A 56,139-nucleotide genomic window follows, 5' to 3' on the forward strand; every position below is an offset into this window, starting at 1 on the left:
AGGGATAAGGGATAAGGGATAAGAGAATTACGAATTTTAGAAGAGACAACAACATATAACTTACAACATACAACACCCGAGGCATTTGATATTAAGAAAAATTAATAATCGGAGCGCAGCGAAATAATACAACAAAAAAAATGTCCGAACTGTCAGTCAACCATTTACTAGGGATTAAATACCTGCAAAAGCAAGACATCGACTTGATTTTTGAAACGGCAGATCATTTCAAAGAAGTGATTAACCGCCCGATTAAGAAAGTGCCTTCGCTGCGCGACATTACCATTGCCAATATCTTTTTTGAGAACAGTACGCGTACGAAACTCTCTTTCGAATTGGCACAAAAAAGACTGTCAGCCGATGTAATTAGTTTCTCGGCGGCGCAATCTTCGGTCAAAAAAGGCGAAACACTGATTGATACCGTAAATAACATTCTGTCGATGAAAGTCGATATGGTCGTGATGCGTCATGCCAATCCGGGTGCGGCTTACTTCTTATCACAAAATGTAAAAGCCAGCATCATCAACGCCGGAGACGGAGCGCATGAGCATCCAACACAAGGTTTACTCGATAGTTATTCTATCAGAGAAAGACTGGGCGAAGTAGGAGGAAAGAAGGTAGTCATTGTAGGCGATATTTTGCACTCAAGAGTCGCTTTGTCTAACATCTACGCTTTGCAAATGCAAGGTGCCGAAGTCAAAGTATGTGGCCCAAAAACACTCATCCCGAAATACATCGAAAGCCTTGGCGTAACCGTTGAACCGAATTTGCGAAAAGCACTAGAATGGTGCGATGTAGCCAATATGCTTCGCGTACAAAACGAACGAATGGATGTGAATTATTTCCCATCGACCAGAGAATACGCACAGCAATACGGATTAGACAAAGCATTATTGGATTCACTCCAGAAAGAAATCATCATCATGCATCCCGGACCAATCAACCGTGGTGTTGAAATCACTTCAGACGTAGCCGATTCTCAGCAATCGGTTATCTTAGACCAAGTGGAGAATGGCGTTGCCATACGAATGGCCGTAATTTATCTGTTAGCTTCTAAAATACAGCAATAAAAAAAGCCTCGATATTTCGAGGCTTTTTTGTTATTCTATTTTCAAATTTCTAAGTTGTTTCAGCTTGTCTTTCAACGTGGCCAACTCTTCTTTTTTGAAGTCGATGTTTTTCATTACTTCTTTTACCATCGGATTATCTGCTTTCGCTTTGGCAAAGAATTGGATGTTGTTCTCCAATTGGAAAATTTCTCCTTGTACTTCGTCAATTTTACGCATCACGAATATCTTTTCGTTGTCTAATTTGCGAGTGTCTGAATTGGCTAAATGGTCTAACTTATTGGCATAACGCGCCATTTCGTTGTCTTTCTTGCTCAAGCTTAACTTCTCGAATAAAGCATCCAGTATTTTATTGAATTTCCCTTCAATATGACGACGCGCAAAAGGCACTTTACCATAGCTTTTCCAAGTTTCAATGTGTGCTTTGATGGCATCTAAATCGGTTTTGTGTTCCCCAACCAATTCAAAAGCTCTCAAGGTTTCTAGGTAGGCTTTTTTCTTTTCAAAAGCTTCTACTTCTTCTTCATTTACCTCAGATTTCTGCTCTTTCAATTTCTCGAAATACTCATTACAAGCGGCTCTGAATTCTGTCCAAAGTTTGTCCGAGAACTTTCTCGGCACATGACCAATGGTTTTCCACTCTTCCTGAATTTGTTTCATCAATGGCGTTGTGGCAGCAAAATCAGTACTTTCTTTTAGCTCATTGGCTTTGGCCACTAACGCTTGTTTTTTAGAAAGGTTATCGTTTTGGTCTTTTTTAATGTCTTTGTAGAAAGAGTTTTTCAATACATTAAAACTTCTTACTGCATTTTTGAAAGCGGTCCAAGTGTCTTCATTGACTTCAGAAGGCACTTTTCCGGCCGCGAAGAATTGATTTCTCAAAGCTTCTACTTTTTCAATTTGGCCTAACCAAGCCGCATGAGAGTTTACTTTTTCTTGCGCCAACACTTCAATTTGTGCGATGATTTCTTTCTTCTTCTCTAAATTGGCCGTTTCACCTTCGCGTAGTTTTTCGTATAAACTTTCGCGTTTGTCGTGCATTTGTTTGGTCAATTCACTAAAGCGATTCCAAATTTCCTCACGTTGCTCGCGAGAAACCGGACCGATATCTTCTTTCCAAATGCGGTGTAAATCTTGTAGTTCACGGAAGGCTTTGTTGATGTCTTCTTCGTGAACCAATTCTTCTACACGCGCTATGATTTTTAGTTTTTGTTCTAAATTGTGTTTGAAATCTAAGTCACGTGCCTCACGGTCTAAGTGCAGAATGTCATAGAAATTCTCCAAGTGAAAGTGGTAATTGTTCCAAACGTGGTTGTACTTGTCTTTCGGAATAGCTCCGGCTACTTTCCAACGATCGCGGATGTCGTTAAATTTCTTCAACGTTACTGGGATACTTTCCTGACTGTGGATTAAGTTTTTAAGTTCCTCTACAATGGCCATTCTGTTTTCTAAATTGGCTTGTAGGTTGTTTTGTAAACTTTTAAAATGCGTATTTTTCTTGTCTCGGTATTGCGAGTACAATTGGTCAAATTTAACTTTTAAAGGAAAATGATAATGGAAATCTTCTGTAGTATCCGGATTTTCAGCGTGGAATTCGTCTTTTTTCTCTTCTATAAAATGGTGGTATTTTGACAAGAAAGATTTTTTCAATTCTTCCACATGGTCTTTAACCGACATCACTTTTTCTACTACGACTAGATTACCCAATTCATCCACCAATTGCTCCATGGATAAAGTTTCATAATCCAGCATTGGAATATCGTGACGTTCTTTTAACGATTCGTCTTCACCTTCTTCAGCATTCACTTCCTGAATAGCATTCATGGCAACATCACTAGCAGTTTGCACCGCCTGTTCGCTTACGCTCGAGTCATCGGCTACTTCTTCAGCAGTCAATTCAACAACAGTATTTGGAGTTTCTTCTGAAACCACTTCTACAGTTTCTTCAACCAATGCTTCTTTTTCAGTGGCAACTTCAATTTCGTCCTCAGTAAGTTCTTCGGTTAAAACCGCTGCTTCGGTCTCAGTTTCTTCTGTTATTTCTTCGACAACATCACTTACGGCTTCAACAGTTTGCTCCGCTTCAGCTTCAACTTCAGTTTCTTCTGCTTGGATTTCTTCAGTTATTTCAGCTTCAACAGTATTACTGCTAACTTCCAACTCCGGACTTTCATCTTGAGCTGTAGTTTCCTGATTTTCAGTAGTGGTCACTTCCGGTGATTCGTTTACTACATTTCCATCTGCCTCTTGCAGGTTATCATTCTTTTCTTCTAACATTTTGAATAAATGTTTAAGGGTTACACATTATGAGGGCGAAAGATAGTAAAGATGCGTTAAAGTTCAAAGAAAATCGGCGTTTTCTATGCTTTATAGTATTGATTATTTTTATTGGGCAAAGGCGAAAACAAAAAAAAACGCTGTTGGATTCAACAGCGTTTGTCTTAATAATTTACTTTTAATTTAGTTTACCAAAACTTTCTTGGTCACTGAATCATTGTTGCTTGACAGTTTTATAAAGTAAAATCCTTTAGGCAAATTACCGATGGTATAGGTATTGTTTTCTAAAGTTGGTCTTTTAATTTGTTGTAAAATTTGACCGTTAATGGTGATGATTTCAATATCATCAAGCGCAATTTCAGTTGAAATAGTTACAATGCCATTGTTTGATGGATTCGGATAAAGGGAAACGGCATTTAAGCTTTCAAATGTGGAAGTTCCCAAAGGCAATCCCCAAACGGTAGTTACATAAGTGTTGTTGTCAATGTATGGATTTCTGTTGCTTTGACGTGCGTAAATAGCATTGTTTCTGTCGATTTCTCTTTGGCTTACAGGATCTTGCTGATTCCATGTCAATAAAATGTTTAGGAATGTTGGCGAGAATGATTGTCCGGTTGAACCATCAAACATAACCTTAGATAATGAATTGGAAGTTGAATAAAAACTAGCCAATTGGTCTTCATATCTTGTAACAAAGTAAAGTAACATTCTGGCAATATCACCTTTGAATTCGTCTATTGGTTCAAATACTGTTGAAGTAAATCCGGCAGAATAGCCTGAGTTTAGATTCAAGCCTCTTTTAGAGCCATTAGAATAGGTGTTGGTCGCATTGTTAACTCTTCCAAACGGAAAATCACCTCTTTGAGCATTCACGTGTTTATCCGAAGGAATAACAAAATGGGCGTCAGAATACATTGGGGTAACACCGTTTCCAAAATAGGATTGCGGTACCAAGTGCTCTCTGTTATAACGTTCACATTCATTATTTCCTAATGTACCATCGTCTTGTAAACCGCCACCGTACACAAACTCACATTCGCTTCCGGTTGGGTTTTCAGTATACATGTCTAACATTGTATCATTGTTCTCATAATACATATCAATGTCAGAAGTTAAATAGGTTGTATATAAACCCGAGTAAGTTCTGTCGTTGTGGCCATTGATGATATTGAACAATTGCGTTTTAAGCGTGTAACCTGTTCCGGTAGCCGTATTGTAATATCCCGGTGGAATGGCATTAACCGATTGGGTTTGTTGCGCAAAACCAACAAGTGTAAGACTAAAAAATAAAAGGGTAAAGATTTTCTTCATTTGTTTTTTTATATTTCTTTTCGTTCTAATAAGGCCATGTAAAAACCATCGAATCCGGTTTCTTGTGCCAAAATCTTAGTATCTTTTACAAAGGTAAATGATTTCCCAATCTCGGTAGTTAAGAAATGTTTAATTTGTTCCTGATTTTCAGACGGTAGGACTGAGCAAGTAGCATAAACCAATTTGCCGCCGGGTTTCACAATTTTAGAATAATTTTCTAAAACTTCAGCTTGTACTTTTCTGATGTTATCGATGAATTCAGGTTGGAGCTTCCATTTGGCATCAGGATTTCTTTTTAAAACACCCAATCCACTACAAGGTGCGTCAATCAAAACTCTGTCTGCTTTCTCGTGAAGTTTTTTAATCACTTTAGTCGAATCGATAATTCGGTATTCTATATTGAAAGCGCCGTTTCTTTTGGCTCTTAATTTTAATTGCTTGAGTTTACTTTCATACAAGTCCATGGCAATTAATTGCCCTTTGTTTTGCATTAAAGAAGCCATGTGCAGTGTTTTTCCGCCAGCGCCGGCACAAGTATCAACAACTCTCATTCCCGGTTGTACGTCAAGGAAAGCAGCGACCAATTGCGAAGAAGCGTCTTGTACTTCGAAGAAACCTTCTTTGAAAGCATCCGTTAAAAATACGTTGGCTCTTTCTTTTAGGACTAAAGCATCTGGTTGGTCTTTTAGGAATTCCGTTTCGATGTTTAAATCCATTAAAATGGCCCGAAGTTTTTCTTTGGTTGTTTTTAGAGTATTTACCCTAAGTATAACTTGGGCTTGCTTGTTTTGAGCTGCAATTTCTTTGGTCCAAATGTCTTCGCCTAATTCTTTTACACCGAGTTCATCCATCCAATCCGGAATAGATTCGCGCATTTTTCTGATTTTGGATAATTCATCAAAGCGGCCTTTGATTTTGCGTTCGGGCGTACCTTCTAATTGTCTCCAATCGGGAATAGGGTAACCGCGTAAAACTGCCCAAACGGCAAATAATCGCCATAATTGGTCACGGTCAAAAGGTTCTTTTACGTCGGCAATTTCCATGTAGAGTCTTTTCCAACGTACGATTTCGTAGATGGTTTCGGCCACAAATTTACGGTCGGAACTTCCCCAACGTTTGTCTTTTTTTAAGGCACGAGCCACCACTTTATCGGCATATTCCCCTTCGTTGAAAATGGCATTTAAAGAGTCAATCGTGGTATAAACTAAATTTCGATGTAATCGCATGTTGTAAAAAAATAAGCGTGCAAAGATATTCCTTTTTTGTTATGTAATGTTAAAATTAACAGGTTTAAAAAGGAATACGTTTGTTAAAATACAACAAGTAGGTGATGCGTCTAATAATATTGGCTACAATTCAGGGCAATCTCTTTCAATTCTGCGCATTTCAATTTTTTCCGGCGCGTGAATGACCAGTGGGAATTGTTCAATTTTCACCGAACTACTGTCTAAACCAAATCCTTTTTCTTCAGACAAACTGAGTTTTTTCATAAGGAAATAGGTATTCATAACTATTTTTTCGAAGAAAGTTAAATCGCTGTCGTTGGATAAGAATTTTTCAGAAAGCACAAACTTGAAATCACCTATGATGTTGTTTTTGTTCAAAGATTCATATCTACTGGTGATATCTACTTCGCCACGTACCACCATTTCTTTGATAACCTGTTTGAACATTAAATTAATCTTAGTTGGTTCACGGAAACCAAGGTAGAAATCAATTCTGTAGATGTCATCTTTGATAATTTCGGTAACTTTGTATTCTTTTTTGTAGGGTTCGCTTAAGATATTAACGTGAATAAACCAATACAAATCGGCTCTTTTAGGACGTTTTTGAAGGATGGAGTACATTACTTTTTCTTCAATTTCGTCACTTCGGTTCGAATTGGTCATGTAAACCAAATGCGTAGCATATTTTGGAATCGAAAGATCAACACTCAATTCGGCTAAAACCTTTTTGTAGTTTTCAATTTTAACGATTTTAGTGTAGTTTTTACTAATTTGTTTTGCCAAATACCAAGTCGCCATAACACCAATTAAAGCAGAAGCAATTATTAAGGTTACAAATCCACCATGGATGAATTTTGGAAGAATGGCGGCCAAGAAACTGAATTCAATTATGAGATAAGCTGTAATAATGGCACCAATGATGTACCATTTTACCCTTTTCATAATTAAATAAAAATTCAATAAAATGGTGGTCATGATCATGCAAAGTACGATAGCTAGACCATAGGCATGTTCCATTGCGCTTGATTTTTCAAAGTACCAAACGATGCCAATACAACCTAAAAGCAATAACCAATTGATGGAAGGAATGTACAATTGTCCTTTTAATTCCGTAGGATATTTGATTTTTACTTTTGGCCAGAAATTCAATCTCATGGCTTCATTAATTAAGGTAAATGAACCACTGATTAAAGCTTGAGAAGCAATAACTGCAGCTAGTGTCGCAATTACTACTCCGATAGGTTGGAACCAGTCTGCCATAATGAGATAAAATGGATTTCCGTCTTTTCCGCCTAATTGTTCTAATGTTTGGCCTTCATGGCTAATTAAATAGGCACCTTGGCCAAAATAATTCAGCAATAACATGGTTTTTACAAAAATCCAACTGATGCGAATGTTTTTTCGTCCGCAATGTCCCATATCCGAATACAATGCCTCAGCTCCTGTAGTACAAAGGAATACAGCTCCCAAAACAAAAAAGCCTTCAGGATGAATTTGAAGTAATTCATAAGCATAATAAGGATTTATTGCATTGAAAACAGAAAAGTCATTCATGATTTGTAATGCTCCTAAAATGCCCAACATCGAAAACCAAATCAGCATCATTGGGGCAAAAAACTTCCCTACTAATTTGGAACCAAATTGTTGTATGGTAAACAACACAAACAAAATACAAATTACAATAATTTGAATGGTTTGGGTTTCCATTTCATAAAAAGTATTGATACCTTCTACTGCAGCCGAAACAGAAATTGGCGGCGTAATGATACCGTCAGCCAATAGCGCACTACCACCAATAATCGCCGGAACAATAAGCCATTTAATTTTGGTTCTCTTAACCAACGCAAACAAAGCAAAAATCCCACCTTCACCATGGTTATCGGCACTTAGGGTTATGATTACGTATTTTATGGTGGTTTGTAGTGTTAGCGTCCAAAATACACAAGATATTCCACCGAGAACAATGTCTCTTGAAATTTCATGAACGCCAAGGATAGCTTTCATTACATAGAGCGGCGAAGTACCGATGTCTCCATAAATTATTCCTAATGCTACTAATAATCCGCCAACGGATAATTTGCTATGAAGACTACTATTATGCGAACTCATAATGAAAAGTTAAAGACTGCAAATTTATATTTTTTTGAATTACCTGATTGAGGAATACCCAATTATTTTTAAAAACAAAAGACATCGCCTAAACGATGTCTTTTTTCAACAACAAAACTATATATAAAACTTAACTTCTTCTGTTTCCTTTTGAACCGCTGTCACTTCTTTGTGAATTGCTTCTTTGACCAGACATTTCTCTTTGTCCGCCTGAGTTTCCTCTCGGGCTCGACATTTGTCTTTGGCTACCAGAATTAGCTCTTTGGCTTGACATTTCTCTTGGAGCACTGCTTCTAGGCGATTCATAACTCCTGTTATTTCCGTTTGAAGTCACTGCTCTTGGTGATTCGGAACTTCTGCTGCTACCATTTGAACTTACCGCTCTTGGAGACTCACTTCTTTGATTTGAATTTACTCTCGGTGAAGCTTCTTGTGTTCTCACTGTTCTTGGCGACTCATTGCTTCTAGTGTTGCCATTAGAAGTTACAACTCTTGGAGATTCATTTCTTTGATTTGAATTTACTCTAGGCGATGCTTCTTGCGTTCTCACCGTTCTTGGTGACTCAATACTCCTCGTGTTACCATTGGAAGTTATCGCTCTAGATGATTCACTTCTTGTATTAGTATTTCCTCTTGGGGAAACTACTGTATTACTATTGTTTCTGGTATTATTAGCCAATTCTCTATTGCCAACTGTTCTCGTGTTTCTGTTTTGGTCTAATTCACGACGGTTGGTATAACCGGTATTTCTAACTTGGAAAGAACGATTTGGATAACGTACTTCATAACCATTTCCTCTTCTTCCGCCTCTGTAATAGCTATTATAAGCCACTTGACATCTTCTGTTATTTACGTAATTATAGTGGTGGTGTAAGTTGATATGGATACCAATATGACTTCTGTATCTGAATATTGGAAACGGAGTCCAAGCATAATAGTAACTTGGATAATAGCCCCAATACCATGAAGAATAATAAGGTCTGTAATTACCAACCCAAAAAGAAGTATAGATTACAGGTGTATAAGAATAAACCGGTTCGTAAATATAATTTGGGCCATACATGTATACGTCCCCAACTACTTGTACTTGAACACGATTGTCTCGGTCACGTTGAACTTCAACTGTAGCTACATCTTGAAAAGTATCGCGGCCTAAAACCGATTGAATTACAATTAAGTGGGCGTTGCCTTCAACCGTTTCAATTACACGCAAATAATCAACTTGATTGTCTTCGTTTAAATCCAAATTGGAAATTTGAATTTTTGGGTCATTTAATCTTCTTTCAAAATCGGCTAAATCTCTGGAATCTCCAAAAATAGAAGCTACCGCTTTTAAATCAAGATTATCACTGATTTCAGAATTATAGGCTGAAACCGTAGTTCTGTCTTGCGCAAAAACCGCAGTGATGCTCAACAAAGACAAAACGGACAAGGTTATAATTTTAGTTTTCATAATATAATGTTTTAATATGGAATAGTTTTGAAAGCCAATATCCAATTACTGTGCCATAGAAATTCTTGAAGTTTTTTTAACTAATTATTAACTGGCTTAAAATTTGTATATTCGTTTAAAATCCTAGTGTTTACTATGAAAAAGTCATTTTGTATATCGTTATTTTTTTTTCTTTTTATACTTTCCAAAGTAAATTCACAAACGTTTCAATCGGTTACTATCGATACTATTTTGAATGATAAAATTAGTATCAGGGCGATAACAATTATTGAGGATAAAGTATATTTCTCCGGTGATAAAAGTAGAATTGGTTATGTTCAAACGCCTAAAAGAGAAGGAGAAATTGATAAAACAATTGTTACCGACACTTTGCAATATGAATACAGAAGTTTGGCGACTAATGGTAAATATTTCTTTGCTTTGTCTATCGGAAATCCGGCCAAATTGTACAAGTTTTCAAAGAATTTAATGGATAAAACGCTTGTTTATCAGGAAAAAAACGAAAGAGTTTTCTACGACAGTATGCAATTTTGGAATGAAAATGAAGGTATTGCTATAGGTGATCCAACGGCTGATTGTTTGTCGGTTATTATCACTCGTGATGGTGGCAATACTTGGAGGAAAACAGATTGTGAAAACTTGCCTTTAATAGTAGATGGTGAAGCAGCATTCGCAGCCAGTAACACCAATATTGTTCTAAAAGGGAATAACGTTTGGATAGTTTCCGGCGGAAAGAAATCCAGGGTTTTTCATTCTCCTAATAAAGGCAAAACGTGGCAAGTGTATGAAACACCAATCGTACAAGGCGAAGCTATGACCGGAATTTTCACCGCTGATTTCTATGATGAAAAGATTGGATTTATCGCCGGGGGCAATTATGAAAAACCAACCCAAAACTTTCAAAACAAAGCAATCACCACAGATGGTGGAAAAACTTGGAGTTTGATAGGTGAAAACATGGGTTTTGGGTATGCTTCATGTGTGCAATTTGTACCAAAATCAAATGGAAAAGGAATCGTTTCAGTAGGCGCAAGCGGTTTGTATTATTCTGCCGATAGCGGAAATAGTTGGAAACAATTCTCAACTGATACAACTTTATACACCATAAGATTTCTTGATGAAGACACCGCTTTTGCAGCCGGAAAGAACAAAATTATCAAAATTGAGTTCAAAAAATAAGAGCGCCATTTGACTCTCTTTGCTTTTATCTTCTAGGTCTTTTGTCGCGGTATTGTTGTAATAATTTCCGATTGAAACCTTCTTCTGCTTTTTTGAGTTTCAAAATTTTCACGGAGGAAATTACGCCTTTCAAACTCGCTACAAATTTTTTCTTTGCTTGATGCAATTCCTCTTCAGTGCTTTCCATTTGTCCCAAGAGTGTTGAAGCTTCTTTTTCAGATAAATTGTCAAATGATTCATCATCAATTCGATCCATATAGCCTTTTAGTTTTTGCTTTCTGATTTCGTGTTGCTTTTCTTCAAAAGCATTATATAATGGCCAGAACTTAGCTGCTTCATCCGGTGTTAAAGACAATTCATTGGTGATGTAAGCCACTTTCATGGATTTAATTTGTTCTTTCTTTTCTTTCAATAAACGACCGCCTTGAGCAAAGGAGTTTATCGAAAAAAGCATAAGTATTGCGATAAGTATATTGTTGATTTTCATATCTTTAGTCTATAAGGTATTGTTCTAAATCGGCGTTGTTTAATAGTATTTCTTCCATAGCTTCATCTTGAAGATTTAACTCTAGCTTCATTTTATCTAAATCTTCTTTGTCCAAAAAATTCGCAATTTCATCATTAGATATCGTTGTATGATTGTTAAGGTAATCTTCTAAAGCAATGGCATCAATTTCTTCAGGTGAAGTTTTGAAAGTATTAAAAACAGGTATGGACAACATCATTACTACAACTGCCGCAGCAGTATAATACCAAGTTTTTTTTCTGCTAAAAATTGAAATCACTTTCGGTTTTTCAGATGGAAGTTGTCTTAGTATTTTAGCGTTAAACGAATCGAAGTAACCTTCAGGCGTAGTAAATCCTGAGGTGATTTTAGGTTCGTTATCGAGTTTAAATGGTTTCATAATCGTTTGACAAAGTTAAGAGGATAAGGTTTAATTGGTATTCATAAAATCTTCAATTTTTTTCACAGCATGATGGTAAGATGCTTTCAAAGCACCAACCGACGTACCTAAAATCTCCGACATTTCTTCGTATTTTATTTCTTCGTAATACCTCATTTTAAAAACCAATTGCTGCTTTTCGGGCAACAAAATGATGGCTTTTTGAAGCTTGATCTGGATTTCATTTCCATCAAAATAATCATCAGCTTTTAAATTTTCGACTATTTTGGTTTGCATGGCTTCGCTGGTTGTTCCGTTGCGTTTGGCCTTTAGATTGATGAAAGTAATTGCTTCGTTGGTTGCAATTCGGTACATCCAAGAGAACAATTTACTATCGCCTTTGAAATTTTTCAAATGCTGAAAGACTTTGACAAAAGTATTTTGCAACACATCATCGGCATCATCATGGTTTAAAACAATATTGCGAATATGACTGTACAATGGCCTTTGGTAATCCCGCAAGAGTTTTTGAAACGCAACATTCTGCGTTTTAGGATCTAATAATTCCCGAATAAAATCCTTTTCTTCTTGCAAAGCAATAATTTAACTGTTGGAATAAAGATAATCGAAAAGGTTTAATCCAACCCGAAAATTATGGTGTTTCTGTCGGACTAGTTGTTGTTTCTGCTGGTTCTGCAGCCGGAGTTGTGGGCAAAACAAAAGTCGGTTCCGCCACCGGAGTTTTTGGGAACACCGGAATATGAATTTCTGTTACCCATTTCGACGGTTGTTTGATGTCGTCAATAGTTTTGGTGTAAACCTCCGTATATTTTCCGGCGAAGTTTTCTTGGAAGTCATTGTCTGCAATGTGCTTTCTGGCTTTTGTCCAAGCTTCTTGTGTATGCGAATAATCTCCGGTCAAAGTCGTTTTCAAACAAGTAAACGGTACAATTTCGCCCGATGTAACATCACTTCCCGAAGTCACAAATACTTGTTTTGTGGTTGGTACACAAACAGAAAAAGTTACGATATCATTTGCCACATCATAGCGTTCATATTGCACAAAAGGTTTTCCGGCCATCGCCAATTGGTTCTTCTTAAAGAAATGAACCATTTTCGGCATAATGATTTTGATGTTTTTTGATAGGCTTTTAATTTTACAGGAAACGGTTTGCTTTAGGCAAAAACCTGAACTACGTTGTACAATGCCATTGACTTTGATGGAATAGGTTTTCATTTCGTAATCCAAAGTCTTATCGAGATTTCTCAAACTCTTTTCAAAAGCATCGGTCAAAATATTTGACATTCCGCCATCGAAAAACGTATTGATTTTGGTCAACAAATCCATTTTACCTTTACTGTGAATGGTTACTTTGGTACCACCGACAGTGTCTTTAAATTTCATGTGAATGGTTGCAGTCGTACCGTTGAAATTCCCTTTTTGGACCAAACTGTCATTTTCCTTAACAAAATAAGTTTTGATAAAACCTTCATCGCCATCTTTTTGCCAAGAAAAATTAGCACCTGCGCCCATGGTTTTGGCAGGATAGTTAAAAGTAATGTCATGATTTTTGGTCATCCAAGAACCAAAGGTTTCCCAGTTTTTATAATCATTGACATAATCAAAAACAATACTTTTCGGACTGTGAATGACCATACTTTTGGATACTTCAAAATCGCCTTTTTGCGTTGCTACATAAACAGTAACGCCTACAAAAGCTAATAATACTAGTAGGAATATATATTTTAGAATTCTCATCAGTCGATTTTTAGGTGACACAAAGTTAAGATAAAACATTTAACTTTTGATATTTACAGATTGAGTATATTTGTTAGTAATCAAAGCATCATTTATGAAAACCAAAAGCGAACTTCGAGGCATTTTATTCAGGCATTTAGACGGTATTACAACAGTTCCGGTTGCCTATTCACTTTATAAAAAAGGAGTACTGGATTATATTTTGCAGGAGCAAAAAGTTTTATTGGAAGAGTTGGTACAAAAATTCAACGCCAATGATGGTTATTTGAATGTTGCACTTCGCGTATTGGTTTCACAAGGTTGGTTAAGTCAAAGTTTTGACAATCAAAATAGTGAAATCATTTTTAGTGTAAACGATAATAGCGAACTGGCTTTTTTATTGGTTTCCAATTATGAAGGTGTTTTCGAGTTACTGCAATTTACAGAACATTTTCATCCGCGAAAATTTGAAGTAGAACCGTTTGAAATGCTCAATGATTTGTTCCAAAAATACAAGACGAACTTTGGCATAAAATTGTCAGAAGATGAAAAAGTGCGTTCCATTCAAGAGCAAGTTTTATATCATATTGAAGGGAATTTGGTTGGGCCGACCATCGTAATGCTTGGCATGACCGGAATGTTTCATAAGTATTTCATGGAAACCTCTTTCCGTCCGGAAGAGTTTCACAAAAAGCCGGAATGTTTTGCGGTAATTTTAGATTTTCTAGCGCATTTGGATTGGTTTATCAAAAAAGGCGATCACTACCAATTCACTGAAACCGGTTTGTTTTATGCCAAAAGAGCCGCAGCTTATGGTGTAACGGTTTCTTATATTCCGACGTTGCGCAAAATGGAGGAATTGCTTTTTGGCAACGCTTCGATTTTGCGAAATGTAGGCGAACACGAAGCTGAGTTGCATGTCGATCGGGAAATGAATGTTTGGGGAAGTGGCGGCGCACATGCGGAATATTTCAAAATTGTAGACGAAATCATCATCGAATTATTCAATCGACCGATAGCTGAGCAACCTCAAGGCATTCTTGATATGGGTTGTGGCAACGGCGCTTTTTTGGAACATATTTTTGATGTGATTGAACGCCAAACGAAAAGAGGCAAAATGCTCGATGACCATCCGCTGTTTTTGGTTGGTGTCGATTATAATGAAGCCGCTTTGAAAGTCACTCGTGCCAATTTAATCAAAGCCGATATTTGGGCCAAAGTGATTTGGGGCGATATTGGTCGCCCACAATTATTAGCCGATACTTTAACAGAAGATTACAACATCGATTTAAAAGAATTGCTCAACGTGAGAACTTTTCTCGATCATAACCGCATTTGGGAAGAGCCAAAAAGCAAAACACCTAACCGAGTTAGCACATCAACCGGAGCGTTTGCCCATCGAGGAAAAAGAATCAGTAATAATGATGTCGAAGATAATTTATTGGAACACTTATTAAAATGGTCGCCGTTTGTGCATAAGTTTGGTTTACTAATAATCGAATTACATACGATTCCGCCTGAATTGACTGCAGAAAATATCGGAAGAACTGCCGCAACGGCTTACGATGCGACACATGGTTTTTCAGATCAATATATTGTAGAGATTGACGTTTTGCACAAAATTGCAGCTGAAGCCGGATTGTTTTCGGATGATAAAGTATTTACCCGATTCCCGAATTCTGATTTGGCAACGGTTAGTGTGAATCTTTTTAAAGGAAAAATTGCTTAATGTTTCATAAACATTTTTATCACAAACAACATAGCGATAAAAAGTAAAAATGCGATGAGGATTTTATAACTTCCTTTATAGACCTTGCTGTGTAAGGCTTTGTCTTTACCATAAGCATAAAAAGCAGCGATTACAAAAGCAACAAAAAACAGAGCGGCGAAAATCCATTGACCAGTTGTGAACATTTATTTAAAATTTTCAACAAAAATACTCAAATGTATTGTAATGTTATAACTTGCAGTATCAATTAATTTAGTTAAAAATGCAAAAACAAATCAACGCAGTAAAAGAATTTCATACCGCCTTCGGATTGGGTGTAAGCCACGAAATGAAAGGCCATTTGGGCGAACAAAAGAACATGTTGCGCTTCAATTTGATGAAAGAAGAAAACGAAGAATACCTCGAAGCGGTTCAAAATAATGATTTAACTGAAATTGCGGATGCTTTAGGCGATATGCTTTACATTTTGTGCGGAACCATTTTAGAACACGGCCTGCAACACAAAATAGAAGAGGTCTTTGACGAAATCCAACGCAGTAATATGAGCAAATTAGGAGAAGACGGTAAACCAATTTATCGTGAAGACGGCAAAGTGATGAAAGGTCCGAATTATTTCAAACCGAGTTTTGAAGAGATTTTAAAGTAGTCTCAGTTGGCAGTATTCATTTTTTAATATTATTTTCTATTAGTTAGTGTAAACTTTTTTTGTCAGTAGCTATCTTTAATAATTTGCTACAAGAATAATTAATACAGTTATAAAAGTTCCAATACTAATAAGAAATGAACAAATTGAAATTATTCTATACAGTTTTAGATAAAAACTATTGTTGTTGTTTAAAAACATTTTATCAATAGTTTTTTGTTTCAAGCCAAAAGCTTTCTTGTAAACACCTTTAATGTAATCTATCGAATATTCATATTCAATTTTTGCCCGTTTGGCGAGGTTTATATATTCTGCTTTTAAATAATTTAAATAGTATTCTTTTTGTTCTTCGTTAACTGCATCTTTATGAAGTTCAATTATATCTGAATAACTATGACCAAAATCGTTTTCAATTTTTTGATTAATTTGATGTATATTCATTGTTGAATCTAATTCATTAATCTCCAATCTCATCATTTCGTCTTTTGTAAAAGCTCCTTCTAAATAAAATAACGTCTGTTGATACTTAGTTAAAAAAAGCAATGCAAAAATTCGATAGATAATCCCAAAGATAATTGAAGAACAAAGCAATATTAAAACAGATTTGATAATATAGCAATTGAATAATTGATTGACGTTTAAAATATTAGATATTAGTAACGTTGTGCCCACAATTGAAAATCCAATTATCCAAACTAATATTTGATCTTGTTGAGTAAAATTAAATTTAAAGTTTTCTGATGATTTTTTTAATGATTGTAACGCAATTTCTGTTACAACATCAAATGGTCTCTTTTTCATATACGAGTATTTTTTAAATTAAAAACAAATATACAATAAAAGATATAGATTTGTTGGTTTTAATAGAAAAAAACTATAGTAGGAAAAATAATAAAAAGCGCCAAGTTTCCTCGGAGCTATTTTTCTGCGAACTGCGACTGTAAACTATTACAAACACAAATCAAACATTTACCTTAATTATGAATTGCATCACAACAATGGTGTTCCATAAAACTTTCAGTTTCTTCGTGCCAAGGGAAAGCGGCGTTGTATTTGTTGTTTTCCCAATAGAACGCTTTGCGGGTTTTGGGTTCGTTGCCTTCTTCGTTCATCGTTTCTGAATTGTACATTCTGCCGTTAGCAATGGTATAACGTAGTGTAGCCGAGTTTTGAATATCGTCTAAAGGATTTTTGTCTAAGACTAGAATATCCGCCAATTTACCTTTTTCAATGGAACCAATGTCTTTTCCGGCACCGATATAATTGGCCGCATTGATGGTAGCGGTTTTCAAAGTTTCCAGATTGCTCATGCCACCTTGGTTAATGCTCCACAATTCCCAATGTGCGCCTAAACCTTGTAATTGTCCGTGAGCGCCCATATTTACTTTTACACCGCTATCCGCTAGTTTTTTAGCTGTTTTTGAAGTTAGGATATGGTCGTTTTCATATTCTTCATCCGGCGCCATCGTGCGGAAACGAGAGCGTGAATCAATGATACTTCTTGGCGTAAATTGCAATAGTTTTTTGTTTTCATACACATTGGTTTTTTGGTACCAATAATATTCAGCATTCAATCCGCCATAATTGACAATCAGCGTAGGCGTATAACCAACACTACTTTTGCCCCAAAGTTCCAAAACATCTTTATAGACCGGTGTTACCGGAATATTGTGCTCCACGCCGGTATGTCCGTCAATCACCATCGTCATGTTGTGGAAGAAATTAGAACCGCCTTCAGGAACTACGTTTATCCCTTCTTCACGAGCCGCTTGCAACACTTGTTGGCGTTGGTCACGACGCGGTTGGTTATAACTTTTCACCGATAACGCGCCAAAAGCTTTCGTGCGTTTGATAGACGAACGAGCATCATCAAGATTATTGACTAAGGCTTTAAAATCGCCATCAGCACCATAAAGGATAAAACCGGTGGAGTAAATTCGAGGACCAACCATCGCACCACTTTTTACCATTTCTGAAAGTGTAAATATCGACTCTGTATTCGATGATGGATCATGCGAAGTCGTTACACCAAAAGCCAAATTAGCATAAAACTGCCAGTTTTGTTGGGTTGTCAATCCGTATCTGAAAGCGCCAACGTGTGCGTGTGCATCGACCATTCCGGGCATTAAGGTTTTTCCGCTTAAGTCATATACACGAGCATCGGCAGGAACGGAAACGTCATTAGCATTTCCTACGGATTCTATACGGTTTTGGTTAATGATTATCGTACCTTTTTCAATTACTTTATCGCCCTCCATCGTAATGATTCGAGCATTGGTTAAGGCAATTTTACCTTTTGGTTTGTCTACTTTAGAAGTTAAACCAATTTTGATTGCGTTATCCGTTGGTTTCTCCACTTTTTCAGGCGAACCAGGCAAGAAAGTAAATCGGTCTTTTAATTCGTTTACAAAATAACTGTCGCCTAAGGTCCACATTATTTTTTGACTGTTGGTGGCCCAATGCAAATTGATTCCCGCATCTTTCGTCAATTCTGAAACAGGAACAACAGTGGATTTATTGTCCAAATCAATTTCCTGACCGTTCATGTTTAAAGGTGCCACATAGGCTTTGTGCAAATGCATAAAAGCAATCCATTGGTTATCCGGACTCGGAACCAAACGATTAGCATATTTTGATTTGATGTGTGTTCTTTCGTCATTTCCGGTCAAATCCACGCTTTTCAATTCTTTGGTCAAACTACCAAAAAATACACCGCCGGTTTGGTAAAAAATACGATTTCCATCTTTCGTAAATAAAGGATACTGACCGTTTTCGGTAATAAATTTAGTTGTTCCACCTGTGACGCTAATGGTATAAATTCCCGCTTTTTTAGAAAAAGCCATTCCTTGGTCGAGGTTGCCCGCTTCTTTTCTGTAAACAATAGTTTTTCCGTCAGGCGATAGGGAAGGTGTTCTGAAAATGCCTTTCTCCGAGCTTAACTTCACCGAATTTTTCCCATCTAAACCTACTTTTCGAATGCTACCCAATTCGGTATCATTCCAAGTCACATAAATAACATTTTTGCTGTCTGCAGTGAAAGTTGGTTCGGCTTCAAAGTCGGCGCCGTTGGTTAATCGTTTTGGCGTTCCGTTGGGTAATGCTTTTGTCCAAATGTACCCCAAAGCTCTAAAGGCTAGGGTCTTTCCATCAGGCGAAGTTACCGCATCGCGTATCATTTTTACGGTAAAATCATTGTCTGAAATCAGCGTATTGAAATGCACGCGGTCTGCCACGTCAATAGCTACATCTGCTGTAAACGGAATATTAGTAGCGGTTGATGTTTTGGTGTTGATTTTATTGATTTTTCCGCCAAACCAAATCACGATATCTTCATTATTTGGTAACCAGTTAAAGTTAGGATAAACCCCAAACAATGCCCAAGCGGTTTGTTGGTCTTTGTCGAGTTTGTCAAAAACCGGCCATTCTTCACCTGTTTCTAAATCGTGTAAATATAAAACCGTACTCGTTCCGACTCTTTTGATATAAGCCAATTTTTTTCCGTCAGGAGACACTTGCGGACGAGCTGCGCCACCCGGTCCGCCGGTGATGGTTTCGAGTTTTCCGGTTTCAAATTCGTAACGTTTGATGACATAGATTTCATTGTGCGGATCTTTGTTGTATTGGAAAAAACCGCCGGGATACATGTCTTCACTAAAGTACATGTATTTTCCATCTCTTGAAATATTGGGTTCGTTTACGTCTTGTTGGTCATTTTTGCGTTTGGTCAATTGTACGCCGCTTCCGCCACTGATATGGTATTGCCACATTTCTCCGGCACCGGCAGAGCGTTGTGAAGTAAAATTCTTTCTGCCCACAATATAATTCCCGTCAGGCATCCAAGCCGGATTGCTCATTAATCGGAAATCTTCTTTAGAAACCTGTTGGGCATTGGTACCATCGGCATTCATCACCCAAAGGTTATCGCCGCCACCGGCATCGCTGGTAAAAGCAATTTTTTTTCCGTCCGGACTAAAACGCGGTTGGATTTCGAAAGGAATTCCGGAGCGCAACACTTTGGCTTTGCCACCTGAAATTGGTAGGCTATAAATATCACCTAGCATATCGAAAACAATAGTCGTTCCGTCAGGGCTGACATCTAAGTTCATCCAAGTGCCTTCGGAAGTAGTGAAGTTTTGGGTTTTATAGTTAAAACTGTCACCGGGTTTGGCAACATCCCATTTGGGTGTTTCTTTATCTGTTTTTGCTGTTTCTTGAGCGTTGGTAATATTGAAAGTTAGGGCAACGAGTAAAAAAGAGAGTTTTTTATACATTGTAAAAAGTTTGAATGTTATAGTGTTGATAAAAGTAACAAAAAAAGAGGGATAAGTTAAAAGGGAAAAGGGATAAGTTTTGTGGTTTGGAATTGCTTGCGGGACATTGAGCTTTTACAATTTTAAGAATTGGAGTTTCTAACAATGCTACATATGAATACAAATAATAATTTACTCTTGCGAACTTATATTCTCAATTTTAACCAAATTAACCAAATCTCTCAGCATAAAACAATCCCCACTAATAGCTAATTTTACGCTGTCTTCATGGTTTTTTTACTCACAGGAAGATGTTAAGGGTTGTGGCAAATTTTTTATTTAAAGTAAAATAGTCACAAATCTGTGACAGAAAATCAAAATTAAATCAAATGGTCACAAAAACTGTGGCAAAATTTTTGTGTAGGTAAAAATGGTCACACAAAATTGCAATGATGAAAAAAAAATCAGGCATCAGTAAGATACTAGGCGTTACCCACAATGACATGGCTATGTTATTAAATATCAGTCGCAGTCAATGGTCTATGTATGAATCAGGAAAAAGAGATTTGCCGCTATCAAGCAAGTTGCTACTGACGGAAATACTGACTTATGTCAAAACGCCTTCAGCCAAGTCCCAAAATCAAATGCTTCATATAACCAAACAAGACTCATTAATGAAAGCGTCAATACAACGCCAGTTGCAGGAAAACGAATTCCAACAATTGCTTGCTGCCAGACAAACAGTTATTTTGGAACAAAAACAGGAAAAAAGTGTAAGGAAGTTGCTTTTGGTTTCCTATTTATCCAATAATGACCATAAGAACAATGACTTACTCAAAGTCATGGAAGCTAAAGCGATTAAGCAATTAGAAAATAGCAGTCAGCTTCTTATTCTGCAACACAAAATCAAACAGGCTACACTTCAACTCGAACATGAAATGTTGTTGAAGGCTTTAAAAGAAGAACACTGACGACAAGAGGTTAAATAATTCAGTTTCCTTATCTCTTTTTACTTACGCTTTCTTATTCAACTTACTATTCTTATACCCATAAATAAAATAAAAGACCAGTCCGATAAGCAACCAAATCCCAAACCATTGCCAGTTAGAAACTGCCATTCCTGTTAGTAAATAACAACAAGAGATAAGTCCGAGTAACGGAATTAGAGACAAATTTTTAAGGAATGCCAATACCGCCATAACGACACACAATATTACAAAGACAACCATTGGGGCATTTTTAGCAAAAAAGTTGTCAGAATAACTAAAAGTACTTGGGAAGAAAGTAGGCAAGAAGTATTGAACCGCTCCAAAAGCACCCAAACAGATTAATGGAAATAGGTACTTAGAATTGATATACGGAATTCGGAATTTGCCTTTAGTCGCACGTTCTGCTAATTCGGCTTCGCTTTGCGGAGACAACATCAGTACACCACCACAAACTAAGACGAAAGCGAATAAAGTTCCGATACTGGTAAAATCTAATACAAAGTTTTCATCCGTGAAGAATATCGGAATTCCAACGACTAATCCGGTTACTATAGTAGCAAATCCGGGTGTTTTATGTTTGGGATGAATTTCTGCAAATTTCTTTGGCATTAATCCGTCACGACTCATCGTCATCCAAATACGCGGTTGTCCCATTTGGAATACCAGTAATACACTGGTCATCGCTACGACAGCTGCAATAGACACTATGAACAACATCCATTTTACCCCTTTTAAAGCAAAGATTTCAGCCAATGGATCGCTTACGCCAAGTAAGTCGTATTTCACCATTCCGGTTAAAACTAAAGCTAAAATAATATAGACAATAGTACAAATCACTAACGAATAAATCATACCTCGAGGCAAATCGCGTTGTGGGTTTTTGCTTTCTTCCGCTAAAGTAGACACCGCATCAAATCCTATATAGGCAAAGAAAACAGCAGAAACGCCGGCCATTACACCGCCAAAACCATTCGGCATAAATGGTGTCCAATTGTCTATATCAACATAGGTAGCTCCAACAATAATCACTAAAACAATAATCGCTAATTTGATGTAAACCATTATGTTACTAAAGTTTCTGGATTCTTTAGTGCCTTTGTAAACCAAATAAGTAATTAAGACATTAATCAGAACAGCCGGTAAATCAAAGATGATTCTCAATCCGCCAATAATTGGTGCATTGTTCCAAGCATTCAATCCTTCTCCGGTTTTGCTAGCCTCAAAAGCAGCGTGTGCCGATTTGTAGTTGATGGTTAACCATTCTGGTAAATGAAGGTGAAAACTTTCGAGTAAATTGGTAAAATAACCACTCCAAGAAAACGCGATATAGATGTTACCGATGGAATATTCCATAATCAAAGCCCAACCGATTATCCAAGCAAATAATTCCCCAAAGGAAACATAAGCATAAGTATAAGCACTACCCGAAACCGGAACGCGAGAAGCAAATTCGGCATAACACATGGCAGTAAAACCACAAGCGATGGCACAAATAATGTAAAGAAAAACCACGCCGGGACCGCCTGAAAAACAAGCATTACCGATAGCGCTAAATGTTCCGCCACCAATAATGGCTGCTATTCCGAAGAACGTTAAATCTTTTACAGTGAGTACTCTATTTAAGCCGGAATGCTCTCCGTCACCACCTTCTTTAAGAATTACAGAAGTTGATTTTTTTCGGAACAGATTGGATAATAACATGGTTTTCTGGTTGGTTATGTTAACAAAAAAACAAATATAAGATAAGATAACAAAAATCATGTTTTTAATCTTATTTTTTAAATAAGTTTGATTAGGATTTGGGCAAAGTCAAAAACTATAATCCAATAGGAAAATACAATTAGAAGGTGCTTTTTTTAAACCAATTAACGAAGTACTTTTGCACCACGAAAAAATAACATTTAAACCATACACATTATGTCATTAGTAGGAAAAAAATTCCCAAGTATTACAGTAGATGCCATCTCTCACATGGGAGACAATTTAAGAATCAATGTGCTTGAAGAAGCTACAAAAAACAACAAGAAAGTACTTTTATTTTGGTACCCAAAAGATTTTACTTTCGTTTGTCCAACAGAATTACACGCTTTTCAAAATGCTTTGAGTGATTTTGAGAGCAGAAACACTATCGTAATCGGTGCTTCTTGTGATACCAATGAAGTGCACTTCGCTTGGTTGAATACGCCAAAAAACAACGGTGGAATTGAAGGTGTAACTTATCCTTTAATTGCTGATACAACCAGAAATTTATCGGCTGCGTTGGATATTTTAGATGCAGAATGGGTTTATGATGCAGAATTGAATGACGAAATTTTAGAAGGGTCCAACGTGACTTTCAGAGCGACTTATTTGATTGATGAAACCGGTAAAATTTTCCACGAAAGTGTAAACGATATGCCATTAGGAAGAAACGTAAATGAGTATTTGAGATTGATCGATGCTTACACGCACGTACAAACTAAAGGTGAAGTTTGTCCGGCCAACTGGGAAGAAGGTAAAGAAGCAATGAACGCTGATAGATTAAGCACTGCTGCTTATTTAGCACAAAACTAATAAGCCATGTTAATCGAATTAAACGAAGATACTTTGCAAAATTTGGTCGACACCAATGAGAAAGTAGTGGTTCAATATTCGGCTTCTTGGTGTGGGAACTGTCGTATCATGAAACCAAAATTCAAACTATTGGCTTCACAAAATGAAGGAATGACTTTTGTTTTGGTCGATGCAGAGAATTCTCCTGAATCTAGAAAATTAGCTAATGTGTCTAACTTGCCAACCTTTGCCACTTTCGTAAATGGTAAATTGGTGAACCAAACACAAACCAATAAAGCGGAAGTTTTAGCCGAATTAGTAACCGAAATTGTATAATAGATTTTAGACTGACTTAGACAATTTAGAGGTTGACCATCTAAGATGTCTAATAATCTAAGATGTCTAATAATCTAACAATCTAAAAAAAATGAAACTACCTGTTATCAAACATTTGACTCAATTTATTGAGGACAATGACCAAGATTATTTGATAGAAACTATTGAAGTATTAGAAGCCTTAACCGAAGTTCCTTCGTTGAAAGATGAAGAATTGGATGTGATTGGCGAATTAATCTCCAATATGTATGGTGCGCTTGAAGTGCATAAAATGGTCAAAGACGGCAAAGACAAAAAAGAAGCCCTCAATGATTTTATGAAACGCGTCTTAGGCTCCATTGATAAATAACAAAAACGTCCCGATAATCGGGACGTTTTTTTATGGTGTGAAAACTGATTTGTAATTGTTCCAATAGCGATAAATTAAAAATAGATTGCCTAAGAAAAGTAAGGCCGCAATCCATAAAGTTTCCGGTGACATAAAATAATTGATTAGTAAAATATTCAAGGTTACCGGTAAAATAACAATATTGGCTAAAGTAACATACCGACCTATAACATACGAAATGCCACATAACAATTCAACCGCTTTGGCCAAAGGGATTAAATAGGTAGAAGCCACTAAACCGGTATTAAATGCTTTGAAATTTCCGGTGGCTTCTGTTTCGGGAGCTAATTTCAGGAAGAAACTAATTGAGGCAAACAGTAAAAATAATCCAATAAGGATTCGAATAATAATGGTAGCGATTTTCATGATGATTGAATTTAATTGATTGTTCTATCAAAGTTAAACAAAAAAAGTAAAGATTTTTACGAAAGCTACTTATTTCATTATCAGTTATATTGCGTTAGTTTTGCCACGGTTTTTTGAAGTTACTCAGATTGCCGGTTTTTATAAACGAAACATTATTTTTTGTTGTAATTTTGATTTCTTTAAAAAGCACTCCTTGAGAACCATTATTTCTAAAAAAATTGTCCAAACCGATACTTTCAAAAACCAATTATTGGCTTGGTCGCAACAATTCAGTCAAGTAGTTTTTTTGGATTCCAATGCCTATCAACAAAAGTATTCTAGTTATGACTGTGTTGTAGCTCTTGATGCTTTTACATCCATAAAAACAGACTATCACAATGCTTTTGAAGATTTAAAACAGTACCAACAACAAACCAAAGATTGGCTTTTCGGCTATTTGTCTTATGACCTGAAAAATGATACTGAAGTCTTAGAATCTAACAATTTTGACGGTTTAGATTTTCCCGATTTGTTTTTCTTCCAACCTAAGAAATTATTTTTGCTCAAAGGAGATCAATTGGAGATTCATTATTTGCGAATGTGTGATGATGAAATAGATTCTGATTTAGAAGAAATAAACAAGTGTTCAGTGTTCAGTGCTGAGTGTTCAGAAATTAGTTTGAAACACAGAATTTCCAAAGAAAACTACCTTGCCAAAGTCACCGAAATGCTCAACCACATTCACCGCGGGGATATTTATGAAGCGAATTTTTGCATAGAGTTTTATGCAGAAAAAGCCAAAATTAACCCTTTAGAAATTTACCAAAAACTCAACAGCATTTCAAAACCGCCATTTGCTGCTTATTTTAAAAACAACCATCAGTATTTGCTTTGCGCTTCGCCTGAACGCTATTTGAGAAAAGAAAGAAACAAAGTTATTTCCCAGCCGATAAAAGGTACGGCCAAGCGTTATACCGACGAAGTTTCAGACCAAAAAGCAAAAACCGATTTAGCCGAAAATCCAAAGGAACGATCGGAAAATATCATGATTGTCGATTTAGTCCGAAACGATTTGTCGCATACGGCTACTAAAGGTTCTGTTGAAGTAGAAGAACTTTGCGGGATTTATTCTTTTGAGCAAGTCCATCAAATGATTTCAACAGTAGTTTCGACCGTGGAGGATTCGATTTCGCCTGTAGAAATTCTGCGAACAACTTTCCCTATGGGAAGCATGACCGGCGCACCCAAAATTTCCGCTATGAAAATCATTGAAGATTTGGAAGATACCAAACGAGGTTTGTACAGCGGCGCCGTTGGTTATTTTACACCAAACAATGATTTCGATTTCAATGTTGTCATTCGAAGTATTTTATACAATACCCAAAACGAGTATTTGTCTTTTTCTGTTGGAAGCGCTATTACGTCACAAGCTATTCCTGAGTTAGAATATGAAGAGTGTTTGTTGAAAGCGAAAGCCATGTTCGAAGTGTTGAAATATTAGGGATTAGCGAAAAGGGATAAGTTAAAAGTTTTAAATGTAGAGATATGACAAGTTATAGAGATTTGATCGTTTGGCAAAAATCAATGAGTTTGGTAACGCTGATTTATAAATTAGTTCTTCAGTTACCTGAAAATGAAAAATACGGATTGACCTCTCAAATAAAAAGAAGTGCTATTTCGATTCCTTCTAATATTGCGGAAGGTTATGGAAGGAATTATAGAAAAGATTATTCGAGATTTTTACAAATTGCCCGAGGTTCATTATTTGAAAATCAAACTCAGTTGGAAATTGCAGTTAATTTAGATTTTATAAAAGCTGATGATTTAGAAGAAATTAAAGAGCTATCAATTGAAGTCGAAAAAATGTTAAATTCGTTAATTAAAAAGCTAGAGGAATAACTTATCCCTTTTCCCTAATCCCTTTTGACTTAAAATATGTTTGAGCAATTCCAAAATCACATCAATGAAAATCTTTCTTTTTTAAAAGGGAAAAAGTTGCTATTGGCTACGAGCGGCGGTGTTGACAGCATGGTTTTGTTGAATTTGTGTTACCAATTAAAATTAGATTTTGCCGTTGCGCATTGTAATTTTCAATTGCGCGAAAGCGAAAGCGATGAAGACGAGGACTTCGTCAAAAATCAAATCTCAATATTGTCACATCGAGCGCAGTCGAGATGCCAAATTCCAATATTCATTCAAAGATTCGACACCAAGGCTTTTGCCGAACAAAATAAACTTTCCATTCAAGTTGTCGCACGAAACCTTCGTTATGAGTGGTTTTATACGCTTTTGGCAAAACATAATTTTGATTACGTCTTAACGGCACATCATCTCGATGACAGTTTGGAAACCTTTTTAATCAACTTTACGCGTGGTTCAGGTTTAGACGGTTTGACCGGCATTCCTGAGCAAAATGATAAGATTGTTCGACCGTTATTAGCCTTTTCCAGAAAGGAAATTGAAGCTTTCGCCAAAGAAAATCAAATCACTTGGCGTGAAGACAGCAGTAACGCTTCGGATAAATATTTGCGAAACAAATTGCGTCACGACGTGATTCCGATACTGAAAGAACTGAACCCGAGTTTGCTGTCGTCTTTTGAAAATACGATTAGTCATTTGAAACAAAGTCAATCTTTGGCTCAAGATGCGGCTAAAAATTTGTATCAAAAAGTAGTCACTGAAGAAGAACACCATACGGTTATCGACTTACCCAAGTTGCTCAAATACCGAAATTATAAAGCCTATTTGTTCGATTGGCTTCAACCTTTTGGCTTTGCCGATTGGATTTCGGTTTATGATCTAATCAATGCGCAATCGGGAAAGCAAGTCTTGTCTGAAACCCATATACTATTGAAAAACAGAGATTCCTTATTGTTATTTCCAAAACAAAATATTGTAAGTGATGAAGTGTTTTGGGTGCAGAAAGAACAATCCGAAGTTAAAATTCCCTTAAAACTTGACTTTTGTAACGTAAGTGACATTTCACTTCAATCAACTAATACTATCTTTGTCGATGAAGATTTGTTGCAGTTTCCTTTGACCATTCGCCGTTGGCAAGAAGGTGATTTTTTTCAACCTTTTGGGATGACCGGGAAAAAGAAATTGAGCAAGTATTTCAAAGATGAAAAGTTCTCTTTATTGGAAAAAAGCAATGTTTGGCTACTCTGTTCCGATGATAAAATTGTTTGGATAGTAGGGAAAAGACAAGATGAACGGTTCAAGGTAACAGCAACAACAACTAAAATTTTAAAAATCAATTACACCAACTAATGAAGAAAGCACTATTTTTTCTTTTCAGTTTTTTGGCTTTCGCCAATATAAATGCCCAAATCGTTAATCCGGTAAAGTGGACGACTAAAGTCGAAAAAATCAGCGATACCGAATTCAATTTGGTGATGGAAGGGAAAATCGAAGACAACTGGCATGTTTATTCTCAATTTACGCCTGAAAACGGACCATTAGCGGCCGAATTCAAATTCAAAGAAGTTAAAGGAAACTATGAGTTGGTGGGCAAAGTCAAAGAAAGTCCCTATAAAAAGCAATACAACGATGTTTTTGAAGTTGACGAATATTATTTTGAAAAGAACGTAACTTTTACCCAAAAAGTAAAGATAACCAATCCGAATCTGAAGACTATAAGAGCCACGATTGATTACCAAGTGTGTAAAGAGGTTTGTATCAATCAGGATAATACTTTTACATTTCCATTACCAAAGATTTCCATAACCAATCCGAAAGTGGTTGTTACAGTTGACACTATAAAAGATGATACAGTTCAAGCAGTAAAAGAAGCCGATAAACCAACTGCTGTGGCAAAAGTGGCTGAACCAAAAAAAGAAGAAGATAGAGGTTTGTTGACGATTTTTTTCTTGGCCTTTTTAGGCGGATTTGCGGCTTTATTAACACCATGTGTTTTTCCAATGATTCCAATGACGGTGAGCTTTTTTACCAAGCAAAGTAAAAATCCCGGGCAAGGCAAACGCAACGCCATTTTATATGGACTTTCCATTATCGCCATTTATGTGGTTTTAGGATTAGCGATAACGGCTATTTTTGGTGCCGATGCTTTGAATGCATTATCTACGAATCCTTGGTTTAACTTGTTTTTCTTTTTATTGTTAGTGGTTTTTGCAGTGTCATTTTTAGGTGCTTTTGAAATCATGTTGCCGAATTCTTGGGCCAATAAGGTGGATAAACAAGCTGATAGAGGTGGTATTATCGGGATATTATTCATGGCTTTGGCCTTAGCTATCGTTTCCTTTTCTTGTACCGGACCAATTGTTGGAACGCTATTGGTAGAATCAGCGACCAAAGGTGGCATTGCGCCAATTGTCGGAATGCTTGGTTTTTCGTCGGCATTAGCCTTGCCGTTTATGTTGTTTGCGATGTTCCCGAGTTGGTTAAATTCATTGCCAAAATCAGGTGGTTGGTTGAATACCGTTAAAGTTTCACTAGGTTTTTTAGAATTGGCTTTAGCCTTTAAATTTTTATCCAATGCGGATTTAGTATTACAATTGCATTTATTAGAAAGAGAAGTTTTCTTGGCCATTTGGATTGCCGTATTTGGCGTTTGGGCTTTGTATTTGTTAGGTAAAATTACCACGCCACATGACAGTCCGTTATCACACATTTCGGTAGGAAGATTGTCTTTAGGGTTATTGGTTTTAGCATTTACCGTTTATATGATTCCGGGATTGTTTGGCGCACCGTTAAAATTAATTAGTGCTTTTCCGCCACCACAAACGTATAGCGAAAGTCCGCGAGGATTTTTTGGTAACACATCAACCTCAAAAGAAACTTTACCCGATGGCGCCAAATTAGGAGAACACGACATAATTACCTTTACCGATTATGAAAAAGGGTTGGCCTACGCCAAAGAAGTCAATAAACCTGTCATGATTGATTTTACAGGTCATGCTTGCGTCAATTGTCGTAAGATGGAAATCAATGTCTGGTCAGACGAAAAGGTGTTGAATATTTTGAAAAATGACGTAGTGTTAATTTCTTTGTATGTAGATGAAAATATCGATTTGCCTAAAAATGAGCAGTTCATCTCTAAATCAACCGGTTCAGAAATTGTAACTGTTGGTGACAAATGGACTGATTTTATGATAACTAAATATAAAACCAACACGCAGCCGCTCTATGTTTTAATCGATTTAGAAGAACAAAACTTAAACAATCCGATTAGTTATACTCCAAATATCAACGAATATCTGGCTTGGCTTAAAGATGGTGTTTCTAAATTTAAATAGTATAATGAATCCTGATGAAAATCAGGATTTTTTTATTTCCTTATTTTTCTGACGCAACCAAACTAGATTTTTTATATCTTCATTGTAAACAAAACCTATCCTTTATGAAAAAAATCCATTCCCTACTGTGTTTACTACTTTTGTTAGTGGTGTTTTCAAGTTGTGAGTCTAACGACGATAACAACAATTCAAGTCCGAATGATGAGACTTTCACTCAAAACTTTGGCAATTCAGTCAATCGTGATTTTATAGGTCAAGTAGTCGATAGTGATAATAATCCAATACAAGGCGTAACCATCAAAATTGGTTCTTCAACGACACAGACCGATGTTAACGGTGTTTTCATAATCAATGGTGCTGAGGTCTATCAGCGTTTTGCTTACATCACCGCTAAAAAAACCGGCTACCTTGACGGTTCACGTTCTATGGTTCCTACAAGCGGTAAAAACAATGTGAAAATTATGTTGTTGCCCTTTGCGCCTCTCGAAACTATCCAATCAGGACAGACTAGCGAAGTGTCTATATATTCGGGAACCAAAGTGGTATTTGATGGTGCTTTTCAAGACGAAAACGGTGCAGATTACAATGGTCCGGTTAGCGTATCGATGTTTCATTTAACACCCTCTGATGAAAACATCAGTAAGTTGATGCCGGGTATGTTATACGCACAAACCGAAACCAATGAGCAAGCCATTTTAGAAACTTTTGGAATGATTAATGTAGAATTGCGTGGCAGTGCCGGACAAAAATTAAACATTAAAGAAGGTCACACGGCTGAAATTACTTTACGAATCGATGACAGTCAAATTGCAACTGCGCCGAATACCATTCCGTTATGGCATTTTGATGAAACAAAAGGTTATTGGAAACAAGACGGTGAAGCCACAAAAGTCGGCAACAAATACGTCGGCGAAGTATCTCATTTCTCTTGGTGGAATTGTGATGCCCAATTTCCAACAGTTACTTTAACACTCACTGTAGTTGATGGCAATGGCAACGGAATTTCAAATGTTGGCGTTGGATTAATTGCCAATGGCAATACATGGCCGGTAATGGGTTATACAGATATTGATGGTCAAGTTTCAGGATTAATTCCTGCGAATCAAACTTTAGTTTTAAATGTTTATCCGGATTATTTCAGTTGTAATTCTAGTAATATTATTTACACCACTTCCATCGGTCCATTTACTGCCAATACTACTTTACCGAATATTGTTATTAACAATTCGCCTACTAATTTGAGTTCAACGGTAGTAGGTAATTTATTGAAATGTAATAATACCAATGTAACTAATGGTTATGTAATATTAAGCAGAGCAGGAGGATATTCAGTATCGCCGGTGACCAATGGCGCTTTTAGTTTCAATGAAATTTATTGTCCAAGTAATACACAATTTACCTTGAAAGGATTTGATATGGATAACTTGCAAGTAACAGATTCTATTGCTTATAATTTTACGGCGCCAATCACTAACATTGGTAATCTTCAGGCTTGTACCGCAGTGGATGAATTTATTTCTTATCAAATTGATGGTGGTACTTCGGTTTTTTTAATCCAGCAAGTAAACGGTGGATCTGAAGGCAATATCACAAATCCTAATGGTTTATATCTTAACGCTTCCAATGGTAACGGAAGTTTATACATTTGGGGGAATACCGATATTCCAGGTGTGTATACAACAGCTCAGTTTTCAATAGAAGGAAATGGCGTTGGGTACATTGGTTCTGGTACTACAAACACCGTTCAATTCAATCTCAATCAGGCAGGCCCTATTGGTCAATATATTGATTTGACTTTTAGCGGAACCTATCAAGATAGTCAAGTCGCAGGTGTAACACACACTATAACCGGGGTTGCCCACGTAATAAGAGATAACTAATGAAAAATATTAGTCTATAAAAAAAGCCTTCTCAATTGAGAAGGCTTTTTTTGTTATCCTAAAACTTGACTGACTTCACTTTTCAGAAACGCCAAGGCTACATTGGTAGCGACTTCATCTTGAAGCAAGTTACTCAGTATTTTTTCTCTTAATTTGTCTGCATCTGTAACCGAAGTATCAGCGGTTGTTTTTCTGATGTTTTGAATGATGGTATTTTTGGCGGTCATGACCATGGTCCAACATTCATCGGTAATGTAAATTTGTTGGGTTAAATTGTGCTCAAATTCTTGTTCGATATGGTGTATCAACAAATTTTGATAAGCGGCTTTATCATCATTCATCGGCGCAACTCTAATCAACAACTTCGCCGGATTGATGCGTTCTAAAAACAAAGCCATTCGCTCATAAGCTTGCAAACGCAAAGGCAAAGCTTGTTTCTGATTCTCTTTTTGGGCTAACCAACGACGCGTATGCTGTTGGTCTTTGAAATAACTGTTAAATAAATAATAAGCCACACCGCCCGTAATTAGGGATGGAATGGCGTACATCATCAATTCTAAAATTTTATCTGCATTCATAAGTTATATCGACTAAAAATTGTTGACAAATATAATAGAAATACCCTTAAATCTCTATTGCAATTCAGGTTTAGTAACGCTAAATTTGTCCATTACAATTTTTTACCTTAGTGCCTCAGAACCTTAGCAACTTAGTTTCTTAAAATGCAACAATACATTTCCCAACTCAACGAAGCCCAACAAGCTCCGGTTTTCCAAAAGGATGGCCCAATGATTATCATTGCCGGCGCCGGTTCTGGAAAAACGCGTGTGTTGACCGTTCGTATTTCGTATCTGATGAGTTTGGGTGTCGATGCGTTTAATATTTTGGCATTAACGTTTACCAACAAAGCCGCACGCGAAATGAAAAAGCGTATTTCGGATATTGTGGGAACCAATGAAGCTAAGAATCTTTGGATGGGAACATTCCACTCCGTATTTGCTAAGATTTTGCGAATAGAAGCGGAGAAGTTAGGTTATCCGTCGAACTTTACGATTTATGATACACAAGATAGTGTTCGATTGATTTCGGCGATTATCAAGGAAAACCAACTGGACAAAGACATCTACAAACCCAAACAAGTTTACAGTAGAATTTCTTCCTATAAAAATTCGCTGATAACTGTAAAAGCGTATTTCAACAATCCCGAATTGATGGAAGCCGATGCCATGAGCAAAAAGCCACGCATGGGTGAGATTTATCAACAATATGTAGAGCGTTGTTTCAAAAGCGGCGCGATGGATTTTGATGATTTATTGTTAAAAACGAATGAATTGTTAAATCGTTTTCCGGATGTTTTGGCCAAATACCAAGATAGATTCCGTTACATTTTAGTAGATGAGTACCAAGACACCAACCATTCACAGTACTTAATTGTTCGTGCTTTATCAGATAGATTCCAAAATATTTGCGTCGTTGGCGATGATGCGCAAAGTATTTATGCCTTTCGTGGTGCCAATATCAATAACATTCTGAACTTCCAAAAGGATTATGAGAACGTGCAAACCTATCGTTTGGAGCAAAATTATCGTTCGACCAAGAACATAGTAGAAGCCGCCAATTCGATTATCGATAAGAATAAAACCAAGTTGGATAAAATCGTTTGGACAGCGAACGATTTTGGTCCCAAAATAAAAGTCCATAGAAGCATTACCGACGGAGAAGAAGGCCGTTTTGTTGCCGGAGAAATCTTTGAGCAAAAAATGCGCAACCAAATGATGAACGGACAGTTTGCTATTTTGTATCGTACCAATGCTCAATCTCGCGCGATGGAAGATGCGTTGCGCAAGCGCGATATTCCGTACCGAATTTATGGCGGTTTGTCTTTCTACCAAAGAAAAGAAATCAAAGACGTCTTGTGTTATTTGCGATTGGTTATCAATCCGAAAGACGAAGAAGCTTTGGTACGCGTCATCAATTATCCGGCAAGAGGTATTGGTGATACGACTGTAGAAAAACTGACTGTAGCTGCCAATCATTACAAACGTTCCATATTTGAAGTGATGGAACACATTGATAAAATTGATTTAAAACTCAATTCAGGAACCAAACAAAAAATTGAGGACTTTGTCACGATGATTAAAAGTTTTCAAGTGATTAACGAACAGCAAGACGCTTTTGTGTTGACCGAACATGTGGCCAAAAAAACCGGTTTGGTGCAAGAACTCAAAAAAGACGCCACGCCCGAAGGTATTGCTCGTATCGAAAACATCGAAACTTTAATGGGCGGTATCAAAGATTTTATCGAAGGTCAAAGAGAAATTGACGGCGCTCGTGGTGCTTTATCTGAATTTTTAGAAGATGTAGCTTTGGCTACTGATTTAGACAATGACACCGGCGATGACGACCGAGTAGCTTTGATGACGATTCACTTGGCAAAAGGTTTGGAGTTTCCGTATGTATTTGTCGTAGGCATGGAAGAGGATTTATTTCCGAGTGCGATGAGTATGAATACGCGTAGCGAACTCGAAGAAGAACGCCGTTTGTTTTATGTAGCGTTAACGCGTGCCGAACATCAAGCGTATCTGACTTATGCCCAATCGCGTTACCGTTGGGGAAAACTGACCGATGCCGAACCTTCGCGTTTTATTGAAGAAATCAAAGATGAGTATATAGAATACATCAATCCGATGGATACCGGCGGTTATCGTTATAAACCAACGATTGATTTGGATATTTTTGGCGATATAGATAAATCGAAATTGCGTTTGGCAAAACCGGTAACCGGAACGCCACCAAAAACTTATGGAGAAGAAACTTCTTCTTCGGTAAATATTCGTAAATTGAAACCTGTATCAAGCAATGCACCAAGCAATCCCAATTTATTCGACAGCAAATTGACCATTGGCAACAAAGTAATGCACGAACGTTTTGGTAAAGGTGAAATTGTAAACTTAGAAGGTATTGGTGCCGACAGAAAAGCGGAAATCAAGTTTGAAGTGGGCGGCATTAAGAAGTTGTTGCTGCGGTTTGCGAAACTAGATGTGATTGGATAGCATTAAGCTTTAGGCAATAAGCCATAAGCAATTAGTGTAAATAATTTAATGCCTATAGCATAAAGCTTAAGGCTTAAAGCATAAAAAAAATGGCCGAATTCATTAAAATTTACGAAGACAAACCCAACGAAGCCGCTATCAAAAAAGTGGTTGAGGTTTTGCGCAATGGAGGTTTAGTGATTTATCCAACTGATACCGTTTATGGTTTGGGTTGTGATATTACCAATACAAAAGCTTTGGAACGCATTGCCAAAATAAAAGGGATTAAATTGGAGAAAGCCAATTTCTCTTTCGTTTGCAGTGATTTAAGCAATTTGTCAGATTATGTAAAGCAGATTGATACTTCGACTTTTAAAATCCTTAAAAGAGCACTTCCCGGACCTTATACCTTTATTTTACCGGGAAATAATGATTTACCCAGAGAATTTCGAAAAAAGAAAACTGTTGGTATTCGTGTTCCCGACAATAATATCGCTTTAGAGATTGTAAAAATGCTGGGCAATCCAATTGTTTCGACCTCGATTCATGATGATGATGAAGTATTAGAATATTCTACTGATCCGGAACTGATTTTTGAGAAATGGCAAAACAGAGTAGATATGGTTATTGATGGTGGTTATGGAGATAACGTTGGTTCTACCATAATTGATTTGTCAGGATATGAACCGGTTGTACTTCGTGAAGGCAAAGGTAATCCTGATATCTTTTAGTATTCAGTCTCAGTTTTCAGTAACCCTATAAATAAAAAACGTCTCGATTTCTCGGGACGTTTTTTTATCTGAACACTGTTCACTGAATACGGAACACTATTTTTTCTGATTCTTCATTTCTTTCTCAATCATATCATAGAACTCATCAATTTTAGGAAGTACTACAATACGCGTTCTTCTGTTTTTAGAACGATTGTCAGCCGAAGTATTGTCTACCAACGGAATGTATTCTCCACGACCGGCAGCAATTAACTGAGAAGGTTTTACACCCAATTCTTTAGTTAAAACTCTGATGATAGCGGTTGAACGTTTCACACTCAAATCCCAGTTGTCAAGCAAAACGGCATTTCCTGTAAACGGAACGTTATCGGTGTGACCTTCAACCATACATTCGAACGTAGGCTTGTCATTGATTACTTTAGCTACTTTGGCTAAGACCTCTTTAGCTCTGTCGCTTACTACATAGCTTCCGCTTTTGAATAATAATTTGTCTGCGATAGAAATGAAAACCACTCCTTTTTCTACGTTTACTTCAATATCCGGATCAGAAATACCTACCGAACTTTTCAAGCTGGTAACCAATGCCAAGGTAACGCTGTCTTTTCTGGTCAATGCGTCTTGTAAACGGGTAATTTTAAGGTCTTTTTCTCTTAAACTTTCAAGCGATTTCTCTAGGTTTTGTGCACCTTTTGAAGTCAACATGGTCAACTCTTTTGAATTATTGATTAAATCTGAGTTGTTTTGTTTCAGATAATCATTTTGTTTTGACAAAGCGTCTTTTTCAGAAAGACACATGTTCAATTTAACGGTTGTTGAATTTAATAAGTCTTGACATTCCTTATTTTGTGCTTCTAGTGCAGCAATTTTTTTCTTAGTTCCACACGAAGTCAACGTTAAGGCAGCTAATGAAAGGGCAAAAATTACTTTTTTCATAGGTGTTTTGATTAAAATTTTAACAAAAATACGATTATTTTAAATGTGAAGAGTTTTAGGGAATGATAAACTCTTGTTAAAATCATTTCTCAAAAACGGTGCCGCTCTTGATAAAATACTTGTAAACAATACTCTTGGTTTGATAGTAGTTTTCGGAATTTGTTTTACTGCGCTTTTTTAAGTTTCTGTTTATCAAATGATAAAATTCAAAATGTGCTTTGATGATGGCCCAACAATGAATAAATTTTCCTTTTAAAATAAATTGGATTCCGGCCAAACCATCCAAACAAAGCCGGGTGAAAATGATGGAAAACAGTTTGTTTTGAGGTAAATTTTTGGTCAACATCATTAAGGAGTTTCTGAAGTTCAAGAATGTTTTTCTCGGATTGCTTTCGTTTAAAGTCGCGCCACCAACATGATAAACCACAGACTTCGAAGTGTATTTGGCTTTAAAACCCAAATTGAAAGCGCGCCAACACAAATCAATTTCTTCCTGATGCGCAAAGAAATCACCGTCAAAACCGTTTAAGGTTCGGTAAATGTCTTTTCGAATAAACAAACATGCACCGCTAGCCCAAAAAATGTTTCTTTCGTCATCGTATTGACCGTTGTCTTTTTCGATGGTTTCAAAAATACGACCACGGCAATAAGGATAACCAAATTGGTCTACAAAACCTCCGGCAGCTCCCGCATATTCAAAATATGCTTTGTTTTTGTAATCTAAAATTTTAGGCTGAATGATGCCGGTATTAGGTTCATTATCAAAGATAGTTAAAATAGGAGCGAGCCAATTTTCAGTGACTTCGATATCTGAATTGACTAAGGCATAATAGTCTTCTTCTACTTGTTCTAAAGCCACATTATAGCCATTGGCAAAGCCAAAATTATCTTCGTTTTGAATGATAGAAACTTGAGGAAATTGTGTTTTAATCACTTCAATTGAATTATCAGTTGAAGCATTGTCGGCGACATATATTTTGGCTTCATTAGAAAAAGCTACTATTGAAGGCAAGAATTGCTCCAGCAATTGGGCTCCATTCCAGTTCAATATGACTACAGCTATTCTTTTGTCTTTCATCTCTGGTCTATTCATCTCTTATTTAAAATCAGGCAACTCTTTCAAAAAAACATATTGCTCTTTCTCAAAGTCCATTTGACAAAAGTAATGATTTAGTCCGTTGGTTACCATCAAGTATTTTGCATTGAGTTTGAGGTTGTAACGCGCAATTTGATCAAAGGTATTTTGAGTGATGTTAACCTCTGGTGCTTTGCATTCAATTAGTAAAAAAATTTCACCATTAGGCTGAAAAACAACTATATCATAGCGTTTGTTTATATCATTGATTTTGATTAATTTTTCAACGTTGAGGTATGATTTCGGATAATTTTTCTCTTGTAATAAAAACTGAACGGTGTGCTGGCGAACCCATTCTTCGGGTGTGAGGATGATAAACTTTTTCCTGATATCATCAAAAATGGACACTTTATTTTCACTATTTTTGAAGCGAAACGAATAAGCAGGAAAGTTGAGGTTTTGCATATAGCAAATATATAAATTTAGACAATAGACAAAGAGACCGAAGACGATAGACTAGCCAAACAGTCTTTATCTATCCGTCAATTATCTGTTCGTCATCTTTTATCAAAATAACACAATGGACGAAGTACTTAAAATTATCAACGATATAAAAGCCGGAAAAGTAAAACCTATCTATTTTTTGATGGGAGAAGAGCCTTATTATATCGATAGAATTACCGAATATTTGGAGCACAATCTTTTAACCGAAGAGGAGAAAGGCTTTAACCAAATGGTATTATACGGTCGTGATACAACCATTGATGATATTGTTTCCAATGCCAAGCGCTATCCGATGATGGCGGAACGCCAAGTCGTGATTGTAAAAGAAGCACAAGATTTGGCCAAAACCATTGACAAACTAGAATCTTATGCCGAAAATCCACAACCTACGACGGTTTTGGTGATGGCTTATAAATACAAAACTCTCGACAAACGAAAAAAAATCACCAAGACTTTAGACAAACACGGCTTAGTTTATGAGAGCAAAAAAATGTATGAAAACCAAGTAGGTCAATGGATTACACGTGTTTTACAAGGAAAGGGTTATACCATTGAACCCAAAGCGAATGCGATGTTGGTCGCGTTTTTAGGCAATGATTTAAGCAGAATTGCTAATGAATTAACCAAGCTTGAAATTATTTTGCCAAAAGGCAGTGCGATTACACCACATCATATTGAAGAAAATATAGGCTTTAGCAAAGATTTCAATGTATTCGAATTTCGAAAAGCTATTGGGGAAGGTAATCAATTAAAAGCGTATCAGATAGCCCATTATTTTGCCCAAAACCAAAAGGATAATCCTATGGTTGTTGTAAATGCTCAGGTGTTTTCTTTTTTCTCTTCTTTATTACAATACCACGGTTTAAAAGATAAATCACCTTCTAATGTAGCAAAAATATTGAAAGTCAATCCCTATTTTGTTAATGATTACATTGGTGCTGCCAAGAATTATCCTATGCGAAAAGTAAGCGGCATTGTGGCTACTTTACGCGATATTGATGTCAAGGGAAAAGGCGTTGGCGCTGCCAATCTTGAGGATGCTGATTTGTATAAAGAAATGCTCACCAGTATATTCAGGTAGATTGCATCTTTTAAAAATTACTATCTTTATCAGTCTAATATTATTCTGATGAAAAAATTATTACTCTTTGCGTCATTTTTAATTACTCCCATTTTATTTTCCCAAGAAACTTATATCCATTGTGGCAAACTTATCGATACTCGAAACGGTAAGGTGTTAACGAATAAAACGATTGTCGTTACAGGAAAAAGTATTAAAAGTATTGATGATGGTTTTTTGAATACAACAGATTCAACTATAAAAGTTATCGATTTGAAAAGTAAAACGGTAATGCCGGGATGGATTGATATGCACGTGCATTTAGAAAGCGAAACCAGTCCAACGGCTTATTTGGAAGAATTCACTCTTAATGACGCCGATGTAGCTTATAATGCTGAAGTGCTTGCTAAAACTACACTAATGGCTGGATTCACAACGGTTAGGGATTTAGGCGGAAGCGGTGTCAATGTGTCTTTGAGAAATGCAATCAGAAGCGGTAAAATAGTTGGGCCAAGAGTATTTACTGCCGAAAAATCTTTGGCTTCAACCGGTGGACATGCTGATCCAACGAGTGGTTACCGAAAAGATTTAATGGGCAATCCCGGTCCAAAAGAAGGTGTGGTGAATAGTGTTGAAGATGCTAAACAAGCGGTGCGTCAACGTTATAAAAATGGTGCCGATTGGATTAAAATTACAGCTACAGGAGGTGTTTTAAGTATGGCCAAGAGCGGTTCGAATCCGCAATTTACTGAAGAAGAAATTGCTGCAATAGTCAGTACAGCCAAAGACTATAATATGAAAGTAGCGGCTCATGCCCATGGTGATGAAGGAATGCAACGTGCAGTAAGAGCCGGTGTAAAAACTATAGAGCATGGTACGGAAATGAGCGATGCTACCATGGATTTAATGATAAAAAACAACGCCTATTTAGTACCAACTATAACAGCAGGAAAAACAGTAGCTGAAAATGCTTTGAAAGCTGATTATTATCCGGCTATTATAGTTCCTAAAGCTTTAGCCATTGGACCAAAAATCCAAGCAACCTTTGGTAAGGCATATAAAAGAGGCGTGCCCATCGCTTTTGGTACCGATGCAGGTGTTTTTGAACACGGGCTAAATGCCAAAGAATTTATTTACATGGTTGAAGCCGGAATGCCAATAATGAAAGCCATTCAATCGGCAACGATTACCAATGCATTTTTATTGGATATGGACAAGCAAATCGGTAGTATAGAACCGGGTTTTCTAGCCGATATTATTGCAACTGAACTTGACCCAACACAAGATGTCAATACGGTGTTGAAGGTGATTTTTGTAATGAAAGAAGGTGTAATTTACAAAGGTAATTAGTCAAAAGGAAAAAGGGATAAGGGAAAAGCATGATTTGCTATTATAAAGTAATTTTGCGGTTTACTTTTCTTATCCCTTTTCCCTAATCCCTTTTAACTGATAATTCATAACTTTTCACTAAATTTGCTCTCCTAAAAATAAACACCACAGATATGGCAATGAATAAAAATACAGTCTTAGGCTGGGCCACTTTTATAATGATAATTATGGGATTGTTACTAATTGCTTTAGGCGCATTTCGTTATGATGATACAGCCGGTTGGGGATTTGGGGCTGTAGGTGTTGGTTTTTTAGCCAATGCTTGGGTTTTCAGTTCACTAAAAGGAAGGGTATAAATCTAAATAATCTAAAAATCTAATATTCTAACAATCAAATTATAAAATATGTCAGATGATAAGAAAGTGATTTTCTCAATGCAACGTTTGAGTAAATCATATCAAGGAAGTGATAAACAAGTATTAAAAAACATCTATTTGAGTTTTTTCTATGGTGCCAAAATCGGTATTCTAGGTCTTAATGGTTCCGGAAAATCTTCGTTATTAAAAATCATAGCCGGAGTAGATAAAAACTACCAAGGGGATGTCGTTTTTCAACCGGGTTATACCGTAGGTTATTTAGAACAAGAACCACAATTAGACGATAGCAAAACCGTTATCGAAGTCGTTCGCGAAGGCGTAGCTGAAACGATGGCAATCTTAGACGAATTCAACAAAATCAACGATATGTTTGGTTTGCCGGAAGTGTATGAAGATGCCGATAAGATGCAAAAACTGATGGACAGACAAGCGGATCTTCAGGACAAAATTGACGCTGCCGGTGCTTGGGAAATCGACAACAAATTAGAAGTTGCTATGGATGCGTTACGCACTCCTGAAAGTGATACACCAATCAAACATTTATCAGGCGGGGAGAAACGCCGTGTGGCTTTATGTCGTTTATTATTGCAACAACCTGACGTGTTATTATTAGATGAGCCAACCAACCACTTGGATGCAGAAAGCGTTCTTTGGTTAGAACAACATTTAGCACAATATGCCGGAACTGTAATCGCAGTAACGCACGACAGGTATTTCTTAGATAATGTAGCCGGCTGGATTTTGGAACTGGACAGAGGTGAAGGTATTCCTTGGAAAGGAAACTATTCTTCTTGGTTAGATCAAAAATCTAAACGTATGGAACAAGAAGAAAAAGTAGCTTCCAAACGCAGAAAAACATTAGAACGTGAGCTGGACTGGGTTCGTCAAGGTGCTAAAGGTCGTCAGACCAAACAAAAAGCACGTTTGCAGAACTATGACAAACTTTTAAACGAAGACCAAAAAGAACTCGACGAGAAATTAGAAATCTACATTCCAAATGGTCCGAGGTTAGGAACCAACGTGATTGAAGCGAAAGGTGTAGCCAAAGCTTTTGGAGACAAATTATTATACGATAATTTGAACTTTACTTTGCCACAAGCCGGAATTGTTGGAATTATTGGGCCAAATGGTGCCGGTAAATCAACTATCTTCCGTATGATTATGGGCGAAGAAAAAGTGGATTCAGGAGAGTTTTTAGTCGGCGATACCGTTAAGATAGCTTACGTTGATCAAGCGCATTCGAATATTGATGTGAATAAATCAATTTGGGAAAACTTCTGTGACGGACAAGAATTAATCATGATGGGCGGAAGACAAGTAAATTCGAGAGCTTATTTATCTCGTTTCAACTTTGGCGGAAGCGATCAAAATAAGAAAGTAGCCGCCTTATCAGGTGGTGAACGTAACCGTTTGCATTTGGCCATGACCTTAAAAGAAGAAGGAAACGTGTTGCTATTGGATGAGCCAACGAATGATTTGGACATCAATACGCTTCGGGCGCTGGAAGAAGGTTTGGAGAATTTTGCCGGTTGCGCTGTAGTAATCAGTCACGACAGATGGTTCTTGGACAGAATTTGTACACACATCTTAGCTTTTGAAGGAGATTCAGAAGTATATTATTTTGAAGGTGGTTTCTCAGAATATGAAGAGAACAAAAAGAAGCGTTTAGGTACTGATGTTACACCAAAACGAATCAAATATAGAAAGTTGATTAGAAATTAACGATAAACCTAGAAAATCCTGAGCAATCAGGATTTTTTTTTGAAAAAAACTTTATATTTGACTCTTCTAACTAACCCAATGAATAAGATTAAACTCAATAGTTTACTTTTATTTTTACTTCTTACTTTAACCAACGTTTATTCGCATGATAATAATGCGGAGAAAGAAGTAATAAAAAAACACCTCAATCAAGCGGTTGTTGATTTTAGTGATGCGAATTATGACAAAGCACTCGAATTTTCAAAACTAGCTTTGGTTAAGGCCTTTGCAATTAATGATGATTTGTTAATTGCACAATCCTACAATACCATTGGTGCTATCTTTAATGAATGTTCAGAAACTGCGAAAGCTATTGAGTTCTACAATAAAGCTTTAGTGTATGCCAAGAAACTGAACAACGATAAGCTCTTCAATTGGATTTACGGTAATTTAGGAAGTGTGTATTACTTCAGTAATATTGATGTTAACAAAGGTATTAATTACTACAAAAAATCACTTTATTATGCTGTTAAAATTAAAGATACAGATCAAATTGAGTACACCAAACTAAATTTAGCCAGCGCTTATTTTGCTATTAAAAAATATGATTTAGGAAATGAGCAAATTAATAGCATTAAGGCACAAATTCTTAGTAAAGACAATGAAGAAGCCAAAATGTCATTGCATTTGCTACTAGGGATTTATGCCAGTAATAACAATGAAAAGGAAAGAGGAGAACAACATTTTTTTACAGCGAAATCCATAGCAGAAAAAAATAAATTCGACGCTTTTTTGATTAATATTTACGAAAATCTGGTTCGCCATTATAAACTTTATAAAGACGATGCCAATGTTCAGTTGTATCAAACGAAACTAAATTCACTCAATAATATAGTCTATTCCAAAGATAAATTGGACAACCTGAAAAAGGCTGCTGCTCAAATTGAATTACAGGAATACAAGATTCATCTTGGGAAAATTGAAAAAGAAAATGAGCAACAACAGAAAACGCTGAAAGACTCTAAGCTTATCGTTATTCTTTTTATTGTAATTCTTATCATTTTATTATTGCTGTTATTGACTTTGTATAAAAATATTAAGCTTAGAGAGCAAGCCAATTTAGAATTAACTCAAGCCAATGAAGCTTTAAAATCTGCCAAAGAAAAAGCCGAAGAAGCTTCCCAACTCAAATCACAATTTGTATCAACAATTACTCATGAATTGAGAACACCGTTGTATGGCGTCATTGGTATTACCAATATTATTACCGACGAACATAAGGAATTGGCCAATAGTCCACATCTTAAATCGCTAAAATTTTCTGCCAAATATTTATTATCGTTGGTGAATGACATTCTTCAAATTAATAAAATTGAAGAGAAAAGAGTGGTTTTAGAAAGTTTGATTTTCAATCTCACAGATGAAATTACAACCATTAAAAATTCAGTGGAATACATAGCGGATAAAAATAATAATAAGTTAAGCGTTGAAATTGACACCGCTATTCCTGAGTTTTTAATTGGTGATAAACTTCGACTTTCTCAAATCATCATGAATTTGCTAAGCAACGCTTTGAAATTTACTAAAAACGGAGAAGTTACACTTATTGCTGATTTAAAGGAAGTGGTTGATAAAAAGTATTTTATCGAATTCAAAGTTAAAGATACCGGAATCGGAATTGCCAAAGAACACCAAGACAAAATCTTTGATAAGTTTGTCCAAATAGAACGCAAAGAAGAAGATTACCAAGGCACCGGACTAGGATTGTCAATTGTTTCTAGATTGGTGCAACTTTTTGATAGTGAAATTCATTTGGAAAGCGAGGAAAATGTTGGAACTACTTTTTTCTTTACCATTGGCTTAGTCTATGACGAAGAAAAATCAAGAGAGATTATCAACAACATAGAAGTTGATTTGTCTGATACGCATTTGTATAATATTTTGGTAGTAGAAGACAATAAAATCAACCAGATGGTAACCAAAAAAATTATCCAAAACAGCAATATGAGTTGTACTATCGTGGATGATGGTTACGCGGCAATAGTGGCATTGGAACGAGAAAGATTCGATTTAATTTTGATGGATATCAATATGCCTTTGATTAATGGCTTTGAAACGACTCGAAAAATCAGAGAAAAAGGGATTACTATACCGGTAATAGCTTTGACAGCTTTCGATAAACAAGAAGTTACCGAAGAAGCTATTTCAGCCGGAATGAATGATATTATGGTCAAACCATTTGAACCTTCAAAGTTGTTCCAGGTGATTTCCAATAACATTAAGAGTAGAGAAAAAGAAAGCGTTGATTAATACCAACGCTTTTTATTTTTCTTAGAAGCTTCCGATTTTCTGGAATTATTATTGGTTCCTTCGGGTTTCTTTTTATTTCGTAAATCAGGTTTCGCATCCGGATTTGGTTCTTCATCTTTCCATGGAAACGGATGGTCTTTGATGGTTTTAACATTGACTTTAATCAATTTCAAAATATCTTTCCAATACGGTTCTTCGTCTTTTCCGCAGAATGAGATTGAGATTCCGCCATTTCCGGCACGACCGGTTCTACCTATACGGTGAACGTAAGTTTCCGGAATGTTTGGCAAATCAAAGTTGATTACATAAGGTAAACTTTCAATATCAATACCACGAGCCGCAATATCAGTAGCGACCAAAACGGTAATTTCTTTGTTTTTAAAGTTGTCCAAAACCCTTTGACGAGCGGTTTGCGATTTGTCTCCGTGTATTGCCTCAGCATTTACGCCGTGCTTCTTTAAAGCTTTAACCACATTGTCAGCGCCATGTTTGGTACGAACAAAAACCAGCACATTGCTCAAATTTTCATTGCGTATCAAATGGTAAAGTAAACCACGTTTGTCTGATTTGTCAACATAATAAATCTGCTGCTCAATAATTTCCGCCGTAGAAGAAACAGGAGTCACCGAAACATATTCGGGTTTGTTTAAAAAAGTATCCGCCAATTCACGAATCGCCATGGGCATCGTTGCCGAAAACAATAAAGTTTGTCTGTTGGTTGGAACTAATTTCACAATCTTTCTAACATCATTGATAAAGCCCATGTCCAACATTAAATCGGATTCATCTAAAACCAAATAATGCAAATGGTCAAAATCGATAAAACCTTGCTTGTGTAAGTCCAATAATCTTCCCGGAGTAGCAATTAAAATATCAATGCCTTTTTTCAATTGGTCCACTTGTGGTACTTGAGAAACACCACCAAAAATGGTTAGTTGTCTCAAATTGGTGTATTTTCCATAAGTATCAAAACTTTCGCCGATTTGTACGGCTAACTCACGTGTTGGCGTCACAACCAGGCAACGAATTTGTTTTGTTTTTTTGGACGAACCTACCATTCTGTGTAGGTTGTGTATAATTGGAATCGCAAAAGCAGCTGTTTTCCCTGTGCCGGTTTGGGCACAACCTACCAAATCTTTTCCCGCTAAAATAAAAGGAATTGCTTTTTCTTGAATAGGCGTAGGGCTTGTATATCCTTCTTCAAAGACTGCTCTTTGGATACTATTGGATAATGATAAATCTTCGAATAACATAAATTAGGATTACGATTAAGTGTAAACCGCCGCAAAGATAGCATTTTATAAGTTATGAGTTATAAATTATGAGTTAGGAGTTGTTTTCTGAATTCATAACTCATAATTTATAATTCATAATTCATTAACTCAAATAAGTTCTTTTCTCGACTTAATAAAATCAGTTACCAAATAACCAATCAATTTCCCTATAAGATGGTTATTTTTTTCTTCGCCCAAATCTGGTGCACCTTCGCAAATATGGATATAACTCGCATTTTTGTTTTTTCCAAAGAAAGAAACAAATTGGCGTAATTCTTCAATCGAAAAACCGCTCATGGTCATAGCGCTACTGGCAATATTGGGTAAAGAGTCTAAATCAATTTCAATGCCGTAAGCATCGTTTTTGATGAAATCATACGCCGTGTTTAACTCTTGTTGGAAGTTTTTTAGTTGGCGTACTTTGATCTCGTCATAAGTATTGTAGTTCACGCGGTCTTCCATTTTTTTTAAAATATCAATCACGTTTTTTGAAGTGTAATTTTCGTGCAAACCAAAGATGAAGTATTTCTTCAAAAAGCCTTCTTCATACGCATAAGAAAAGCCGTTGCCGCTATGTCTTCCTTCTAAAATTCTGAAATCGGAATGGGCATCAAAATTGATAGCATTGATGGGTTTGCCCAATCCTAATGCAGTTCCTTTAATATTTCCGTAAGCATTGTTGTGTCCGCCACCAATGATAATTGGCGTTTTACCACATTTGATAATGGTAGTTACAAGATGCACCACTTCTTTATCAATTCTTTCAACGAGTGTACTTAGTAATTTTCTATCGGCGGTTATATGAAAGTCAAGATCTTTAGCTTCTTCCATTTCTGCTGATGCATCTAGTTTACCCAATACTACAATTTGGCTTCCTTTGCAAAAACGATTGTGCTGAATGTTAGCAATACTGCTAATCGCGCTTTGCCAAGCCGAAGCCGCTCCGGGACGACCAAAATTGGCACGAACGCCAACATCTTCGGGAATTCCCAACAAAACGTATTTGGCTTCGCATCTTTTTAAAAAGTCGACATAATTCTCACCTTTTGGAATAGTCAGCATTTTTTCGCCAAATTTTACTTCGCCACTTCTGTGGTTGGTAACCTTAGCCAAATCGGTAATTGTGAAAGGAATCAATCTTTCCATTTGAAGAATATTTGCTCAAAAATATAATTTAATTGCTTATTTAACGTTACTATAATAATTATTATTACTTTATATTATTACTTTTGTTAAAATTAAAACTACAATTTATGGAAAATCAAAACGGTAATTCAAAACTTAAGGCAATCGTAGCAATCTTAGCTATATTATTAGTGGGCAGTTTGGTTTATATTTTCAAATTGACTTCAGATGCGAAGGCATTGGAAACAACAGTCGTTGAAACAAAATCTGAAAAAGAAGATGTTTTAAAAGATTTGGCTGAACTAAAAGCTACTTATGATACTGCTATAGCTGAAAACACTTCTATGTCTGATGAATTAATTGCTGAAAGAGATAAAGTGGTTAAACTAATGACCGAATTAAAATCTGCCAAAGGTGATAATGCTTCTTTGAGAAAGTACAGAGACCAATTCAAACAAATGGAGCAAAAGATGAAGAATCTGATGCAAGAAGTAGAAGTTTTGAAAGCTCAAAACCAAGAATTGACAACTGATTTAGACAGTACGAAAGTTATTTTGGAAGATTCTAAAAAATACAATCAAGTATTGGTAGGACAAAATGAAGAATTAGCAAAAACGGTTGAAAAAGGTTCAAAATTGACTGTTACTAATTTGAAAACAGCGGCTTACAAACAAAGAAGTTCAGGAAAACAAATTGAAACAGATAAAGCCAGCAGAGCTGACTTGTTGCAAGTTGCCTTTACCATCGCTGAGAACAAAATTGCTAAATCAGGAGATAAAGTTTACTATGTTCAGGTGATTGATGCTAAAAACAATGTTTTAGGAGATAAAGCAACGATTTCGTTTGGTGAAGTTTCTTTGACATATAGTTTCACAACCACTGTGAAATACGAAAACAAAACGGTAGATGTAAAAGAGCAATTACCGGGTAAAGATTTTGCTAAAGGGACTTACTTTGTAAATGTATTTGACAAAGGTGAATTGGTTTCAAAAAGCAGTTTCTCTTTAAGATAAACGATAATTAATTAATAGAAATGAAAGTCCTGAGTAATCGGGACTTTTTTTATACCATTACTTTTCCGTTGAGGATGACTTGTTCAATTAGATTGCTGCCAAAGGCATACGGTAATTCATAATAGGAATTAAGTGGTTTGGTGATAATCAAATTGGCTGATTTGCCAACGGTAATACTTCCATGAGTTGATGACAATCCCATAGCGTAAGCACCATTGATAGTTGCTGCATTAATAGCTTCTTCCGGAGTCATTTTCATTTTGATACATGCCGTTGCTACTACAAAATTCATATTCCCCGAAGGTGTTGTTCCCGGATTAAAATCGGAAGCTAAAGCCAAAGGCAAACCTGCCGAAATCATTTTTCTTGCAGGAGTATAAGGAATACTGATGAAATAGGAACAGCTCGGTAAAGCAACGGCTATCGTTTCTGTGCCTTTTAAAGCTTCAATGTCTTCATCAGTTACAATTTCGAGATGATCTACCGAAAGTGCGTTATGCTTTACGCAAGCGGCAATGCCATTGATGGCGGTGAATTGGTTCACATGTATTTTTGAACGCAACCCGAATTTTTTTCCGGCTTCCATAATTCTTTCCGTTTCTTCGACGGAGAAATAACCCGTTTCCAAAAAGGCATCGATGTAATCGGCTAGTTTTTCTTCAGCAATTTTGGGTAACATTTCGTTAAGGAGCAAATCGATATAAGCCGAATGATTTTCTTTGTATTCTAATGGAAAAGCGTGCGCACCAAGAAAAGTAGCTTTGATAGCAATCGGATAGTTTTGTGCCAATTTCTTAATTACACGAAGCATTTTCAATTCACCTTCAACTGTCAAACCGTAACCCGATTTGATTTCGACCGCGCCTGTTCCTTGCTGGATGACTTCTTCTAAACGTTTTTTGGATTGGTTATAAATGTCGCCTTCTGATGTTTCGTTCAGTTTTTTGGCCGAATTCAAAATGCCGCCACCGCGATTGGCAATTTCTTCATAAGTCAGGCCGTTGATTCTGTCTACGAATTCTTGTTCGCGATTTCCGGCGTACACAATATGGGTATGACTGTCACACCAACTTGGTAACACAATTTTGCCTGTCGCATCAATTGTTTTATCAGCATTGATTTTGGGACAATCGTTCATTGACCCAAAAGCCGCAATCGTATCATTTTCTATCAAAAGAAACGCCTCTTTAATCGAAGGCAAAATGGACATTTCGCTACCGGAAACTTTATCGATGTTAGTTTCTCTAATTTGCAATAATTCTTTGATGTTGATGATTAGCGTTTGCATACAATGATTTTTGGTAAAAATACTTTGAAAAAAATAAATATGCTTAATTTTAAGCAAATTTAGAATTCGTGAGAAAAATAAAATATAAAAAGGGGAAAAAAGTTCAGCCAACATTTTTGGATTACACCGGAGTTCATAAGGAAACCAAGACCGAAATGCAGTTGTTTGTTTATGATACGGATGACTTGACGGAATATAAAGAATTTACCCAAAGCCAATTGGGGAAATGTATCGAATTGTCAAAAGTGAACTGGCTTAATATTCACGGATTGAATAATACAGACGTTATCAAATCGGTTGGTGACTTTCTGAATGTGGATAATTTCATGTTAGGTGATATTTTGAATACAACCAAGCGAACCAAACTTGATGAATATCATGACATTTTGTTTTTCAATATCAAATCGATGTTGCCTGTTGAAAATAGTGACAACATTAGTGTAGAGCAAGTTAGTTTTTTGTTGAAGAATGGTGTTTTGGTTTCGTTTCAGGAAAAGCGAAGCGATTTTTTTACTCACATTCGCGAACGTATCAGAACCCATTCGGGTATTGTTAGAGATAAAAAAGCAGATTATCTTCTGTATTTGTTATTAGATGCTATTATGGAAAACTTCTACATTACAATTGAAAATGAGGAAGACAGAGTAGAAGCGTTGATAGACATTTCAAAAACCAGTACTAATCCCGAGATTTTGGAACAAATTGAAAAGCATCGCGATAATTTTAATTTTCTGAAACGGTCTATTATTCCGCTGCGTGATTCGTTGTATTCAATCAAAAGCATGAAAGATGATAATGTTTTCAATGCGATTGAGACTGAAAATTACAGTTTCTTTTCAAGGTTGCATCAAAAGTGTTTAGAGCTTTTGGAACAAATTGAATACGACTTGACTTCATTGGAAAGTGCTTCTAGTTTTTACTTTTCGACCCAAAATCAAAAGCTGAACCAAGTGATGAAAACTTTAACTGTGGTTTCGGTATTCTTTATGCCTTTGACTTTTATTGTCGGGATTTACGGAATGAACTTTGATAACATGCCCGAACTGCATTGGAAATACGGTTATTTCTACATAGTTGGATTCATGTTCTTTTTGTTACTCGGAATGATTTATTATTTCAAAAAGAAGAAATGGTATTAACGTTTTAATTTTTGTTTCTTGAGATTGATTTTCAGATAAACCAATCCAATTATTCCGGCAATTAATGATGAAACCAGAATCATGATTTTGGAATTGTCAATGTGTTCACCGTCGGAAAAGGCGAGTAGTGTAATAAAGATGGACATGGTAAAACCAATTCCGCCCAGAAAGCTAACTCCAAAAATAGATTTCCAATTCAAGTCTTCAGGAAGTTGGCTAAACTTTAATTTTACCGCCAAAAAGCTGAACAACCATATACCAACCGGTTTTCCAACAATTAATCCCAGCGCAATGCCCAAGGTATAATTATGGCTTAAAGCATAATGCCAATCGGAATTTAAGATAATTGCAGTATTGGCTAAAGCGAACAAGGGCAAGATTAAAAAGGCTACGGGTTTATGCAGAAAATGTTGTAAAATATAGGAAGTTGATTTTTTGTTTCCGTTTCCAAAAGGAATAGCAAAAGCCAATAAAACTCCGGTAATGGTAGCATGCACACCTGAATTCAGCATAAAATACCACATCACCACACCTAAGAGTAAATAGGGAATAAGGTTGCGTACTTTCAGTCTGTTCATTACTAGTAAGATTGCAAAAATACCTAAAGAGATTAGTAAATTGCTCCAAACTAAATCTTTGGTGTAGAAAATGGCGATGATTAAAATGGCACCTAAATCATCGATAACGGCCAATGCAGTTAAAAATATTTTTAGTGAAATCGGTACTTTTTTTCCTAATAACGACAAAATCCCCAACGCAAAAGCAATATCTGTCGCCATTGGAATTCCGGCTCCCGATTGGGTATCGGTTCCATAGTTTAAGAATAAATACAATCCGGCTGGAACGATCATTCCGCCTATTGCTGCGAATATTGGAAGTAAGGCGTTTTTGAGATTAGAGAGTTCACCGGCATAAATTTCTCTTTCCAATTCTAACCCAATCAGCAAAAAGAAAATGGTCATTAGACCGTCATTAATCCAATGCTCAAAGGAATGACTTCCAATTTGCATATGCCAAATACTCAGGTATTCTTCACTCCAAATGGAATTGGTTAATAATAAAGAAAGTAGGGTACAGCCTATAAGCATAAATCCACCTGCTTTTTCACTGTCAAAGAAGTCGTTGAATAGTTTGGTAATTTTCATGTTTCAAATATAAAAAAAAGCACCCGAAAAAGGGTGCTTTAAAATATTTATAAAGTTAAAGGAATTATAAACTTGTGATGATAAATTCACTTCTTCTGTTTAGCTGATGCTCTTCTTCTGTACATTTCACATCATCAGCGCATTTGTTAACCAATTCTGTTTCACCCAGACCTTCAGAAGTTAAACGATCAGCAGCAATGCCATTTTTGATTAACCAATCTTTGGTAGATTTTGCTCTTCTGTCAGATAATTTTTTGTTATAAGGATGAGAAGCACGGCTATCGGTATGTGAACGAATATTGATTTTCATAGATGGATTTTGGTTCAATACATCTAATAATTTAGCTAAATCAACTGCAGCATCCGGACGGATATTCCATTTGTCTAAGTCGAAATAGATAATGTTAATTTTGAAACAATCCGCTAAGTCGTCACCAATTTTAACGCGACAAGTTTTGGTTTTAAGCTCGATGTTTAACTCTGTTTTTCCTGAGTCAGAACCGATGATAACCGGCACTTCTTTGGTTTCATAATCTTCAAGCGAAGCGTTTACATAGTATTTAGTACCACATTCAACGTCTAAGAATTCATATTTACCTTCAGCATCAGAAACGGTTTCTTTTAGCTTATTGAATTTTTCATCCATAAGAATCAATTTGGTATTTGGTAATACCGCTTTAGTATCTTCATCAGTAATGACTCCAAATAGAATTTGGTCACAGAAAATAGGACGAGTTTCTACAAATTTGTAAATATCATCACTTCCTTGTCCGCCATCTCTATTGGAACTCACGAAACCTTGTTTTGTTTTAGAGTTGATAATAAATCCGAAATCATCTTTAGAACTGTTTCCTTCTTCACCAATGTTTAAAGCGTCTTTAAAGTCTAAGCTACCGTCTTTAGGAACTCTGGTTACAAATACATCTAAACCACCTAATCCCGGTTGGCCATCAGAAGCAAAGTACAATTCATTGTCATCGGAAATAAAAGGATAAGTTTCTCTTCCTTCGGTATTGATTGATTTACCTAGATTTTCAGGAGTTCCTAAACTTCCATCTTCGTTGATTTTTACTCTAAAAAGATCTGATTGTCCGAAAGTTCCCGGCATATCTGAAGCAAAGTACAAAGTTTTTTCATCCGGAGATAGGGCAGGATGTGCCGCTTGATAACTATCGCTGTTGAAATTTAACGGCGTAATGTTTATCCATTTTCCTTCATCGTCAAGGTTGGCTTTATAAATTTTTAATAAAGTTACTTTATTAGCATCAAAACCTCTTCCGTCTAAGTAGTTATTTCTGGTGAAATAAACTGTTTTTCCGTCTTTGGTAAAAGCTGGAGTATCTTCATGGTATTTGGTGTTGATTTTTTTACCAAATTTATCTACTCCGGTTAATCCACCGTCTTCCCCTAAAGCGGAACTGTATAGATTAGTAAAGTACTGCCCGGTCCAAGTGTGGATTCTTTTAGAGAAATTTCCGGTATCACGAGCAGAGGTAAAAATTACCTTTGTGCCCATGTAAGCAGGTCCATAATCAGAATACTTAGAGTTGATTCCGGCATCTTCAATTTTATAGCGACCTGAATTCTTTTTGATTTCTGCTAAATAATCTCTGCCTTTAGCAAACTTCTGACCTCTAAGTGTATTACCACTTTTATCATTGAATTTAGCCATCATAGCATCTGCTTTCGGATAGTCTTTAACTGCTCTTAAAGCTTGTGCATAGCGATAATAAAATTCCGCTTCTTGATCAGGATTGGTTGCGTATAGCTCGCTATACCATTTGTTTGCTTTTTCTAAATCAGCATTGAAATAGTAGGCGTTACCAATTTTAAGTAACATATCAGGAGATTTATATCCTTTTTCATAAATGCGTTCGTAAGTCTTAATGGCATCAATGTAGGCGTATTTATCATACTCCTTATTACCTTTTACTTCTGTTTTACCAACTTGTGAATAACTGTTCACAGTAGCGAAAGTTAATAGTACTAAATATATAATTTTATTTTTCATAATCGTTGTGTTATTAGAAGAATCTAGGTGATACCAATTTACTAACTCTATTGAACAACTCAAAACGAAGGAATACCTCATGAGAACCAGAGTTATAGTTTTTCAATTGAGTAGTTTCTCTATCGTAACTGTAACCGATGAATAAACCATCAGTTACTTGAAATCCGGCTAAAGCACTTATTGCTGCATCCCAACGGTAAGCTGCGCCAAGCATTAACTTATCAAAGAATAAGAAGTTAGCAGAAGCATCAACCTGAAGCGGTGAACCGGTGACTAATTTCGTCAAGAATGCAGGTTTAAATTTAACCGAAGGAGAAATATCGAATACATAACCTCCAATAGCATAAAAATTCATTCTCTCTTGAAATACAGCTACTTCGTTGTCATTGTATTTTGAGTCTTGTAAAAAGTTAGGTACCGAAAGACCAAAGTACAATTTATCAGAGTGTAAATATACACCGGCACCGAAATTCGGAGAAAATTCATTGCTGAAATTTTGAAGATTTGGATCGCCTGCATCAGCTGGATTTAAATCATTTACGTCTAGGTTAAATAAATTACCACTGGCTTTGATACCAAAGGACAATTTGTAAGTTTCAGACGTTTGTATAGAATAAGATAAATCAGCTGAAATTGTATTGTCTCTGGTAGGACCGATTTTATCACTTACCACCGATAAACCAACACCTAAATTACTATTGTTAATTGGAGTATTAATAGAAAAAGCGTTAGTTGTTGGCGCTCCGTCTAATCCTACCCATTGGGTACGATGTAATCCGAAAATACTCATAACTCCTCTCGATCCAGCATAAGCGGGATTGATATTGATCGTGTTATACATGTATTGGGTATACTGTGCGTCTTGCTGAGCAAAACCAGTATAACACGTTAACATCAAAGCGAAAATTAAAATTTTTGTTTTCATATTTTGTTAATTTATCCTGAGGGTTTTTACGCCCTCAGGAGTTAGTAGGTTTATCTGGTTAAGTATAAATATCCGTCTTTAGTTACACTATTTCCTTCACTTGTTTTCCATTCAATGATATAAAAATAAGTTCCGGTAGGTAATTCTTCAGATCTGCTGATAGTAGTTCTACCTTCAGAGATACCTTCAAATCTTCGGGTATTATTGTCATAGTTTTTTGTTTCATAAACTAAAACTCCCCAACGGTTGTAAATTTGAACATTATTTGTCGGATAACAAGCGATGTCTTCAATATTTTCTATGTTAAAAAATTGATTGAATGAGTCACCATTTGGAGTAAAGGCATTGTGAATGATTATAGCTTCACAAGGTCCAACACCTCCAATAATTATTAGTACTTCATATCTTGTTGGACACGGACCGTCATTTATTGAATAACTGAACAGATATTCACCAGGTTCAATTCCCAATGGATTAAATGTATTATTGATAGAATCAAAACCACCAACATTATCCACATTTGTCCAAGTTCCTCCTTCAACACCTTGAGGTAATAATGAGTTTAAAGATGTATTTACATCATCACCATTACTTAATTGTACAGACGGAAGTGTGATAACTTCAGCAATTTGAGATACATATACGTTTTGAGTATAAGTTTGTGATAAGTTACCACAAGCATCAGATACAACCCATGTTCTGGTTATGGTGTACACTCCATTAACAACCTCTGATTGTGTTTCAGTAAATACTGGTGTTCCAACTTCAGAACAATTATCAGTAAATACTATATTTTGAGGTGCCGGGATATTGTCACACGTAGCATCTGCTTTTACGAGTAATGGAGTGTTTGATACAGGACCAACAGTATCAGAAACAGTTATGGTCTGAACAACAGTGGCTGTATTTCCACAAGCATCCGTTGCGGTCCAAGTTCTCACTAATTGGTAGTTAGAAGGACAGTTTCCTTGAATGGTTGTCTGACTCATAGTTACAGTAGCAGCACTACAGTTATCAATAGCAGTCAATACCGCCGGACTAGGAATGTTGTCACAAGAAGCAGTGGTGTCTGCCGGAGCTAAATCAACAAAAGTAGGATCAACAGTATCATTTACAGTTATAATTTGTGATACTGATGAAGTGTTGTCACAAGCATCAGTGAAAGTCCAAGTTCTGGTTACCGTGAATGAGTTAGCACAGTCACCTTGAGTGATTGTATCAACCCCTTGAACAGTGATAGCAACATCACAATTATCAGTAGCAGTAAGTGTAATCATTGCAGGAACATCATTCGCACAAGTTACTGTTACAGCAGCCGGAGCTTCAGGAGTTACAGGCGCAACAGTATCATTTACAGTAATAATTTGCGATACCGATGAAGTGTTGTCACAAGCATCAGTGAAAGTCCAAGTTCTGGTTACAGTAAACGAGTTAGGACATTCTCCTTGAGCAACAGTATCAACCCCTTGAGCAGTGATTGCATCGTTACAGTTATCCGTAGCAGTTAATGAAATCATTGCAGGAATATCATCCGCACAAGCTAACGTTACAGCAGCCGGAGCTTCAGGAGCAACAG

At 36.4% G+C, this 56,139-nt stretch carries 47 protein-coding genes; 22 read left to right on the forward strand and 25 right to left on the reverse strand.

All coding sequences use genetic code 11. From position 1 onward, the window contains the following. The first annotated feature begins 140 nt into the window (after nt 1-140). Nucleotides 141-1,070: an aspartate carbamoyltransferase catalytic subunit gene (locus tag B3C16_RS02830; protein ID WP_291128548.1), complete on the forward strand. Its 930-nt coding sequence runs from the start codon at nt 141-143 to the stop codon at nt 1,068-1,070. Nucleotides 1,071-1,100: 30 nt separating this feature from the next. Here the strand turns inward: B3C16_RS02830 and B3C16_RS02835 are convergent, their stop codons facing one another. From B3C16_RS02835 to B3C16_RS02855, 5 genes are all read right to left on the reverse strand, one after another. Beyond that, a complete protein-coding gene (locus B3C16_RS02835) occupies nt 1,101-3,344 on the reverse strand; it encodes a DUF349 domain-containing protein (RefSeq protein ID WP_291128549.1) in 2,244 nt (747 codons plus the stop codon). A gap of 183 nt (nt 3,345-3,527) precedes the next feature. Continuing rightward, nucleotides 3,528-4,655 (reverse strand): endonuclease, encoded by a 1,128-nt coding sequence (locus B3C16_RS02840; RefSeq protein WP_291128551.1) that lies wholly within the window; start codon nt 4,653-4,655, stop codon nt 3,528-3,530. Nucleotides 4,656-4,663: 8 nt separating this feature from the next. Next, complete coding sequence (locus tag B3C16_RS02845) at nt 4,664-5,881, reverse strand: RsmB/NOP family class I SAM-dependent RNA methyltransferase (protein ID WP_121313471.1); 1,218 nt, start codon at nt 5,879-5,881, stop codon at nt 4,664-4,666. 123 nt (nt 5,882-6,004) lie between these two features. After that, entirely contained in the window at nt 6,005-7,990 is a 1,986-nt protein-coding gene (locus B3C16_RS02850) for a KUP/HAK/KT family potassium transporter (RefSeq protein ID WP_199717128.1), read from the reverse strand. 130 nt (nt 7,991-8,120) lie between these two features. Beyond that, a complete protein-coding gene (locus tag B3C16_RS02855) occupies nt 8,121-9,443 on the reverse strand; it encodes a hypothetical protein (protein WP_291128552.1) in 1,323 nt (440 codons plus the stop codon). Between the two features lie 135 nt (nt 9,444-9,578). Here B3C16_RS02855 and B3C16_RS02860 point away from each other — a divergent pair, with 135 nt between their 5' ends. Further along, nucleotides 9,579-10,622, forward strand: a complete 1,044-nt coding sequence (locus B3C16_RS02860) for a sialidase family protein (protein ID WP_291128553.1) — start codon at nt 9,579-9,581, stop codon at nt 10,620-10,622. A gap of 25 nt (nt 10,623-10,647) precedes the next feature. On the opposite strand, the gene B3C16_RS02865 is transcribed toward B3C16_RS02860, so the two are convergent. From B3C16_RS02865 to B3C16_RS02880, 4 genes are read right to left on the reverse strand one after another with little or no spacing between them, the layout of a single operon-like run. Then, nucleotides 10,648-11,109, reverse strand: coding sequence for a sensor of ECF-type sigma factor (locus B3C16_RS02865; protein ID WP_291128554.1), 462 nt, complete (start codon nt 11,107-11,109; stop codon nt 10,648-10,650). Nucleotides 11,110-11,113: 4 nt separating this feature from the next. Further along, nucleotides 11,114-11,527: a hypothetical protein gene (locus B3C16_RS02870; protein ID WP_291128555.1), complete on the reverse strand. Its 414-nt coding sequence runs from the start codon at nt 11,525-11,527 to the stop codon at nt 11,114-11,116. Between the two features lie 30 nt (nt 11,528-11,557). Further along, nucleotides 11,558-12,100, reverse strand: coding sequence for an RNA polymerase sigma factor (locus tag B3C16_RS02875; RefSeq protein ID WP_121313477.1), 543 nt, complete (start codon nt 12,098-12,100; stop codon nt 11,558-11,560). 58 nt (nt 12,101-12,158) lie between these two features. Continuing rightward, nucleotides 12,159-13,265, reverse strand: coding sequence for an SRPBCC family protein (locus B3C16_RS02880; protein ID WP_291128557.1), 1,107 nt, complete (start codon nt 13,263-13,265; stop codon nt 12,159-12,161). Between the two features lie 94 nt (nt 13,266-13,359). Between B3C16_RS02880 and B3C16_RS02885 the strand changes: the two genes are divergently transcribed. Further along, entirely contained in the window at nt 13,360-14,973 is a 1,614-nt protein-coding gene (locus tag B3C16_RS02885) for a class I SAM-dependent methyltransferase (RefSeq protein WP_291128559.1), read from the forward strand. Here B3C16_RS02885 and B3C16_RS02890 read toward each other — a convergent pair. Next, entirely contained in the window at nt 14,970-15,158 is a 189-nt protein-coding gene (locus B3C16_RS02890) for a hypothetical protein (protein ID WP_121313480.1), read from the reverse strand. The two genes, B3C16_RS02885 and B3C16_RS02890, sit on opposite strands and share 4 nt — an antisense overlap. Before the next feature lie 77 nt (nt 15,159-15,235). Here B3C16_RS02890 and B3C16_RS02895 point away from each other — a divergent pair, with 77 nt between their 5' ends. Continuing rightward, nucleotides 15,236-15,619, forward strand: a complete 384-nt coding sequence (locus B3C16_RS02895) for a nucleoside triphosphate pyrophosphohydrolase family protein (RefSeq protein ID WP_291128561.1) — start codon at nt 15,236-15,238, stop codon at nt 15,617-15,619. Nucleotides 15,620-15,694: 75 nt separating this feature from the next. On the opposite strand, the gene B3C16_RS02900 is transcribed toward B3C16_RS02895, so the two are convergent. Further along, nucleotides 15,695-16,417 (reverse strand): hypothetical protein, encoded by a 723-nt coding sequence (locus B3C16_RS02900; protein ID WP_291128563.1) that lies wholly within the window; start codon nt 16,415-16,417, stop codon nt 15,695-15,697. Between the two features lie 173 nt (nt 16,418-16,590). After that, the gene (locus B3C16_RS02905; protein ID WP_291128565.1) at nt 16,591-19,887 is read right to left on the reverse strand and encodes an amidohydrolase family protein; all 3,297 of its coding nucleotides are present in this window, start codon (nt 19,885-19,887) and stop codon (nt 16,591-16,593) included. Between the two features lie 431 nt (nt 19,888-20,318). Between B3C16_RS02905 and B3C16_RS02910 the strand changes: the two genes are divergently transcribed. Then, entirely contained in the window at nt 20,319-20,837 is a 519-nt protein-coding gene (locus tag B3C16_RS02910) for a helix-turn-helix domain-containing protein (protein ID WP_291128567.1), read from the forward strand. 42 nt (nt 20,838-20,879) lie between these two features. Here B3C16_RS02910 and B3C16_RS02915 read toward each other — a convergent pair whose 3' ends face one another. Then, a complete protein-coding gene (locus B3C16_RS02915; protein WP_121315030.1) occupies nt 20,880-22,556 on the reverse strand; it encodes an amino acid permease in 1,677 nt (558 codons plus the stop codon). Nucleotides 22,557-22,772: 216 nt separating this feature from the next. On the opposite strand from B3C16_RS02915, the gene B3C16_RS02920 reads away from it, so the two are divergent. The 3 genes from B3C16_RS02920 to B3C16_RS02930 all read left to right on the forward strand — a co-directional run bounded on the left by B3C16_RS02920 (nt 22,773) and on the right by B3C16_RS02930 (nt 24,072). Beyond that, nucleotides 22,773-23,408: a peroxiredoxin gene (locus tag B3C16_RS02920; RefSeq protein ID WP_121313483.1), complete on the forward strand. Its 636-nt coding sequence runs from the start codon at nt 22,773-22,775 to the stop codon at nt 23,406-23,408. 6 nt (nt 23,409-23,414) lie between these two features. Beyond that, a complete protein-coding gene (locus tag B3C16_RS02925) occupies nt 23,415-23,723 on the forward strand; it encodes a thioredoxin family protein (protein ID WP_121313484.1) in 309 nt (102 codons plus the stop codon). A 91-nt stretch (nt 23,724-23,814) separates the two neighbouring features. Continuing rightward, nucleotides 23,815-24,072, forward strand: a complete 258-nt coding sequence (locus B3C16_RS02930; protein ID WP_121313485.1) for a DUF6952 family protein — start codon at nt 23,815-23,817, stop codon at nt 24,070-24,072. Between the two features lie 30 nt (nt 24,073-24,102). On the opposite strand, the gene B3C16_RS02935 is transcribed toward B3C16_RS02930, so the two are convergent. After that, complete coding sequence (locus tag B3C16_RS02935; protein ID WP_121313486.1) at nt 24,103-24,477, reverse strand: DoxX family protein; 375 nt, start codon at nt 24,475-24,477, stop codon at nt 24,103-24,105. A 193-nt stretch (nt 24,478-24,670) separates the two neighbouring features. Here B3C16_RS02935 and B3C16_RS02940 point away from each other — a divergent pair, with 193 nt between their 5' ends. From B3C16_RS02940 to B3C16_RS02960, 5 genes are all read left to right on the forward strand, one after another. Then, nucleotides 24,671-25,957 carry an anthranilate synthase component I family protein gene (locus B3C16_RS02940; protein WP_291128571.1) on the forward strand — a complete coding sequence of 429 codons (1,287 nt, stop codon included), beginning with the start codon at nt 24,671-24,673 and terminating at the stop codon, nt 25,955-25,957. A 44-nt stretch (nt 25,958-26,001) separates the two neighbouring features. Further along, a complete protein-coding gene (locus B3C16_RS02945; protein ID WP_291128573.1) occupies nt 26,002-26,355 on the forward strand; it encodes a four helix bundle protein in 354 nt (117 codons plus the stop codon). Nucleotides 26,356-26,391: 36 nt separating this feature from the next. Further along, entirely contained in the window at nt 26,392-27,726 is a 1,335-nt protein-coding gene (tilS, locus tag B3C16_RS02950; RefSeq protein ID WP_291128575.1) for a tRNA lysidine(34) synthetase TilS, read from the forward strand. Next, nucleotides 27,726-29,711, forward strand: a complete 1,986-nt coding sequence (locus B3C16_RS02955; RefSeq protein ID WP_291128577.1) for a protein-disulfide reductase DsbD family protein — start codon at nt 27,726-27,728, stop codon at nt 29,709-29,711. The genes tilS and B3C16_RS02955 overlap by 1 nt, the downstream gene beginning before the upstream one ends. 104 nt (nt 29,712-29,815) lie before the next feature. Then, entirely contained in the window at nt 29,816-31,591 is a 1,776-nt protein-coding gene (locus tag B3C16_RS02960) for an Ig-like domain-containing protein (protein ID WP_291128579.1), read from the forward strand. A gap of 53 nt (nt 31,592-31,644) precedes the next feature. On the opposite strand, the gene B3C16_RS02965 is transcribed toward B3C16_RS02960, so the two are convergent. After that, nucleotides 31,645-32,169, reverse strand: a complete 525-nt coding sequence (locus B3C16_RS02965; RefSeq protein ID WP_121313492.1) for a hypothetical protein — start codon at nt 32,167-32,169, stop codon at nt 31,645-31,647. A gap of 144 nt (nt 32,170-32,313) precedes the next feature. Between B3C16_RS02965 and B3C16_RS02970 the strand changes: the two genes are divergently transcribed. After that, nucleotides 32,314-34,644, forward strand: a complete 2,331-nt coding sequence (locus B3C16_RS02970) for an ATP-dependent helicase (RefSeq protein ID WP_291128580.1) — start codon at nt 32,314-32,316, stop codon at nt 34,642-34,644. Nucleotides 34,645-34,733: 89 nt separating this feature from the next. Further along, a complete protein-coding gene (locus B3C16_RS02975) occupies nt 34,734-35,354 on the forward strand; it encodes an L-threonylcarbamoyladenylate synthase (protein ID WP_121313494.1) in 621 nt (206 codons plus the stop codon). Nucleotides 35,355-35,450: 96 nt separating this feature from the next. Here B3C16_RS02975 and B3C16_RS02980 read toward each other — a convergent pair whose 3' ends face one another. The 3 genes from B3C16_RS02980 to B3C16_RS02990 form a co-directional block, all read right to left on the reverse strand. Beyond that, nucleotides 35,451-36,287 (reverse strand): OmpA/MotB family protein, encoded by an 837-nt coding sequence (locus B3C16_RS02980; protein ID WP_121313495.1) that lies wholly within the window; start codon nt 36,285-36,287, stop codon nt 35,451-35,453. Nucleotides 36,288-36,369: 82 nt separating this feature from the next. After that, complete coding sequence (locus B3C16_RS02985) at nt 36,370-37,380, reverse strand: glycosyltransferase family 2 protein (protein ID WP_291128584.1); 1,011 nt, start codon at nt 37,378-37,380, stop codon at nt 36,370-36,372. 3 nt (nt 37,381-37,383) lie between these two features. Next, on the reverse strand, nt 37,384-37,827 hold the full coding sequence (locus B3C16_RS02990) for a type I restriction enzyme HsdR N-terminal domain-containing protein (protein ID WP_121313497.1): 444 nt from the start codon (nt 37,825-37,827) through the stop codon (nt 37,384-37,386). A gap of 115 nt (nt 37,828-37,942) precedes the next feature. Here B3C16_RS02990 and holA point away from each other — a divergent pair, with 115 nt between their 5' ends. The 5 genes from holA to B3C16_RS03015 all read left to right on the forward strand — a co-directional run bounded on the left by holA (nt 37,943) and on the right by B3C16_RS03015 (nt 44,643). Beyond that, nucleotides 37,943-38,947: a DNA polymerase III subunit delta gene (gene holA, locus B3C16_RS02995; protein WP_121313498.1), complete on the forward strand. Its 1,005-nt coding sequence runs from the start codon at nt 37,943-37,945 to the stop codon at nt 38,945-38,947. Nucleotides 38,948-38,995: 48 nt separating this feature from the next. Next, the gene (locus B3C16_RS03000) at nt 38,996-40,276 is read left to right on the forward strand and encodes a metal-dependent hydrolase family protein (RefSeq protein WP_291128587.1); all 1,281 of its coding nucleotides are present in this window, start codon (nt 38,996-38,998) and stop codon (nt 40,274-40,276) included. Between the two features lie 152 nt (nt 40,277-40,428). Then, on the forward strand, nt 40,429-40,611 hold the full coding sequence (locus B3C16_RS03005; RefSeq protein WP_121313500.1) for a CAL67264 family membrane protein: 183 nt from the start codon (nt 40,429-40,431) through the stop codon (nt 40,609-40,611). 48 nt (nt 40,612-40,659) lie between these two features. Beyond that, a complete protein-coding gene (gene ettA, locus B3C16_RS03010; protein WP_291128590.1) occupies nt 40,660-42,354 on the forward strand; it encodes an energy-dependent translational throttle protein EttA in 1,695 nt (564 codons plus the stop codon). A 78-nt stretch (nt 42,355-42,432) separates the two neighbouring features. Next, nucleotides 42,433-44,643 (forward strand): response regulator, encoded by a 2,211-nt coding sequence (locus tag B3C16_RS03015; protein WP_121313502.1) that lies wholly within the window; start codon nt 42,433-42,435, stop codon nt 44,641-44,643. Here B3C16_RS03015 and B3C16_RS03020 read toward each other — a convergent pair. Together B3C16_RS03020 and B3C16_RS03025 are read right to left on the reverse strand one after the other, a co-directional pair. Next, a complete protein-coding gene (locus B3C16_RS03020; protein ID WP_291128592.1) occupies nt 44,640-45,896 on the reverse strand; it encodes a DEAD/DEAH box helicase in 1,257 nt (418 codons plus the stop codon). The genes B3C16_RS03015 and B3C16_RS03020 overlap by 4 nt on opposite strands. Nucleotides 45,897-46,025: 129 nt before the next feature. Beyond that, nucleotides 46,026-47,063: a formimidoylglutamase gene (locus tag B3C16_RS03025; protein ID WP_121313504.1), complete on the reverse strand. Its 1,038-nt coding sequence runs from the start codon at nt 47,061-47,063 to the stop codon at nt 46,026-46,028. Between the two features lie 107 nt (nt 47,064-47,170). Between B3C16_RS03025 and B3C16_RS03030 the strand changes: the two genes are divergently transcribed. Next, the gene (locus tag B3C16_RS03030; RefSeq protein WP_121313505.1) at nt 47,171-48,055 is read left to right on the forward strand and encodes a hypothetical protein; all 885 of its coding nucleotides are present in this window, start codon (nt 47,171-47,173) and stop codon (nt 48,053-48,055) included. Nucleotides 48,056-48,104: 49 nt separating this feature from the next. Here the strand turns inward: B3C16_RS03030 and hutI are convergent, their stop codons facing one another. After that, on the reverse strand, nt 48,105-49,343 hold the full coding sequence (gene hutI, locus B3C16_RS03035) for an imidazolonepropionase (RefSeq protein WP_121313506.1): 1,239 nt from the start codon (nt 49,341-49,343) through the stop codon (nt 48,105-48,107). Nucleotides 49,344-49,411: 68 nt separating this feature from the next. On the opposite strand from hutI, the gene corA reads away from it, so the two are divergent. Then, a complete protein-coding gene (corA, locus tag B3C16_RS03040; protein ID WP_291128596.1) occupies nt 49,412-50,482 on the forward strand; it encodes a magnesium/cobalt transporter CorA in 1,071 nt (356 codons plus the stop codon). On the opposite strand, the gene nhaA is transcribed toward corA, so the two are convergent. From nhaA to B3C16_RS03060, 4 genes are all read right to left on the reverse strand, one after another. Continuing rightward, complete coding sequence (nhaA, locus tag B3C16_RS03045; protein WP_291128598.1) at nt 50,479-51,627, reverse strand: Na+/H+ antiporter NhaA; 1,149 nt, start codon at nt 51,625-51,627, stop codon at nt 50,479-50,481. The two genes, corA and nhaA, sit on opposite strands and share 4 nt — an antisense overlap. Nucleotides 51,628-51,691: 64 nt before the next feature. Next, a complete protein-coding gene (locus B3C16_RS03050; RefSeq protein ID WP_291128600.1) occupies nt 51,692-53,638 on the reverse strand; it encodes an OmpA family protein in 1,947 nt (648 codons plus the stop codon). Nucleotides 53,639-53,651: 13 nt separating this feature from the next. After that, entirely contained in the window at nt 53,652-54,563 is a 912-nt protein-coding gene (locus B3C16_RS03055) for a PorP/SprF family type IX secretion system membrane protein (RefSeq protein WP_121313510.1), read from the reverse strand. Nucleotides 54,564-54,613: 50 nt separating this feature from the next. Next, a partial coding sequence (locus B3C16_RS03060) for a gliding motility-associated C-terminal domain-containing protein (RefSeq protein ID WP_291128602.1) occupies nt 54,614-56,139 on the reverse strand: 1,526 nt, incomplete at its 5' end.

It is taken from the genome of Flavobacterium sp. UBA7682, assembly GCF_002482945.1.
Taxonomy (GTDB): Bacteria; Bacteroidota; Bacteroidia; order Flavobacteriales; family Flavobacteriaceae; genus Flavobacterium.

Coding starts and splice junctions, on each gene's coding strand:
- B3C16_RS03025 (WP_121313504.1), bottom strand. CDS start 47,063: ATGGAAAGATTGATTCCTTTCACAATTACCGATTTGGCTAAGGTTACC.
- B3C16_RS02915 (WP_121315030.1), bottom strand. CDS start 22,556: ATGTTATTATCCAATCTGTTCCGAAAAAAATCAACTTCTGTAATTCTT.
- B3C16_RS02930 (WP_121313485.1), top strand. CDS start 23,815: ATGAAACTACCTGTTATCAAACATTTGACTCAATTTATTGAGGACAAT.
- B3C16_RS02885 (WP_291128559.1), top strand. CDS start 13,360: ATGAAAACCAAAAGCGAACTTCGAGGCATTTTATTCAGGCATTTAGAC.
- B3C16_RS02920 (WP_121313483.1), top strand. CDS start 22,773: ATGTCATTAGTAGGAAAAAAATTCCCAAGTATTACAGTAGATGCCATC.
- hutI (WP_121313506.1), bottom strand. CDS start 49,343: ATGCAAACGCTAATCATCAACATCAAAGAATTATTGCAAATTAGAGAA.
- B3C16_RS02895 (WP_291128561.1), top strand. CDS start 15,236: ATGCAAAAACAAATCAACGCAGTAAAAGAATTTCATACCGCCTTCGGA.
- B3C16_RS03005 (WP_121313500.1), top strand. CDS start 40,429: ATGGCAATGAATAAAAATACAGTCTTAGGCTGGGCCACTTTTATAATG.
- B3C16_RS02955 (WP_291128577.1), top strand. CDS start 27,726: ATGAAGAAAGCACTATTTTTTCTTTTCAGTTTTTTGGCTTTCGCCAAT.
- B3C16_RS02980 (WP_121313495.1), bottom strand. CDS start 36,287: ATGAAAAAAGTAATTTTTGCCCTTTCATTAGCTGCCTTAACGTTGACT.
- B3C16_RS02835 (WP_291128549.1), bottom strand. CDS start 3,344: ATGTTAGAAGAAAAGAATGATAACCTGCAAGAGGCAGATGGAAATGTA.
- B3C16_RS02900 (WP_291128563.1), bottom strand. CDS start 16,417: ATGAAAAAGAGACCATTTGATGTTGTAACAGAAATTGCGTTACAATCA.
- B3C16_RS02925 (WP_121313484.1), top strand. CDS start 23,415: ATGTTAATCGAATTAAACGAAGATACTTTGCAAAATTTGGTCGACACC.
- B3C16_RS02840 (WP_291128551.1), bottom strand. CDS start 4,655: ATGAAGAAAATCTTTACCCTTTTATTTTTTAGTCTTACACTTGTTGGT.
- B3C16_RS02970 (WP_291128580.1), top strand. CDS start 32,314: ATGCAACAATACATTTCCCAACTCAACGAAGCCCAACAAGCTCCGGTT.
- ettA (WP_291128590.1), top strand. CDS start 40,660: ATGTCAGATGATAAGAAAGTGATTTTCTCAATGCAACGTTTGAGTAAA.
- B3C16_RS02935 (WP_121313486.1), bottom strand. CDS start 24,477: ATGAAAATCGCTACCATTATTATTCGAATCCTTATTGGATTATTTTTA.
- B3C16_RS03030 (WP_121313505.1), top strand. CDS start 47,171: ATGGAAAATCAAAACGGTAATTCAAAACTTAAGGCAATCGTAGCAATC.
- holA (WP_121313498.1), top strand. CDS start 37,943: ATGGACGAAGTACTTAAAATTATCAACGATATAAAAGCCGGAAAAGTA.
- B3C16_RS02865 (WP_291128554.1), bottom strand. CDS start 11,109: ATGAAAATCAACAATATACTTATCGCAATACTTATGCTTTTTTCGATA.
- B3C16_RS02985 (WP_291128584.1), bottom strand. CDS start 37,380: ATGAATAGACCAGAGATGAAAGACAAAAGAATAGCTGTAGTCATATTG.
- B3C16_RS02830 (WP_291128548.1), top strand. CDS start 141: ATGTCCGAACTGTCAGTCAACCATTTACTAGGGATTAAATACCTGCAA.
- B3C16_RS02890 (WP_121313480.1), bottom strand. CDS start 15,158: ATGTTCACAACTGGTCAATGGATTTTCGCCGCTCTGTTTTTTGTTGCT.
- B3C16_RS02850 (WP_199717128.1), bottom strand. CDS start 7,990: ATGAGTTCGCATAATAGTAGTCTTCATAGCAAATTATCCGTTGGCGGA.
- B3C16_RS03055 (WP_121313510.1), bottom strand. CDS start 54,563: ATGAAAACAAAAATTTTAATTTTCGCTTTGATGTTAACGTGTTATACT.
- B3C16_RS03015 (WP_121313502.1), top strand. CDS start 42,433: ATGAATAAGATTAAACTCAATAGTTTACTTTTATTTTTACTTCTTACT.
- B3C16_RS02860 (WP_291128553.1), top strand. CDS start 9,579: ATGAAAAAGTCATTTTGTATATCGTTATTTTTTTTTCTTTTTATACTT.
- B3C16_RS02965 (WP_121313492.1), bottom strand. CDS start 32,169: ATGAATGCAGATAAAATTTTAGAATTGATGATGTACGCCATTCCATCC.
- B3C16_RS02855 (WP_291128552.1), bottom strand. CDS start 9,443: ATGAAAACTAAAATTATAACCTTGTCCGTTTTGTCTTTGTTGAGCATC.
- B3C16_RS02990 (WP_121313497.1), bottom strand. CDS start 37,827: ATGCAAAACCTCAACTTTCCTGCTTATTCGTTTCGCTTCAAAAATAGT.
- B3C16_RS03000 (WP_291128587.1), top strand. CDS start 38,996: ATGAAAAAATTATTACTCTTTGCGTCATTTTTAATTACTCCCATTTTA.
- B3C16_RS03050 (WP_291128600.1), bottom strand. CDS start 53,638: ATGAAAAATAAAATTATATATTTAGTACTATTAACTTTCGCTACTGTG.
- B3C16_RS02960 (WP_291128579.1), top strand. CDS start 29,816: ATGAAAAAAATCCATTCCCTACTGTGTTTACTACTTTTGTTAGTGGTG.
- B3C16_RS02905 (WP_291128565.1), bottom strand. CDS start 19,887: ATGTATAAAAAACTCTCTTTTTTACTCGTTGCCCTAACTTTCAATATT.
- B3C16_RS02975 (WP_121313494.1), top strand. CDS start 34,734: ATGGCCGAATTCATTAAAATTTACGAAGACAAACCCAACGAAGCCGCT.
- B3C16_RS02880 (WP_291128557.1), bottom strand. CDS start 13,265: ATGAGAATTCTAAAATATATATTCCTACTAGTATTATTAGCTTTTGTA.
- tilS (WP_291128575.1), top strand. CDS start 26,392: ATGTTTGAGCAATTCCAAAATCACATCAATGAAAATCTTTCTTTTTTA.
- B3C16_RS03020 (WP_291128592.1), bottom strand. CDS start 45,896: ATGTTATTCGAAGATTTATCATTATCCAATAGTATCCAAAGAGCAGTC.
- B3C16_RS02845 (WP_121313471.1), bottom strand. CDS start 5,881: ATGCGATTACATCGAAATTTAGTTTATACCACGATTGACTCTTTAAAT.
- B3C16_RS02945 (WP_291128573.1), top strand. CDS start 26,002: ATGACAAGTTATAGAGATTTGATCGTTTGGCAAAAATCAATGAGTTTG.
- B3C16_RS02910 (WP_291128567.1), top strand. CDS start 20,319: ATGAAAAAAAAATCAGGCATCAGTAAGATACTAGGCGTTACCCACAAT.
- nhaA (WP_291128598.1), bottom strand. CDS start 51,627: ATGAAAATTACCAAACTATTCAACGACTTCTTTGACAGTGAAAAAGCA.
- B3C16_RS02870 (WP_291128555.1), bottom strand. CDS start 11,527: ATGAAACCATTTAAACTCGATAACGAACCTAAAATCACCTCAGGATTT.